This is a genomic window from Bacillus cereus group sp. N21, from assembly GCF_016483395.1.
Lineage (GTDB): Bacteria > Bacillota > Bacilli > Bacillales > Bacillaceae_G > Bacillus_A > Bacillus_A pseudomycoides.
This window is the reverse complement of record NZ_JAEHBX010000004.1, coordinates 1-57,671: the sequence shown is the minus strand read 5'-3', so window position 1 is coordinate 57,671 and position 57,671 is coordinate 1. Positions and strand designations below refer to the sequence as shown.

Genomic DNA, 57,671 nt, shown 5'->3' with positions numbered 1-57,671 from the left:
TAATATTAGCTTTATGTATTGAAACAATTGCCTTTGTATCTTGTCATACAAGTCTGGCGAACATGCGTATCGAGGAAGAAAAATCCGCCCTTTTAGAAAAAGGAAAGCGCTATAGTAACTTTATTTCAAGACGTTATGGGCCACGAGCTTTTGAACATGCTGCAGCAATGGAATCACATTCTAATTCAGATACAAAGTTAGTCATAACAGACACTAATGGGCAAATCCTTTCCTCTTCTGATCCGGTAACACAAGAAATGAAAAAGCAACTTGCTTCCAAAATAAACTGTACTTCAATAGATGGAACTTTGGTTGAGAAAAATTGGAAAACATCGAAATTTATTTCAACAGCAACGCCAATTATCATTCATAGACAAATAACTGGGTATGTACATATGTTTTTAGATACAGCCTTCTTAGAAAAAATGATTCTTCGTTTAACACGTCAATTTATTATTATTGGTATACTAACTCTTATTTTAACAACCATTTCTGTATTTATCTTTTCTCGTGTCATTACCGATCCTCTTATTAAAATGAAACGTGCAACAGAAAAAATGTTAAAGCTGAATAAACCAATTAAATTAGGAATTAAACGCAATGATGAACTCGGTAGTTTAGCAACAACAATTGAAGAATTATCCAGTGAATTAGCCTACATGAAAAAAGAAAGAAATGAATTTCTTGCAAGTGTAGCACACGAACTGCTCACACCACTCACGTATATGAAAGGTTATGCGAAAGTTGCTAAAAGAGATTCTTTATCTAAAGAAGAACGTGAAGAATACCTACAAATTATCGAAGATGAAACCGATAGTGTAACAGGACTCGTTCAAGATTTATTCGATCTTGTTCAGCTAGAACAACATCAATTTATTATAAAAAAACAAAAAGTTCCACTCTTGCCTTTTCTAGAGCGCATGATTGAAAAAACAAAAACTACACTTGCTAAAAAACAAATGAAAATTAAGTTCTACTGTGTAGATAACCTCGATGTATGTATGGATGAACGCCGAATGGAACAAGTTATGCTAAATTTATTACACAACGCCTATCAGCATTCTTATGAACAATCAATTATTACTGTACACGCATCACAAAATGAGAATACTTTTTCTATAAGTGTGCAAGATGAAGGAGAAGGTATTCCACAGGAAGATATTCCACATATTTTTGATCGTTTTTATCGAGTTGATAAATCAAGAACTCGAGCTACAGGGGGGAAAGGAATCGGTCTAGCTGTTGCAAAAGAAATTGTTGAATTACACAGCGGCTCCATTCAAGTAAAAAGTAAGTTAAGAATTGGAACTGAATTTATTATTGAATTACCAATTGAATAATATGTACGTTAAATCACCAGTAGTGTCTTTACTTCAAAACTGCTGGTGATATTATATTAATAGCCAATATTTATTCGCAAATCATTAGTAAACACATTAAAATACTACTAGTACGAGCTGACCTTTTGAAATTATTCTTATTTCAATATAAAATGTAAATACAACTGTGAAAGGTTCGGAGGATGATACGATTGGAAATCCATGTATTAACAAAACAAGAGGCAGAAATTTACTTAGAACTTCGTGTAGAAGGATTAAAACAAAATCCAGAGGCTTTTAGTTCTTCTTATGAAGATATTATTAATAAAGAATGCCCGATTGAGTATAAAGCACAGAAATTAGCACAAGATGAAAACTATACACTAGGTGCATTTAATGACGATAAATTAATCGGGGTTGCAACCTTGGAAACGAAACCATACGTGAAACAAGAGCATAAAGCAAAAATCGGCTCAGTATATGTATCTCCAAAAGCACGTGGACTTGGAGCAGGAAAATCCCTCATTAAAGAGTGTATTGAACTTGCAAAAACATTAGAAGTAGAACAAGTTATGCTTGATGTTGTTGTCGGAAACGATGGTGCAAAAAAACTTTACGAATCATTAGGATTTAAAACATTTGGTGTACAAGAGCGCTCTTTAAAATATAATGGCCAGTACTGGGATGAAGAGCATATGGTTTTATTCTTAGATGAAGAAAACTAATAAAAAAGTCCTCAAGTATGAGGATTTTTTTATTACCATTTTACATTGCAAACCACGAATTATATAACAACTGAATTGCCTCTTCAATCTCTGCCTCTGATAAAATAGCAAACCCAAGTAAAACTGTATTTTTTGAAGTAGTCCCTTCTTTATAGTACATAGAAACTGGATATACTTTTATACTATTTTCAGCTGCTCTTTTTATTAATTCTTCTTCTAACATTTTATTGTGAACCTTTAATAAGATATGTAAGCCAGAATCTTCTCCGATTACTTCCACCTTATTAGAAAAGTACCTTTCTATCGCTGAGACAAGAGCATCTCTCTTTTTCCGATAAACGACTCGCATCTTATGAATATGTTTTTCCCAATATCCTTCATTTAAAAACCTTCTAATGATTTCTTGATCGATTCTTGAAACACTTTGTGTATAAAATAAATATTGTGTTTGATACAACTCAATTAGCTGTTTAGGCAGCACCATGTAGCTCATACGTAATGATGGAAGCAATGCTTTTGAAAATGTTCCCATATAAATTACATTTCCCTCTGTGTCAAGCCCTTGCAATGCTGGAATCGGCTTTCCAGAGTAACGAAACTCACTATCATAATCATCTTCGATAATATAACGTCCACGCTCCCCTTGTGCCCATTGTAATAGTTGCATCCTTCTTTTAATTGGCATAATCATTCCACACGGAAATTGATGAGATGGAGTAACGAACACAACATTTGCATTACTACCTTCTAAATCTGAAATACAAATCCCATCCTCATCAAGCGAGAGCATCTGAACATTTTCTTCTCCTTTCTCAAAGGTAACCAATTTCCGGTGATATCCTGGATTTTCAACTGCAAAATGACTTCCCTTTAGCAGCTGAAACAACATTCTTATTAAAAATTGTGTTCCGGCCCCTATTACAATTTGACTTGCTGAACATCTCACACCTCTTGATTCATATAAATATTTCGCCATCTCTTCACGCAAACTCGCTTCACCTTGGGGATGGCCAAGAAAGAGTAGATCCTTATTTTCTAGTTGCCATACCTCGTTTGAAATCTTCCGATAAACCGAGAATGGAAATGCATTTACATCTACACCTGTTTGTGTAAAATCATATTTATATTTCTGTTCCCTATGCAGTACTTCCTTAACAACTTCTCTTTTTTTCACTGTATATATCATTTGTTCAATTTCACATACAAAATACCCCTTACGTGAAACTGATTCAATATATCCTTCTGCAAGAAGCTGTTCATATGCCGATTCCACTGTATTTTTACTTACCTCTAAATGCGCCGCTAACTTTCTTTTTGCTGGGAGCTTCGTCAAAGGAGGGATTTTTCCACTTCTTATTTCTGCTTTTATATACTCGTATAACTGTACATACAGTGGGATTTTTTCCTCCATATTCAAATTTGGTGTTAATTCTAACATGAAATCTGACCCCTTTATAAAATGAATTATTGATACTTTTTATAGTACCAGAAGTTATATATAATTCCTTCTATCATGTAAATTTTAAAAAATCAACCTTAGAAAGGAGCATCATGATGATGAACAATAACAGACGACTCGGTCTCATTATGATTATTACAGGAGCTACTTTATGGGGAGTATCAGGTCCGATGATTCAGTGGCTTTTTCAACATACTAAGGTATCATCTATCGATTTTTTAGTAATTCGCCTATTGCTTGCTGGGGTCTTTATTTTATGTTTCTTACTTACCAAAAAACAAAATATATTTCGTATTTGGCAACACCCACGCCATCTTTTACAACTTATCATTTTCTCTATTCTTGGGATGCTTGGCGCACAGTATGCTTTTATCGAAACAGTGCATATTAGCAACGCTGTTACTGCTACTCTATTTCAATTTTTAGGGCCAGTTCTCATTACTATTTATGTTGCAGTGCAACATAAATAGCTTCCTTCCATTATGCAAGTATTGGCAATTGTCTCTGCCCTGACAGGAACATACTTTATCATTACAAATGGATCCGCCCAAAATATTGTCTTATCGAAAGAAGCGATTTTATTTGGTCTGTTAACAGCAATTGGTTTTGCCTTTTACACGCTGCACCCAGCTTCCCTTATTAAACAATGGGGGACGACTCTTATTATTGGCTGGGGTATGTTAATCGAGGGTCTTGCACTATTTATTTGTAATCTCTCCTTCGAATGGAAACAACTTTCACAAACCTTTACATTGCAAACATTCTCTATGCTAATTCTAATCATTGTAAGTGGAACACTTTCTTTCCTTCTTTACATTGGTAGTCTAAAATATTTATCAGCAACAGAGACAAGTATTTTATCTAGTATTGAACCGCTTGTAGCAGCCATTGTTTCCATCACTTGGCTAAAAGAATCTTTCGGAGCATACCAATTACTAGGCGGTGTGTGTATCGTCATTGCTGTTATTTTCTTAACAATGCCAGAAAAAGATGCAGAGCCTACATTTACAACTGAACAAATATAGTACAAAATGTCAAAAGAGGTCATACTAAACTTATGACCTCTTTTTATGAATTAAAAGGAATTGTCCTGTCTTCTAGCAAATACAATTACACTAACTATGAAAAATAGGAGTGTGGCAAGATGAAAAAAATTGGAACCGTGCTACTTTTCTCCTGTATCATCACTGGCTGTACCTCACTAGGGCAAAATTCCAAGGAACCGATAAAAGAAATAACCGAAATCTCTAAACCTCAAACTAACGCACCCACCTTTTTTCACCTTAGTGTCTTAAAGGATGTTTACTGGCAAGAAAGCCCTTCCTTTGTAGAAGGAAAGATGCCGTTAAAAGGCATTGAAGGAAAGATTGCAATTGCAGATAGTACTTTCATTGCCAATGAGAAAAATAAACAGATGTGGTTCTTCCTCGATCCACAAATGCCATCTGGTAAACTATCTATTATTGCTCTAAAACAAGGATCTACAACACCCACTCCCGTACTCTTTCCAGATGAAGCTTCCGAACAGACTTGGACTACTCCTACTCCCATTCATTCAAATACAGAAGAACTACCTCTTCTTATGTCACTGCCTTCCCCCGGATTATGGGTATTAAATGTATATATTGATGAGAAATATTATGAGCAAATTGTTATTCATGTAGAAAAGAGTGACAAAGCTTAATTTCTTCCTTACAACAATGTAATTCTTATGTCATCTACTTCGATAGTTGTATCTCCCTCTCTCTCTTATACTAAAAATAAGAAATGCAACAACAAACAAGGAGAGATGAGAGATGAAAAAAGTGATGGATGTTGTAGTGGCAGTGGTAGAGGTTTTCGTAAATGGAAAGCAAGTTGCAATGGAGTTGAATAAATAATACAGAGCGAAATGTTTATTACTAATCATATAAAACAATAAGCGGGAGTACGATTTCTTTATTGTTTTGATCTCTTATCTCACTAAAAAAGCAGCGCCCTTCTAAGAAGATGGCACTGCTTTTTTATTATTATTTTAAATAACTTGGCATTTTTGTAATTTGCGCTACTCCTGATTCAATTGCTGCTTTTGCTACTGCAGCTGCAACACTTGGGACAACTCTTTTATCTAGCGGATTCGGAATTACATAGTTTTCATTACGTTCTTCATCAGTAATGATGTTAGCGATCCCATATGCTGCAGCTAATTTCATTTCCTCTGTAACATCTGTTGCACGTACATCTAATGCCCCACGGAATATACCAGGAAATGCCAACACGTTATTTACTTGGTTTGGATAATCAGAACGCCCTGTTCCAACTACAACAGCACCAGCCTTTAGTGCATCCTCTGGGTATATTTCTGGGATTGGATTCGCCATTGCAAACACAATTGGTTTTTCACTCATTGTCTGTACAAGTTCTGTGGTTAACACATTAGGAGCAGATACACCGATAAAAATGTCTGCTTCATGAATCGCTTCTTTTAATGTTCCACGTATATATTCGCGATTTGTTTTCTTTGCAATCTCTATTTGTGCCGGATTCATCCATGATTCACCCTCACAAACAATTCCTTCTAAACTTACTAATGTAATATGCTGCGCTCCAGCTTGTAACAGTAATTTAGCAATTGCTATCCCTGCCGAACCAGCACCATTAATGACAATTTTCACTGCATCCATCTGTTTGTTTACAACTTTTAACGCATTAATAACCGCAGCTAAAACAACAATTGCTGTTCCATGTTGGTCATCATGAAACACCGGAATATTTGTTTCTTCTTTTAAGCGCTTTTCAATTTCAAAACAGCGCGGCGCTGCAATATCTTCTAAATTAATACCTGCAAATGTAGGTTCTAAGTTTTTAACAATGGTTACGATTTCATCTACATCAGTCGTTCCAAGACAAAGCGGAAATGCATCTACATTCGCAAACTTTTTAAATAAAATACTTTTTCCTTCCATAACAGGCATAGCTGCTTTCGGGCCAATATCACCTAATCCAAGTACTGCTGTTCCATCCGAAACAACTGCAACCATATTACCGCGCGCTGTATAGTCATAAGCTGTTTCTTCATCTGCAGCGATCGCTTTACAAGACTCAGCCACTCCTGGTGTATATGTCAAACTTAAATCATCTGCTGAATTTACTTCTACTTTACTTGTAATTTCAATTTTCCCTACCAATTCTTTATGAAGTAATAATGAACGTTCATTAATTTGACTTTCTAACATATAAATAAGCTCCTCCTAATTTGACAAGCTAGCTACGTTTTTACATAGCTAGCTTGTATGATAATAATTTACGAAAACATTTTTAATAAAATTGTTGCTGTTACGACCATTGCAGCACCGCCCAAACGCGTGGAAATTTGCGCAAATGGCATTAATTCCATACGATTTGAAGCTGATAAAATCGCAACGTCTCCAGTTCCGCCTAATCCGCTATGGCATCCTGTTACAATCGCAGATTCAACTGGGTACATTTTCATGACTTTCCCAACAAGGAAACCAGTCGTTATCATTGTTAATACTACTGATGCACACACCACAACATATCCAACTGAAAGAACAGCTGCTACATCTTTTAATGGGATATATAACAATCCTAAACCAACCATTAATGGCCACGTTAAGCTTGTCGAAATAAATTTATATAAGTGATATGCACCTTGCTCCATTTTTGCTGGCATTAATTTAAAGTATTTTACAAGTGCTGCTGAAAAGATCATAATGATTGCCCCTGGAATACCAATAAATTTAGAAGCAAATCCACCGAAAATAAAGAACGTACATGCAATTAATAAACCTGCTCCCATTAATGAGAAGTCAATTGGTTTTTCTGTATTTTGTTCTTTTAATAATTCATCTTGATCACCTGTTTTTACCAATGCACCATTACCGCTAAGCTCTGGTTTTTTCTCACCTAAGCGCTTCATGTATCCAGCGCTTACAATCGCAAACATATTTCCGATAACCGCTGCTGGCACAAGCTGAGATACAAATGTTGCTGATGATTGATTTAAAATGTCACTGTAAGCTAAGGAAAGTGGTAAAATACCTTCTCCGATACCACCGCTCACAATTGGTACAATGATAAAGAAGAACGTTCGCTTCATTTCAAATCCAAATAATGATCCAACTAATAATCCAACTGCAATAGAAGCAATTGTTCCTACAACTAACGGAATAAACATACGAACAAACCCTTGTACTAACACTTTACGGTTCATTCCTAAAATACTTCCGACTACTAAACAAGAAATATATAAATATAAAAAGTTCGACTTTTTCATTAGCATCGTCGCTGCTTCCATTGAAGCTGGATTCATCCAATTAAAAAACACTAGTAAAGATGGAATAAATAATGAAAGAATTGCTGGTCCACCAATATTTTTTAAAATCGGAATCCTCATCCCAATATCACCTAAGAAAATCCCCATGATCATAATGACTGCAAATCCACCAATCATATCAGCAGGTAATTTGTTATATACAGATGCTCCATAAATAATAGCTGCTAATACGATATATAACGGTAAAGGTATAACACCAATTTTAATATTCATAATTTTTGAAACAAAAGACTTTTGTTCCACCTCTGTTGTTTCCACGGGTGATACCGCTTCCACTTTTTTTTGAATCCCCATATAGGCACCTCCTTATATTCTTATCTACAATATTAAAACGCTTTCAATAGTAAAAATAGTTTTTGTAAGTTTTGTAATTAGTTTTGTAATTAAAAAAAGTATAAGCGGCTTATATAAGCCGCTTATACATACAAACGTATTTTGTTTTCATCGATGCATCGTAATTTACTTACTGGTCTCCCCACATGTTGATAAACCATTTCATTTTCTAAAACCCCAATTTCAGTTAAGAACATTACATACTTTCGAATAGACACCCTTGAAATTCCAACTAATTGAGCCATTTCATCTGTTGTAAATGCTTGTCCATGAAGTGATTCTATTTGCTTCCAAATTAACTGTAATGTTTGTCTTGTTAGCCCTTTTGGCAGCTCTTTATTCACATGAGTTTCTACTTTTTCTTTTTGTAAAATCAACGTATCTAATTCAGACTGGCTAATTTTTTGCTGTTCTTTCATAAAGATAAATTTTTCTCGATATGCGGTTAATGCTTCCTTAAACCTTTCAAATGTAAATGGTTTAATTAAATAATCAACAACCCCATATTGAAGTGCTTTTTTAATACTTCCCATATCATGCACAGCTGAAATCATGATAACATCAATTTCTTTTTCTTGATTCCGAATATGCAGTAGCAATTCAAATCCTGTATCAACAGGCATAAAAATATCAAGCAATATGAAATCTATAGACGATTCCTTTAATATCTCTACTGCTTCTTTCACAGAATTAGCTATATGAACAAGTTCAAACCCTCCTACTTGCTCTAAATAATGCTTATTTAACATCGCTACCATTGGATCATCTTCTACAATCAAAACTTTGATCATATCCCTATCTCATCCCTACTTTTGTATGGTATTTCAATGGTTATAGTCGTTCCCTTCCCTAACAAAGACTCTACCTGTATATCCCCATTTATTCGCTTTAAACTATCCTTTACAAGATACAAACCATATCCTCGATTTTCTCCTTTTGAGGAATACCCTTTGACAAATAATTTGTCAATTTCTTCTTGCCGGATTCCAACTCCTGTATCTTTAACTGTGATAATCATCTTATCATGATATTGAATAGAAATATCTACTCGCTTATATTGACAATTTATCACCGCATCTAATGCATTATCAATTAAATTTCCTACAATTGTAATGAGTTCATGAATAATACTTTCATCATATGGCTCTGGTAAGTAAGAATTTTCGCTTACAATGAGTTGTATACTCTTTTCCCTTGCGTAACTAAGTTTACCAAGCATAAATCCTGCAAATACAGGATTTTTTATTTTTCGCATCACACCACCAATTTCATATTGATGCTCCGAGACCATGTTACTAATATAGGTCTCTAATTGTTCATAATGCTTCATATGTGTAAGCCCTAATACAACATGCATCTTATTCATAAACTCATGAGATTGTGCCCTGAGCGCTTCTGCATAAAGTTGAATATCCGTTAATTGTTCTGCTAATTGCCTAATCTCTGTTTTATCACGAAATGTTGCAATAGCACCAACAATTTCTCCTTTAACATATAAAGGAACTCTATTTGTAACAATGGTAATTCCATAAAGATTTTGTTCCTCATACAATTGTGCTTTCCCCGTTTGTAACACTTCTTTTATACATGAGTTGGGCATATACTTCTCAACATCTTTACCAATAAAATCTTCTTCGAGACCACTTTTCTTAAATAACCGTTTCGCTTCGTTATTAATTAAAGTAACTCTCGCATCTTTATCGACAGCAATAATTCCTTCTTTAACAGATTGTAACATCGTATTCCGTTCTTCTAAAATTTTTGCGATTTCGCTAGGTTCAAGATCAAATAAAATTTTCTTAATATGTCTAGCTAATAAAATAGCACCTATAATTCCAACTAAGATTCCAACACCGACACCGATATAAATAATGTATCTACTCTCTTTTATCCTCTCATGCACATTATCAGCTGAAATTCCGACAGCAACAACCCCCATTTGTTCTCTCGTTTCAGAAAAAACAGGTACAAACACTCGCATAGAGATTCCCAATGTTCCTTCTGCCATTGATACATGCTCTTTTCCTTTTAAGGCTATCCCTTCATCCCCCCCTACAAAGTGATGGCCGATTTTTTGAGGATCTGGGTGAGATTTGCGAATGCCATTCATATCCATGACCACGATAAATTGAACATCTGTATTTTTTAACAACCGATTTGTATACGTTTGAATTTCAGATATATCTTTTCTTCCTGCTAAAGCATCAATTACAAGTGGTGAATTTGCTACAATACGCGCGATTGTTTTTGCTTTTTCAGCTTGACTTTCTTCCGTCGTACGTTCGACATTATGACTAATTAATATATCTGTTACAAGTAAAGAAAGTAAAATAACAGTACATACCAGCAACGTAATCGTTTTCCATAAACTTAACAATTTTTTTCTTTTTCTCATCCCTTTATTGTCTCCCTTATTTCTTCTTTACTACACGCGAAATCTATCTTACTTATTCTTTTTTATGAATACAACGTTTTTTAATACAACTGAACTTTAATCATGCCTCAGCAAACGGGATTTTACGAGGATTTTATCTCCCACCTATTTTCTTTGTTTTTACTGAATCTTGAGATGAGAATATTACCGTTCGCAAACAGTAAAATAATAAATGGTAGCGATTTTTGCAAACGAGAAATATTCATCATTGTTTTTCTCTCCTATCTCCCGATGTATAACTAAACAAAAACAAGAGAAATTCAGTATAAAAAATTATGCTGAATTCCTCTTGTTTTTGTTAAATATAATCATCACTTTCTCTTCTTAACTCCATTTCTGTCCCATTCACTTTGAATTTTGCACATAACTAATAGCTTGACTCCCCATCTGTATCCATGCCTGTTCAAAGCTTTCGCGTGGAACACTTACACTTGCAGTATCACTAAGCGGATCATGAATATAAACTAACTCCTTATCATAACCAATAAGAAGAATACAATGTTCATTGTACGTAATAGAGACATTACCTGCATCTGTTTCCCATGTATCAAATTCATTTTCATCCAAAGGAGCATATGTTGCATTTGTAATCATAACAACTGGCTTGCCCTCTTTTACAGTTTTATAAATTTCATTTATATTTTCACCTGTTAAATCAACAACTTGATTTGGTAAGTATTTATTTGCTAACTGAAAAAGCGGTTCATGATACACACCATATCCTGATTCAGAAAAAGTATAAATATTCCCTACAAACCCTTCATGTGGATTACCGCGTACACCATCATTTGAAAAGGCAACTTTCTGTATTTCATCTGCCAGCGTCATCTTACCTACTGAAACACCTGCGTACTGTAACATCATGGCTAAGCTAGTTACTTCGCAGCCTCTATCTAACTCTGGTAACTGCTGGATAAAAGGTACATTTTGCAATAATACTTTTTCTTCATCTGCATTCCCCAGCGTCTTTTTCTTTTTTGCTTGCGCAACTGGAGTGACAAGCTGATTCTTACCGCTTTCCTTTTGAACAAATTTGTTTGAGACGATTCTCTTTACATTTTCTACACGTTTAGTAACAGGCATTATGCCGCTCCGTTTCATATATACACTACAGATAAATATCCCTAATACAATCAAACATATATACACCTTCCACTTTCGCTTCATTCTTCTATCTTCACGTCCTTTTTAATTCGTTAAATACGAATAAAATGCATCCGCATCTGTTTGAACCATAGGTAAAAAGACAAGTTCTTTTCCCTTTTCAGGTTGTTCCTTTTTTATTTTCTCTGTTAACTGTTGAATATTTGTATTTGTACTATCTATGCCAAGCTCGTCTGCAATTTGTATTACTTTCTGCTCATTTATTTCTCTTAGCACTTGGTAAATATCTTTACCATATAAATCAATATGAAGTTCTTTTGCTTCGGCCTGAATTTTCCCCTCGTATACTTCTTGTGCCAAATCTTCTATACCTTTTCCTTTTTGCGAAATCCCTAGCTGTTTCGCTTCTTCCTTTACTTTCGTTCCATAAATCTCAGTTGCAATCTCTTCTATTTCTTTTCCTTTGGTTGAAACCCCAAGTTTATCTGCTTCATCATTGATCTTGATTGTATTAATTTGATTTATTAAATCCACAATAGATGTATTATCTATTATTATTCCTAAATTCGCTGCTTCTTTTTTTACTTTGGTTTCATAGATTTCTTCTGAAAGAGCCCCCACATCTTTTCCCTCAGTAGGAATCCCTAGCTGTTTTGCTTCCTGATCAACTTCAGTTTCATGAATTTCTTTTTCTACTGTGATTTGTTCTTTACCATCCGTTTCAATTCCTAGTTTTTTTGCTTTTTCCTCTGTATGTGCCACATGTATTTTCCCATCATTTAGTTGTTCTTTACTGCGCTGAACAAAGTCCGTTTTTCCTTTTGACATCATAGAAGAGGATGCGCCTCCCATTACGCTTAAACTCAACATTCCAATAACAAATAATGACACTATCTTTTTCTTTTCCAAATTTCATCTCCCCTTTACATTTCTTACACTGTGATTTTCTTCTGATGCTTCCTCTTCCATTTTCCCCACATTATCGTAAAAGATATGCTCAATTCGGTTCCTATTAAAATTACTCATGAACATAACTATCTAGCTATCCTCAAAAAGAATACAAAGTGATTACTTTTTCTCTCTTTTGTCCTTCTCATTCTGTGTAAACTCTATTATTAAAAATATTTCTTAACTTTCCCTTAACAAAAAGACGACCTTGTAAAAACAAGATCGTCTCCAATTTCTTTATATTCTTTGATTTTTAGGTAAAATCACTTCAAAACAAGTGCCTTCATTCATTTTACTCTCTACTTTTATTTTCCCATGATGCTTTTCTACAATCCAGCTGGCAATTGAAAGACCTAAACCAGCACCTTCTGCCTTCGTTCTTGCCTTATCTCCTTGATAAAAACGGTCAAATAACTTTGGAATCTCTTCTTCTTTTATTCCAATTCCATTGTCTTTTACCTGAATCGTAATTGAACTATTGGTTTGCATGCATGCTACTTGAATCGTTCCGCCCACATCAGTATATTTCATCGCATTGTCTAATAAAATTACCACCATTTGATGAATTCGTTCTCTATCACCAATAAAAGATACTTTAGATTCGATTTCCAATGTCATCTTTTTCTCTTGATACGCAGCAATTTCTGTATAAGGATCTACTACTTCCGTTAATAATTCATCTAATGCAAATTCCTTTTTATACATTTCAATTTGATTCGAATCCGAACGAGCTAATAATAATAAATTAGCAACAAGCTTCGATAACCTTCTACACTCCTTTGAAATTGTAGAAATATCAATTGCCTTTTCCTCTATCGTGGCGGAAGGAGACTGAAATAATACATCCGTTTTAGATTGAATGACCGCTAGTGGTGTTCTTAATTCATGAGATGCATCAGAAACAAACTGTTGTTGCTTTTCCCAAGAATTACGAATTGGTACAAGAGCTTTTCCAGCTAAGAAAAATCCCATCCCAATTGCACATAAACTTCCTATACTGCATCCCGCTATAAGAATTAGTAATAACGTATGCAACATATCCCTTTCTGCTGTTGTATCGCGTACAAATTGAACCGTCATTTGTCCAAATTCAGTATTACGCTGAAAAGCCAACGCTCGAAAACTCTTCCCTTTGATTTCAATATCCTGAAAACCCTCTAATTGTTCTGGGAAAAACGCTAAAGCATTTTCTTCAAAAACAGGATCAACAAATTTAGGATTCTTATCTATTAGGGCTACTTTTTTTCCATGCCATAACAGTACAGTAATCCTTGGATCTCCAATACGAATATCCTTAACGGACCCTTTTGGATTAGACTTAGAATGTTTCTTCTCTTTTGCTTTAAACATTTCTAGCGAATTATCTACTCCACTATAAATACGATTATATGTATAGCCATAGATAATACTCCCTAGAACTCCAATTAATATAATAAACACTAATGAATTTAAAATTGTAAGGCGAATGCGGGTTCTTTGAAACATACTCTTATTTTTCATTGTTCTTTTAACATATACCCAATCCCGCGAACGGTTTGAATATCTTTTTGATAACCAAATGGCTCCAACTTTTTTCGTAAATGATGAACATACACTTCAACAATGGCTACCGTTGTATCTGAATCGAATCCCCAAACGCGATCAAAGATTTGTTCACGCATTAAAATCTTTCCACTATTTTGAATGAGGTACTCTAAAAGTTCATATTGCTTTAATGTTAATTTAATTGCTTCTCCACCCACTTGAATATCCTTGTCCTTTCCGAACAACTCGATTCCACGGTAGTTAATGGTTTGCTTTGTTGTTAAATTACCACTTCTTCGTAATAAAGCTCGAATTCTCGCTTTCAGCTCGGGAGCTTGAAATGGCTTTATTAAATAATCATCCCCTCCAAAATCTAATCCTTTCACACGGTCTTCCAAAGAATCTTTAGCAGTCAAAAACAAGACAGGTGTTTCAATTTTGTCATTCCGTATTCTTTGAATTACTTCAAAACCATCTATCACCGGTAACATCACATCAAGAAGTATTACATCATAAATATTTTGTAACGCCAAAAATAAACCATCTTCTCCATTCATTGCTGTATCAACTTCAAACTCATCACATAAAATTTGTGTAATTGATTCCAATAAAGGTGCATTATCTTCTACAACTAATAAGCGCATACCACTTTCTCACCTTTCATCAAATATAAAGTGAAACTTTAATCGGTGGTGATTTTCTTCATCCATCACTGATTATTAGTAGCCCGCGAATAGCGGGATAAATAATTACTGTTACCATTTTTCATAATAACAAAAGAGAGCAGCACAACATACTTATCCTTACTTCCAAACGATTTCCAGGCTTATATCCGAACACTTCACCTTGCCTTGCTTCCTCTAAATCCTACGTACTTATAATAATTATATATCATTGTCTATGTAGACCTGTCATAACATGAATCATTTTCTCGCTCATTTACCATCCGTTTATATATGTACTTTATTATGAAAGCTATTCCTTAACTTTCCCTTAACAAAAGAAGTTTCAAAAAGGAGAATTTGTACCCTTACAACACTGTAATCCTCATGTCACCTAATTCGATAGTTACAAGACTTGCTACCCGCTATACTTAAAGTAAGAAATGAGACAACAAGCAAAGGAAAGATAAGAAAGCCGTATCTTTTTTACAGATACGGCTTTCTTTTATTTTTGATTTGTACGGTTCGAAATACTAATTGCCCGATCTGTTGCTTTTGCTGCTTCATCTAATGCTTCTTTACTATTTTTCCCATCATACATTGCTTCTAGCGCTTTTACAACTGCATAGCGGGATTCAGGAAATACACTAATAAGTGCACCTTGTGTTGCAACAGATGGTTTTGTTGCTTGTAACTGTTCTACCGTTACTTTTAACTGTGGATATTTTTCATATTGTTGTTTTACTAAAGGCTCATTATATGTATCTGGGTTAATAGAGAAATAACCTGTTTCCGTATGCCATTTTGCTTGTACATCTGCTTTTGTTAAGTATTTCATAAAGTCCCAAGCACCTTTTTGTGTTTCTTCTGCGACCATATTCGTCATCCATAGTGATGCACCGCCAATAACAACTCCGTTTTGTTTCACATCTTCTGGATATGGGATATATGCTACTCCTACATTAAATTTAGACGAATCAATCACATTACGAACACCTGCTGAAGAATCTAAATACATCGCAACTTGTCCAGATTGGAATGCGGCACGAACATCATCCCAACTCGCCCCATACTTTCCTAATGTACCAGCTTTATTCAGTTCATCTAATAAGCCAAATACTTTTTGTCCTTCTTTTCCGTTAAATACAGCTTTTTCCGCTGCACCTTTACGCCCATTTTCTTTATCAACATATAACCCACCTTGTGTTGCCAAAAGCTCTTCAAAGAACCATCCGTAATTTAACATTGAAAAACCGTACTGTTTTACGCTTTCGCCTTCTTTAACAGTTAATTTTTTTGCTGCTTCTTTTAATTCAGCGTATGTTTTCGGTGCTTTTTCCGGATCGAGCCCCGCTTTTGTAAAGGCATCTTTATTATAAATTAATACTGGTGTAGATGAATTAAATGGCATGGAATACATTTTCCCATCAACTGAATAGTAATTCGTAATCGCTTTTTCTAATTTCGATGTATCATATTTATCCTTTTTAATCCAGCTATCAATCGGTGTAATCTTTTTACTATCAATCATATATTTCGTTGTAATTTCGCTAGATTGAACGAGAGCTGGTGATTCTTTTGAAGCTGTTATATTTTTAAACTTCGTTAAAGATTCTTCATAGGAACCTTGAAATTCAGCTTTCACCTCATATTTATTTTGTGACTTATTATAATCTGCAACAATTCCATCTAACACACCTTGCGTTTTTCCACCCATTGCATGCCAAAAGCGAATAACTGTTTTATCTCCATTCTTTTCTGCGGGAGCTACTTTTTCCTTTGCTTCAGATTTCCCCTCTGTTTTACTACTTGAACAAGCTGCAGCTGATAAAGCCATCGTTGCTGCCATTATAATAACAGCACCTTTTTTCCAAAATCTCATCTCAATCCCACCTTTTCATATGTATGTTTATTTAATTGCCCCTTTTGTTAAACCTTGTTGCAACTGCTTCTGACCTAAAAATAATAAAATTAAAGTCGGAATCACAATAACTGTAACTCCTGCCATCACACTGCTCCAATCTGTTGCAACTTCCTGAGATTGAAGTTGTTTCACCCCAATTTGTACGGTTCTAATTTTCTCATCATTCGTAACTAGAAGAGGCCATAAATACATATTCCATGTTGTTAAAAAGCTATATACACCTAGTGTTATAAAACTTGTTTTACAATAAGGAATGACAACACGGAATAAAAACTTCACATGGCCAATCCCCTCGATAAAGGCAGCTTCTTTTAACTCATTTGGAAGCGTCATAAAATGCTGACGTAATAAAAAGATTCCAAAAGCAGTTGCAAAGAACGGAACCGTCATTCCAGTAAATGTGTTAATCCATCCAAATTGTTGTACCGTTAAAAAGTTCGGTACCATCGTTGCTTCCCATGGGATAAGCATCGTTGAAATAAACAGAAAGAAAATAAAATTTCGTCCTTTAAAATTTAAAAATACAAATGCATAAGCAGCTAAACTTGATACAACAAGCTGCCCAATCATCACTGCTGTTGAAACTATAAAACTATTGTATAAATAAGAAAACAGCGGTACTTTCTGAAAAATATGCACAAAATTATCGAATGTAAATTGTGTCGGGAACACCCTTCTCATTTGAATGTCTTCTGGCGTCATGAACCCTAGCAAAAATGCGTATAGAACTGGAAAAAAGACCATCACTGCGCTTATGGTAAGCAGTATGTATAAAAGAATATGTTGTTTCCACTTATTCGTAATCATTTATAATGCACCTTTCTCTCTGCAAACTTAAATTGAAGTAATGTGGCAAGAAAAATGAAAATAAATAATACCATTGCCTGTGCACTCGCTGTACCAAATTGATGATTCGCAAAAGCTTCTTTATAAATAGAGTACACAATTAAGTTTGTTGCATCGTTCGGTCCACCGTGCGTTAAAATATCAATCTGTCCAAAGCTTTGAAATGCACTAATTACAGTAACTGTTATAATAAAAAATAATGTAGGAGATAGCATCGGTAATGTAACGCGCCGAAGTTTATGTAAATAGCTAGCACCATCAATAGATGCACTCTCGTATAGAGTCGTATCAATATTTTGCAAACCACCTAATATAACTAAAAATGCAAACCCCGTATTTCCCCAAACTGTTGTAACTGATACAGAAAATAATGCCCAATCTGGACTTGTTAGCCATGCAATTGCAGGAAGATTCATCGAACCAAGTATATTATTGAATAAACCGACACTCGGATGGAATAAAAATAACCAGATTACTGCGCTAGCTGCTACTGAAATTCCCATTGTTGAAGAGAATAAAACTCGAAACAAGCCTATTCCTTTTATTTTTTCGTTTGCAATTAAAGCAAGAAACAGTGCAAACAAAATACTAGTTGGAACTGTATATAATACAAAGAGTAAAGTAGATTTTATGCTTTTATAAAAAGTTGGATCAGACAATAAATATTGATAGTTTTCCAGTCCTACGAAAAGATTTGCCTCACCATGAACATCTGTTAAATAAAAACTATAATAGATAGTACGAAATAATGGATAAAACAAAAAAATTGTAAATAATATGATGGAAGGTGCTAAAAATAACAAGCCTGTGCGCAAATCTTTCGTACGGTCCCATAATGCCCTTTTTCTTGAAACTTCTGTTTGAACAGGTAAATTTTCTACCTCAATCATTATTTCGCCACCGCCTTCAACTCTTCTTCGGCAACGAATCGAATCCTTTCATTTGTATCGTTATGAAAGAAACATAGTTTCTGTACTGGAAATTGCAATTTAACTTTATCACCTTTTTTCAAAATAAGTTGTCCGATTACTTTTGCACTCCATGTTTTTTCATTTACTATAAAATTTAAAATTGTTTCATTTCCTAATACTTCTACAGATTGCAGTGTAACTTCTTGGCCATCTTCAGCTAATACGATGTGTTCTGGACGAATTCCTAAGCGCACCTTTTGTTCTGAAAACTGTTGTAAATGCCCCGAAGACAACGGGATTTGTAATCCATCAACATGTAATCCCCCCATACCTTTATCTACGATTCCATTACCAATATTCATGGATGGTGAACCGATAAAGCCTGCAACAAATTCATTTGCAGGATAGTTATATATATCGAGCGGTGTGCCTACCTGTTGTATACTCCCTTTGTTTAACACCATAATGCGATCACCCATTGTCATTGCCTCAATTTGATCATGGGTCACATAAATCATCGTAATACCTAGTCGCTGCTGGATCTCTCTAATTTCAATGCGCATTTGTGCACGCAACTTTGCATCCAAGTTAGAAAGAGGTTCATCCATTAAACAAATTGGCGCTTGACTTACAATTGCTCGCGCCAGTGCAACACGTTGTCTTTGTCCACCTGATAATTGACCTGGTTTCGACTTTGTATATTCCGTAAGCCCTACCATTTCTACTGCTTCTATCAATCGTTTTTGTCGTTCCTCTTTTGGAATTTTCCGTATTTTTAATCCAAATAAAATATTTTCTTCTACCGTCAAATGTGGATATAAAGCATAATTTTGAAATACCATTGATAGATTTCGATTTTTCGGTTCTAAATCATTTGCAACATTTTCGTTAATAAGTAACGCCCCAGAAGTAATTTCTTCTAAACCTGCAATCATTCGCAATAATGTACTTTTCCCACACCCAGAAGGACCAACTAGAACAAAAAATTCACCTTTTTGAATCTGCACCGACACATTTTCAACTGCTATTTCCTTTGAATTCTTATAAACTTTTGACACACCTCTCAATTCAATCATCAGTTTGCACTCCTTTTTTGTTCTTGTAACCATACTTCACAACGGCTTATTGAAATCTGCTTTACCTGCAATCTCCGCCTCTTCTTACGTTTGAATGAAGCTTCCTGCAATAATAGGAAAAACCACCTTCCCTACTAGTTACTTTATAAAGGAAGGGGGTCTGAAATATTGATTTCCCTCAGCTTTTTACGTATTTCTAATATGCATGTAGGCAAATTTAAAACACCAATCTACATAGAACAACCTTCTTCTCGCTTAACCCCTATAAACTAGAGTAAATGTAAGAAATATAAATAGATTGTTATATGTAAGCGGGTGTTCTCAAATGTTCTCTACCCTAGTTACGTTGTTACCTTTACTATATTACTTATTTATTAAGTTAGTTTTGATGATTTGTTAACAAGATGTTAATCACATGTTAATATTTTTTTGTTTTTTTTTACAATTTTCACCACATTAATTATTTATTTCTCACTATAAAGTTAGTTATTTCTTTTCTTACAGCGACACAAATTAAATAGAAATAATTTATAAAAATACTAAATTTCCTAAAAATACTTTTTTCCATATTTTTTCTATAATAGTATATAATATGATAGAATTTTATAAATTTATGAAAAGATTAAGAGGCGATATGGGATGAAAAGGTATATTAAAATAAAAGGTATTGGTGTATATGTTCCAAAACGAAAAGTAGATTCTTTTGAAATAGATCGTATGTTAGGAGTCTCTGAAGGCTGGACTTTAAAAAAAGCTGGAGTGAAAACGAGATACTTTGTCGATGAGGAAACTTCTTCTTATATGGGAGCTGAAGCTGCAAAAAAAGCTGTAGCAGATGCGAATTTAACATGGAAAGATATCGATTGTATCATCTGCGGAAGCGGAACAATCCAGCAGGCAATTCCTTCTACTGCATCACTTATTCAAGAACAACTTGGGCTACAGCATTCTGGTATTCCATGTTTTGATATTAACTCAACATGCTTAAGTTTCGTAACAGCACTTGATACAATTTCTTACGCAATTGAATGCGGGAGATACAAAAATGTGGTTATCATTTCTTCTGAAATTTCTTCTGTAGGATTAAATTGGGGACAAAATGAAAGCAGCATTTTATTCGGCGATGGCGCAGCGGCCGTTGTTGTAACCAAAAGTGATCACACTTCTTCCATTATAGCTTCTCATATGGAAACGTATAGCTCTGGCGCACATCTATCGGAAATTCGCGGCGGGGGAACGATGATTCATCCTAGAGAATATAGCGAAGAACGAAAAGAGGATTTCTTATTCGATATGAATGGCAGAGCTATTTTCAAATTGTCCTCTAAATATATGTTAGATTTTATCGAAAAACTACTTATGCATACAGGTTATTCGTTAAATGATATCAATTTAATTGTTCCACACCAAGCAAGTGGACCAGCTATGAAACTAATTCGTAAAAAGCTAGGCGTCGATGAGGATCGCTTTATGACTATTTTTGAAGACTATGGGAATATGATTTCTGCATCCATTCCGTTCGCTCTTTTCGAAGCAATTAAACAAAAGAAAGTGCAACGCGGAGATAAAATATTATTACTAGGTACTTCTGCTGGGCTTTCTATCGGAGGCATTCTCCTTGAGTACTAAGAAAACAGTATTAATTACTGGCGCACGCGCACCAGCAGCATTGCATTTATGCAGGCTGCTTAAGAAAAACGGACATACCGTCATTATTGCAGATAGTATTCCTTATCCATTAAGCAAAGTTTCAACGAGCACTGATTATTTTTATGAAATTCCTTCTCCAAAATGGAAAACAGATGAATGTATCTCTGCACTACAATTAATTATTCAAAGTCATGATGTAGATTTACTTATTCCTACTTGTGAAGAAATATTTTATATATCCAGACATAAAGAGAAATTAAGCCGATTTTGTCATATATTTGTAGACGAATTTCAGAAACTTGCATTACTTCATAATAAGTGGGAATTTATTCAGTTAGTAACGAAATTAGGTTGGCAAGTTCCTGCAACATATAGAACAAATAACGAACAAATCATACAGGAAATGATTCAGCAAACATCACCCGCCACTCCTTTTGTGTTAAAACCTATTTTCTCTCGTTTTTCTGACAAAGTAGCGTTTATTACAAAAGAAGATATTGAAAAAGGCATCACGATGGACAAGCAAAATTATATCATTCAAGAGTTTATAAAAGGAACGCAGCATTGCTCCTACAGTATTGTACAATCTGGGAAGGTATTAGCTCACTCTGTTTACAAAACGGAATTCACGGCGGGTTTAGGTGCTACTATTGCTTTCGAGCATATTAACCATCCAAAAATTGACCAATTTGTTGAACATATCGTAAAGGAGCTAAATTTCTCTGGGCAAATCGCCTTTGATTTTATCATTACAGAAGATGGAGACGCTATTCCGATTGAATGTAATCCACGTACCACAAGTGGATTACATTTATTCGACGAAGAAGTAGTATCCGCTTTTTTTGCTAAAAAGGTGAACAATATGCGCATTCCTAAGCACAACTCCCAATGTGCAATTCGATTAGCAATGCTTTTATACGGAAGTCCTTACTTAAAAAGCAAACAAACACGTAAACGATGGTGGAAAGTCCTATGTTCCTATCCAGATATTATTTATAGTCGCTCTGATAAAAAAACATTTTTTTATCAGTTTTATAGCATGTATAAATTATGGCATGAAAGCTATAAACATGGACGGACTATTTTGGAGCAAACAACATATGACATATCATGGGGCGGTGAAAATTTATGAAAACGCTAGTAACTGGAGGAACTGGTTTTCTGGGACAAAAACTTGCTTTTCGATTAGTGAGTATGGGTTATGAAGTAACAGCAACCGGGAGAAATAAGACAATCGGAAAATTATTAGAGCGAAATGGAATTGAGTTTGTCTATTGCCCTCTTGAAGACAGGCATAGTGTTCTACAAGTTTGTAAAGATAAAGACTATATCTTTCATAGCGGTGCCCTTTCTTCTCCTTGGGGCAAATATAAAGATTTTTACAATGCGAATGTATTAGGAACAAAGCATATTATCGAAGGAAGTCAAAAATCTGGTATAAAGCGCCTCATCCATGTATCAACACCGAGTATTTATTTCTATTATGATGAACGACAAGATGTAGTAGAAAATGCGAAACTTCCTGATACATTTGTAAACCATTATGCGAAAACAAAGTACTTAGCTGAGCAATCTATTGATCAAGCATTCAATCATGGTTTACCTGTTATCACGATACGCCCACGTGCTTTATTTGGTCCAGGAGATAACGCCATTCTCCCGCGCCTTATTAAAGTATGTGAAAAAGGTGCTCTACCAAGAATCGGTACAGAAGATGTACTCGTAGACATTACCTATATCGATAATGTTGTAGATGCCTTACTTCTTTGTATGCATTCACCTAAACATACATTAGGTCAAAAATATAATATAACAAATGGTGAACGTGTAAATTTATATGAAGTAATTGAGAATGTGATGAAACGCCTTGGTAAAGAGGTTCAATATAAAAAGATTTCCTACAAAGCCGCTTTTACAATTGCCGCTATACTAGAAGGTATTTCAAAAACCATTTTACTTGGAAAAGAACCTATTCTCACAAAATATACAGTTAGTGTACTTTCAAAAAGTCAGACTTTAAGCATTGATAAAGCTCAAAAAGAACTAGGCTATGCTCCGAATATCAGCATAGAAGAAGGAATCACAAAATTTGTAGAATGGTGGAAAACACAATGAAAATCAAATCTTTAAAGCTATACGATACAGGATATTGTACACACCCTGAAAAAGTTGCATATTCCAAGGGGAGTTGGAGGCAAATTAGCTTTCCAGCTACAGTGGGGTTACTTCAACATCCAAGCTTAGGTTATATCTTGTTTGATACCGGATATGCTCGGCACTTTAAAGAAGCAACAAGAAAATTTCCTTACTCTGTATACGCTAAACTTACCCCTGTTCATTTTACAGAGGAGCAATCTATTAAACAGCAACTACTTCTTGATGGCATCCAGCCAGAAGAAATTAAATATATTATTCTTTCTCACTTTCACGGTGACCATACAGCAGGGCTACCTGACTTTCCGAAAGCAAAAATACTAACCTTCGCGAAAGCTTATGAAGATATAAAAAAGAGAAGTAAATTTGGTGCTCTATTAAAAGGTTGCTTAAAAGACACATTACCAATTGATTTAGAACAACGGCTGACATTCATTGATCAAATCCCACCATCAAGCTTACCTCCTACATATGGAAAATTTGAAGAGGCTTATGACGTGTTTGGTGATGCTTCATTGCTCGCTGTTGATTTAACGGGACATGCAATTGGACAATTTGGTGTATTCGTCCATTTACATAGTAATAAAATTGTTTTTCTTTGTGCAGATGCAGTGTGGCTAAGTAAAACGTATGAAAACCTTGTATTTCCAAGTAAGATCGCCAATCTTTTAACTGGGGATGCAAAATCTTATCGTCTCAACATTGAAAAATTACATCATTTATCGCAAATATCACCTGAAATTGAAATTCTTCCAACTCATTGCGAACGCACATGGAATCAAATTAAAGCAGGGGTGTACTATGAATAAATTACGAATTCTCCAGCAATATTTGAAAACAAAATATCGCTTACGATTTTCAAATCGCGAACAATTGGAACAATTTCATAAACAACAAATAAAAAAACAACTTTTGTTCACTGTAGAGATGTCTCCTTTCTATCGCCAGTTATATACACCTTTTTCAAAAGAAATCGAAAAAGGGAACTTGGCTGCACTCCCTATCATTAATAAAGAGGTAATGATGGAAAATTTTGATACATTAAATACAGTTTCTATTTCAAAGAAAGAAGCCTTTCATGTGGCATTTGAGGCTGAAAAGACCCGGAATTTTTCTCCGACTATTCGTAATATAACTGTTGGGCTATCATCAGGCACTAGTGGAAATCGCGGAGTTTTTCTCGTTTCTGAGGAAGAACGAACGATGTGGGCTGGTTCTATTATCGGTAAAGTACTTCCTTCTAGCATTCTACATAAACACACTATCGCTTTTTTCCTACGAGCGAACAGCAATTTATATGAAGCGACAAAAAATAAGCGAATCTCATTTCATTTTTTTGATTTACTAGATTCGTTTCAGCAACATATCGCTCGACTAAATGAAATAAATCCATCTATTTTAATTGCACCTCCTTCTATGTTGCGAAAAATCGCTCATTGGCAACAAGAAGGACTTATTATGATTTGTCCCAAAAAAATTATCTCTGTAGCAGAAGTACTTGAAGATATTGATAGAGAGTTTATCAGTACAATTTTTCAACAAACAGTACACCAAATTTACCAATGTACAGAAGGCTTTCTTGCTACAACATGTAAACATGGTACATTACATATCAATGAAGACCTCGTTCATATTGAAAAAGAATACCTAGATCAGGAAAGAGGGATATTCGTTCCTATTATTACTGATTTCATGAGGAAAACACAGCCTATAATCCGCTACCGTCTCAATGACATATTAATTGAGAAAAAAACAACATGCGCCTGCGGCTCTCCCTTCTTAGCCTTAGAACGAATTGATGGTCGATGTGATGATATATTTATTGGGATAAGTGAATTGGATAAGAGTAAGATATATATTTTTCCTGATTTCATTCGAAGAGCAATTATGTTTGCATCTAATGAAATTCAAGAATTTAAAGTGATTCAGCACAGCACAGACAAAATTGAGATTAAACTTAAAGTACCACCTGAACATTTCAAATCATGTAAATCTATCGTAATACAGGAGCTACATACACTATGGGCCACTAAAAAATGTGTTGCACCACACTTTTTCTTTTCACATTATGATATTCAGTTATATGATAAAAAACTAAAAAGAATAGAAAACCTTATAAAGCATGGTGAGAATATATGATTAAGCTACATGATATTCATTCTCTACACAGCATCGACTGGACCACAAAACGAGATGGAGCATATGTAAGAGACAGCTTCCTACCACTCTTACAAAATGGCATTACAGCATTTATTGAAAATGTTAATACTCAACTTTTTCTATTAGAAATTGATGATCTTATATTACCAGTTACTGTTAATCATGAGGAGTTTGAAAATTCATATGTATGTTCTCCTTATACACATTACATATCCTATGCACTAGAAGAGTTATGGGAATTAAAAAAACCGTGGTTAGAGAAGTTACTAACCTATCCGATTCATCTTATCGGAAGCTGGCTACGACGAACGAATATTAATAAAGTAATTATAGTAAATAATTGGATGTTATCAACAAATCTTTACCATTCTATCAATAAACAACAAATCGAACAGATTACGAATTTACTTGTTGAGAAATTTCCAGAGCATACAATTTTATTCCGTTCTTTAAATAGCGAATTATACCCTACAATTACACAAGCATTGTCTACTGTAGGTTACAATAAAATTATGTCTCGTTCTGTATATTTATTTAATCCAAAAGACTATAAAAAAATGAACCGAAAAGCACGAAAAGACTTATTAAATGATAAAAGTTTATTAAAGAAAAGTAATTATGAAATAATTACGAATGAGGAGTTAACAAAAGAGGATATTTTACAGATTTCCGAGTTATACAATCAACTATATATCGAGAAATATTCCGATCATAATCCAATGTTTACACCAGCTTATTTATGGAACGCACTTCAGCATCATTTATTTGAGATAAAAGTTATAAAAAAAGAGGGGATAATTGATGGTGTCATTGCTTACTTTATTAGAGATGGAGTTATGACAACTCCTATACTTGGATATGATACAAACTCTGATCAGCAACAAGGCTTATATCGCATTCTTTCCCTCCTTATTACAATGGATTCTATCGAAAAAAATTTAATTTGTCATTGTAGCGCTGGAGCTGGAGAGTTCAAACGAAATCGTGGTGCAAAACAGCAGATTGAATACAGCTATATATATAATGACCATTTGCCACATAAACAACAAAAAGTCTGGAGAATCTTAAGTTGGATATTAAATACATGTATAGAACCAATGGCAAAAAAACATCGCTTTTAAATAAAAAAGAGATAAGATTCCCTCTTATCTCTTTTTCTACACCCTACATTATTCTGTAGATTGTTTGATAGTTTCATTTGCTCCTGCTACTCTTAGCATATTTGCGATTTCTTTAAAACCTCGATTTTCCGCATGCTCTAGTGGAGTAACGCCGTCTCGATCTGCCATATTTACATCTGCCCCATGATCAATGAGTAACTGAACAATTTGTTTATGATTTTCACTACCATTACCAAGAACAATTGCTTCTAGTAATGCCGTCCAACCATGGTCATTTCTATAATTCACATCGATATCTGTGCGACCTACTAGCTCTTTTACAACTTCCACATGTCCTCTTTCAGCCGCTGGAATGAGTGCTGTTCCACCATGACGATTTGTTTCTCTAATATTTGTTCCTGCATCAATTGTTAGTTTCACAATATTAACATAGCCCTCTTTGCTCGCATAAAGGAATGGATTTTCTTTATTTTCATCTGGCAATTCAATGTCTGCACCTGCATCGATCAATGCTTTCACTGTCTCAACATGATTATGATACGTCGCTGCCATTACAGGTGTTTCTCCTTTATCCCCTGATACATTTATGTTAGCTCCATCTTTTATTAATTTCATAACTGTTTCTGTATCGCCTAATGTTGCAGAAAGTAATAATTGCTTATCCATTAAATTCATATTCTTTTTCTCTTTGTTCTCTTCTTCCTCTTTATGCGTCTTCTCTTGTTTTTTTTCATTTTTCACTTGAACCGGTTTAGATTCAACCTCTTCTTGCTTCTCACAAGCTACTATCATAATGAAAAGCCCTAACAACATAAATAATAAAAAATTTTGTTTCCTCACAACTACAGCTCCTATGAAAGATAATGTTTTTTTAACCATCCCTTCATCACATGTAACAACTCTTCTTCAATAGATTTATCCATAAGCCCCTTATATTCCTTCATTAATCGAATCATTGTATGCTTATGTTCATAATTTCTTAAAATATGGTTCATGTTCGGAATGATATGCCACTCTGCTTCACCATTAACATATGAAGCAATCAGTTTAGCATGCTCAGGTGGCACTTGTATATCACTGTCTCCCGTAATTGCTAAAACAGGACATGATACTTGCTCTAAATATGTAACTACATTATATTGTAACTGTTCTCTTAGCCATTTTGCATTCACTTTCGTACCTTTTATCCATATAACAGCTTTTGTTGAATGTTGTACCTTGTTCATAAGTACTCCATTTTGCTTTCTCATACGCTGCGGAATCTTCAACATTTTAGATAACCAGCCAATGGACCCTGATGCTGTTTCTAACTCGTTAACTGCTTTGTCTATTTGTCTTTCTAAGAGCGATTTAGATGGCTCTGCTGCACCAGCAAGTAATATTAATCCCGCAACTGATTCTCTTACGTAGACAGCTGGTGCAAGCAAAGCTCCCTCACTATGCCCCGCAATAATAACACGTTTCGGATCTATTTGCGGATGATCCTTTAAAAATCTAATCCATAAAGCAGCATCATCAATAAAATCTGTTATCCCTGCTTTATAGTAATTTCCCTTACTTTTATGAGTACCACGTTTATCATAACGAAGCACTGCAAATCCTAAAGAGGTAAAATAATCAGCTAATTCTTTATATAAGTTTAACTGTAAACGATTTGTATTTCCATCACGATTTCCCTTCCCAGTACCACCAATCAACATAATAACTGGATATGTTTCTGAATAATATGTAGGAATTGTTAATGTTCCTTGAAGTGTAAAAGTACTTTCAATTGTCACAGACAGTTCTTTCCCCATTTCTATTCGCCTCTCATTCTTTTTCAGGAATGATAATCGTTGCAATCGCTCTTCTTTCCTACTATATTCTATGCCTATATTATCAAAAGTAAGAACAGGTATATAATCCAAACAGCTGTTGAAAATGATTCAACAGCTGTTTGGATTATATGAAAAAAATCTATTCTGTTACTTACGATGAAGCTGCAATAATTGTAATATCAAGTTTTCCGTATTTCCATCATCTCTTATTTCTTGTGTGACCTTTCCATCTTCCATAAAGAGAATCACATCTCCAATATCTGCTGCTACATCCATCATATGTGTAGAAAAAATAATGATTGTACCACTTCTCTTTATATCTTTTAATAATGTAACAAATTCATTTACCCAATATGGATCTAAACCATTTGTTGGTTCATCTAATAGTAGTAATTTAGGCTTGGCGAGCCACGCTTGTCCAAATAAAAGCCTTTGTCTCATTCCTTTTGATAGTCTGTGTAAACACTCGCTTTGCTTCTCTTCTAATCCAAGTAATGCAATTACTTCCTGAACTCTCTCTTTTCCTACCTTTCGAAAAGCTGCATAGAATGATAGAAACTCTTGTACAGTCATAGATTGTTGTGCATGAAAATCATCTGGCATATAACCAATTTCAGCTACATATCGCCTTCTATTTTTACGCAATTCTATGTCCTGTAACCTTACTGTTCCAGATGTAGGTGAAGAGATTCCTGCTAATATATTAAGGATCGTACTTTTCCCCGCTCCGTTTCCACCGCATAGTACAATACATTCCCCATCTCTACCGTGTAGCGAAGTAGGAAATAATGCCGTTTTCTTTTTATACTGCTTACAAATTCCATCAATTTGCAATACCGTCATTGGTTTCTTCTCCTTTCTAGTCGCCAAACAGCTAATAATAAGAAGATTACTGTATAGATCGCACTATACATAAAAAGAACTATAACTACTGCCCCACTCTGAAAAAACATCACAAGCTGATCATAGGATTGTCCAAATACTGCCCCTCCCCCTAATTGAATAACAAATATGATTCTTAGCAGTTCAGCCGGATTACAAAACACAAAAACTTTTATAAGCGACGCTATCATCGTATATGGAACAAGATTAAGAATACTAATTACTGCCGTAGGCCACATCATAATGAGTAAAAACCAAACTGCAATTGAAATTGCTAACGCTTGCCACCTTGTCAAAGAAAATGCACCAATTGTTATACCTAAAACTATAAAAAAGAATATAAGAATAATAGAAAATAAGTAAATTGCTAGTATCCAGCTACTTTTAAACATACTTCCACTTAATAATCCAATCATTACACTACTTCCAAAGCTAAGTGTAAAAAGAATAATTTGCGCTATAAATTGACCAGCAATCTTTCCTATTACATATGAGGATGTAGTTAAAGGATATGTACACAGAAGCCGCCATTGTCCATTTTCCATCTCATTTGCAATTGAAAATGATCCTGCGATTAACATAAATAAAGGGATAATGTATAAAATTAAGTTTAAAATCGTTCCCATTGTGTTCGTATATCCCGCTAAGGATGGTACATTCCGTTCCATCAAAAATAATAAAGAAAGTATTACAATCCAAAGTAATAAAAATGTATACGAAGACTTTTCTCTTACTGTTCTACGCCACTCTGAATAGCATATATTCCACATATCATCACCCTTTTTATAGAAAAAGACAACCGCCTAAGGTTGTCTTTTATCCAGCTATTTGTAGGCTATAAAGCCTCTTTCCATTTTATTTTAATGGGAGTGCCCTGAGTTATTCTCTTTCCCATGTTCCTTCTTCATTTTCCCCATCATTTCTTTATTCATTTCCCATTTATGATCCGTTAACTCTTTATATGAAAGGACTTTTCCAGCATGTTTAGATACAAAGTTTTCAGCATCTTTTTTCTCTTTAAAAGAAATTACATTGTATGCCATTGGCGTTTTAATTGTTTTATCATACACATAAGTAGCTTTATCTAATGAAATCCAATCCTTTGTATGATAATCTCGAACAAATTTTTCTTGTGTTTTTTCATTTTTATGTTCGTCCATCCATTTATACATACAACCAATGTCATCAAATTTTAGCGCTTTACCATTTTCTAAAATAACTTCCGTTGCGAATTGATTATCCATTACTGCCATATTACAAACATCACACTTATCATTTTTTTCATCGACCGCGACTGGCTCTACGCCCTTCTTTCCACACCCTACCACTGCAAATACTAGGCACATACACATAACAAATACAACATGTTTTATTTTCATCAATACTTCCTCCCTAAAAAGAACAATATACTTCCCATAAGCAACATACTTACACTAATAATCCAAGCTTCAAATTGACTTTCTGTACCTCTTTCTATCTTCGAAAACTGCATACTCATACTTGGTTTATAATCAATTAACATCGATTCATCTGGAATTTTGATTAAATTTTGTAAAACAAGCATCCCAGGCGAATGAAAAAACAACTGGTATTCAGGAATATCCTGCGTTAAAACTAAAAAAAAAGAATCAGCCTTATAAGGTAATGCACTAATACCTGTATGATTTAAATCTACTTTTAAAGCACCATCCCAATAATTACGATGAATTACATTATTCGTGCTTTTCGTAGCTTGTGAGCCATTGATATTACTTAAAAAGGTATTCTCAGCTATTTCATTTTCATTTGCATTTTTTAATTGCACTCCAATAAAGTTATTTGTAACGATGTTTTTTATAATCCGATTATCTTTCGCCTTTTCAACATACATTCCCACTCTATTGTTAGTAACTTGATTCTGCATAACTTCTGTTTCTATCGCATCGTACAAAAGTAATCCTTGCGCATGAACATTTCTTCTATTATTGATAAATTGATTTCCCTTTACAGTCGTTCTTTTCGTACCCATAATCATCGCACCAGTTATATTATATTGTGATATATTATTGCTCACATTCGTACCATCAGAATACATAAGGTGAATACCATAACGAGATTGCCTAATGGAATTTCTTAATATTTGATTATTATCACTTTGCTCTAAATAAATCCCATCCCTTACATTTTTCATTCGAACATTTTCAATTTGATTCCAATGGGACTTCCATAAATCAATTCCATTACCGGTAGCTTCTCCTAGAATACTGCTATTCTGGATTTTCGTATTTTGAGTACCTTCCAACTTCATCCCAATTTGCTGTGTACGAATTTCTAAATCAGTGAAATTATGCCCGGCTCCTGCAACATATACAGCGGCTGTTCCCTCTCTTTTCTTACACTGCTCTATTTTTAGTCGTTTAACAGTAACATTTTCCCCATTCACCTTAATAACAGGTTTATTACCACAAAAACGAATCTTCGTATTTTTCTCTCCTTCCAACGTAATAGGTTTTGATATTTCAATCGTTTCATTATACATACCATTTTTTATCTTTACAGTTCCGTACGCAGGAGTATCATCAATTTGTGATTGAATTGTTGTTTCAGCATGAATACGAAATGGGATACAAAGTAATACAAAAAATAAGAGAAAAGAAAATCGAATCATTTTCATATGTAATTCCCTTCTCTATCAAATTCTATTCACTTACTCATCTAGGAGAATACCAAAGATTTGTGTGAGATTTGTGTGAGATTTGTGAAAAAACAATGCATTTTTTGTAATAAATGGAATTTTCACTAATAAAAAAAAGATGTGTAGCAATTTCTACACATCTTCTATCATTCGCAGCCCGTAATCAATAAATCATCTTCTAACTTAAGTAACAATGTATCCATATCAATTTCCTGACCAACCTCTATATTTACAGATCGTATATGACCACTAATTCCCACTGCTACTTTCTCCAGTGTTCCGTCATTTTTTCGAATCGTCATTAATTTTTCCCATTCATATACGTAAGATGATTCATCAACGAAAATCTCTTCTACTCTTCCTTTATATGAACTATAAATCTCTTCAATCATTGCTTTCATTCAAAATCTACTCCCTACTTCACGCTTCTCTATTTTCTCATCTATTCTATCACTCCTACAATAAACACATTATATTTTTAAAAATTCAAAATAAAATTCATGAACAAAATGAACAAAATAACGATTATGCGTTTAATAACGTTATTTTTCTAATTATTTACCATACATACTCCATCCTTTATGATAAATAGAAAGGTTTTTCTGAATTTTCAGCATTTGTTGAAAGCGCAATCATTTTCAGAGGGGGAGATTACATGTTAGCGGTACTCGGGTTTGCGATGGTCTTTGTCTTTATGTTTTTAATTATGACCAAACGTATGTCAGCATTAGTTGCATTAATATTAATTCCTATTATATTTGCATTAATTGGGGGATTTTATGCAAATGTAGGACCAATGATGCTAGACGGGATTAAGAAATTAGCACCGACTGGTATTATGCTTATGTTTGCCATTTTATATTTCGGAATTATGATTGATAGTGGATTATTTGATCCAATCATTAGTAAAATCTTGAAGATTTTAAACGGATGCGCATAACGAATCCCATCTTTATTTCCTACCACGATAAAATCGGCATCTGTTTCTACTCTTATTTTCTCAACAATTGGTTGAATAATAGCAGATGGGTTTTCTTTCTGAAATGCTTCTTGAATTTCAGGTATGGCAGCAACTGTTTTTGCGACGTGTAATGCCCTTTTACCAATTTGCTCTTCCACCGTTTCAGATACAATATAGTAAAAAAGAAAGTTCGTTAAAACAATAACAAAGAAAATGAGTGTACCAATCGTCAATGTAATCCTTGGCTGTAATTTTAATTTTTTAACCTTCAAAATCATTCCCCTAACTTTCATTGCCCATTACTCTGTATAATCTCCTTAATACAAAGATCACAATATGAAAAAATAGCTTATAATATATTAGGAAACCTCCTTAAAAGATGTTGTACAAAATCTACATACTCCCTTTCTTCATCACTACTATCTCCCTGATTCAGCCAATAATCCCCATCTACTAAATCAAACATTTCAATAGCAGTTATTTCCTGACAATTAGCATGTTGCAATACCATTTTCATCGGCTGTAAATCATCATCCCAATTAAAATGTAATACAAAAGCATGTAACAATTCCGGAGTATTTAATTGAGTCAAATAAGCATTTACTTCAGCAGGTTCTCCATACAAACAACCATCGATGATTGCTTGTTCGCTTTCTGTTAATTTCAGCCGAATAGCTCCTTTTGTTTCCAATAATAAATCTGCTATTTCAGGATTATGTCTTGCTAAAAACCAAGGAGTTTTCTTTATCCCGGCTGGATGATTCAATTCCACTCCATTTTCGATTAAACACTTCACAGCTTGTTTATTATTAAACTTAATTGCTTTAGTAAGTACTGACTCATGTAAACGATCTGTTATGCCTGTTTTCGCCCCGAAGGCTAGTAACTCTTTGAATATTTCAATAGGAGCCTTTTTTACAATTACGTAATGCAAGGAGGTTCTTCCAAACTGATCTTGTTCATTTATATCCACCTTTGGCATAGCTCCTATCACTTTTTCAAGATTTTTACTCTTAATTGCTTCAAACAGTATATTCATTTCATCCACCACTTTCGAACTAAAGTCTCTTTTTTACAGAAAATACTGATATCTACAAATGGATTAAGCCCTTTATCAGTAAAAAAGTATACCTCACAAAAATCAATTAAGCTTATTCAAATGTTAAAAGTTAAGTAAAACTAACATATTTATTGTACTCGTATATCTACTTCCTACACAAGAAATCCCAACTGAAATGCTGTATTACGTTATCTAATTCTATACTTCCTTCAAGCCGGTTCTCTTATCTCTTTTTCTTATTTACAGCATCCAATATAAATACAAACGCTAAATTTTATTTATTATTCAAAAAATACCCAGTAAAATAGAAAGACACGGTTATAAGAAAGTAGGGCGAAAAATGGAGTCAAAAGAACTTTTATTACAGGAAATCGTAATCATTGAAAAATGGGAGAAAGAACAGGAAGATCTTTGGTTCTTTGAAAAGTGGGGGAAAATTCCATTTGCTATTCTTGATAAGTTAACTCCTAAGTTTATCCATAAAAAAATTAATATTTTACTAGATGAGCTCATTCAATATCTCAATTCTGGAAGTAAATATTTAATTCATCCACAAACAACAATAAAGAAATTTGAAAACGCAGCTTCTTTAACAGATGTTCAAAAATTCCCTTTAAGTGAGATAGATACAATCGTTGATAAAATTATCGAGAATAGAAAATCTGTCGCAACTGCACAAGGGGCCACAACCGGTTTTGGTGGCATTTTTACCCTAGCAATTGATATTCCAGCTGTTTTAAGCATGTCACTAAACGTTTTGCAAGAAATTGCAATTTGCTACGGTTATAATCCTGAAGATATTCAAGAGAGATTATTTATCGTAAAATGCTTACAATTTTCCTCGTCTGATATTGTAGGAAAACAAACCATTCTTCATGAATTAAAACATTTTGATGCTCGTGTCAATCACGACGACAGTATGTCCCAAATTAAATCATGGCGCGAAGTGTTTACTGTATATCGTGACAATTACGGTTGGAAGAAGCTATTTCAGATGATTCCCATTGCTGGTATGATTTTTGGTGCTTATTTAAACCGAAAAACAATTGAAGAAATTGCAGAAGTAGGGAAAATGTTTTATAAGAAAAGAAGGGTACTAGATAGACTAGAAGGAATGAAATACACTTCTAAATAGTGTCTAAAAAGGTGGGCTGGTGCAAAGATATAATAAAAGAGAATATACCCATATATTTCTTGCACCAGAATCTCTCAAAAATTATCAAAGATCTTTCTACGTTTTTCCCCTTTAGAGAAGGTAACTCTATTTAAATATAACCAAAATAGAAATCACATCGTTCCCCGTATCAGCAAAATAAAAGGAATTAAGAATACTAACACATTTAATACGATCCCAATCTTTGCTCCATTATTTTTATCTACTTTATAAGAAAAAATAGCTAAAATAAATCCAATAGGACAAAGAAATAAAGGTAAAACAAGAGAAATCCCCTGAAATACAGTTAAAATAATTTCATTTATAAAGTTAACTATGAGTAAGATCAATAGAACTGGTATTAAAATCGATATACTTGTAGTTACCCTACTTTTTTTTAACAAAATATTCTCCTTTTTAATAAAAATATATTTATTATTAATTGAACATCTTCTTCCGCTAAAAAATATACCATAATTGGAAATATTAATGGTGCAAAAAAACACTAAAGTAACTTAAAGAAAATAAGATATTATTTCCTTTCAGGTGTTTCACCTTTCTAATTTTACAAAAAAGAAAAAGCACCTCACTCTTAACAAGGCGCTTTAGCAATTATACTTTTTATTTTATACACGTACAGCTGTACCACTAACAGCAACCATTAACATTCCATCACGAACGACCTCGTAGTCTACATCAATACCAACAATTGCATTTGCACCTTTTTGCTTCGCAAGAGTTTTCATCTCTTCCATTGCAATATCACGAGCTTCTTTTAATTTACTTTCATATGCACCAGAGCGGCCACCGACAACGTCACGAACAGAAGCAAATAGATCACGTACAATATTTGCCCCCATAATCGCTTCACCGTTTACAATATCGATATACTCAATAATTTCTTTTCCTTGAATCGTTGAAGTTGTTGTTATAATCATTACTGACACTCTCCTATAATATCTAAAAATTTACTGGTATTTCTTATACCTTTATTATCACATTAAAATAATAAATGAACTATCTAATAACCTTACATAAAGATGACAGGTTTGTAAGATTTCATAGGTGAGGACTGATAATCAGTGGCAAACTCTTCATTCCCACTGATTATCAGTCCTCACCAACTAGCATTTTACGGGCAGTAATACTCCCACTCTTTGTTTTTAAGCAAGAGTATTACTGCCCGCGCAAATAACGAGATAAACTTAACTTTTATTAATTGTTACCGCACGTAGCTTTCAAATATGCATAGGTCACTAAGTTTTCTAAAACCATACTTGCGGCCTTATAATCTCTTACTTTACTTAATGCTTTCTAATTCCCATTTATGGTTCTCACCTGGTGAATTTGTATGCTCACCTTTTAAAATCTTCTCATGTAAAGATACAGGTGGGAAAATCCCATTATCTGCGACACTACCAACCCATTTATTGTATCTATACGTGATATAAGTAGAATCAGATTTTAAATAGAAGCTCTTTTGATTCGGAATTTTATCTAATTTAATTGTCGATCTGTTACGTTCTTGATCTAACCAAGTATAATCATAACCTTGTCCAACATTGAAATACTGATAACCACCATGAGTACTGTTCGTAAATTTAAGGAATACTTCCTCACCTTTTCCAATTGGCTCTCCTGGTCTAGACTGACCTTTTCTCTCAATGATTACTGATGTAGCTTCAATATCTGGTCCATGTATTTCTTGTTTTTTCGGTCCAAGTCTTAATCCATCCCAGTTGTTTCCTCTTAGATTAAAGTGTACATATTTCCCGTTTACAGTTTGAAATAAAGTACTTACATGCCACTCTTCTCTCACATTCTCTTCACGAAGTTCTGAGCTAGACGTTTTTAAATAATACGGTTTTCCTTCTACAAGAAATTCACCTGCATTATCTACTAATAAGTTATCAAACTCTTTATTATACTTAACAACTGTAGAGATTTTTTGTGTCGGAAGTTTTTTTAGTGCATCATTGATTTCAAATGTAACTTCTTTTGATGGATCGAACTGATCTAAACCTACAGTTTCTTTAGACTCATATACGTTTCCATTTTTCACTAATGTTACTTTCTGGGTTGTTTTAGAATTTTTCTTTTCAAAAGAAGCAGAGATTTCATTACTTGCTCCAAATACGCCCGGTACAACTGCCGCATAAAACTTTTTCTTAGTTGGGTCATAAGCACTATATGTTAATGTCGGTGGCTGTAGTTGTTCAAAAGCACCGACTTTCCAACCTTTTTCTACAAGAGATTCTTTTACATTTTCTAGATTCCCATTCTCAAAGATGTTACGCTCTCCACGACTATTATCTACAATCGCATTTACTTTTTTAGAATCTACGTTGACATGCTTTAAAACCTCGTTAAACGTTAAATTCTTACCAATACCGTTTGGCGCATACACTCTAAACTTCGGTTTATTCCCGATATCTGTTTCTAGTAATGCAGTAGACGCATTTACACGAGATTCATATTTTCCTGAATCTCCTAAATTCGTAAATTCTCCATCTTTCTCGATAGACAAGTCCATTGTACTCGTAGGTAATACTTCAACAGATAGAGGGGCACCTTGTTCAACAGCTTTTAATTCATCTAACGATAAGTAAATATTTACATCTGCTTGGTTATCTAAGCTGTCTATTAATACTTCTGTTTTATTTCTTCCGCCTTTTTCTGTGCTTAAGTGCTGTGCTTTATAACGATCTTGTGTTGCCTTTACCGTATTGATAATCTTATCTCCTAAGCGAATGTTAAAATGAGGAGAAACATTTTCAGCTGATGCTGTACCTGTATTTTTATATTCTAACTGTAAGCTTACCTTTGCTGCTTTTGCTGAATCTACAGTGTTTGCGGTAGACCAATCAAAATTATTAGAATAGCTTTCTGTTTCTGTTTCAGTTTTTGAATATCCATAGCCTACATTTAATGAAGCTTCACCTTTTGGCACAGGTCCTGCTGCTGAGCCTTCAACACCGCCTGTCCCAGTTAGACCAACATTAAAAGAATGCTGTGTAGATACACTTTTCTCCCAACCTTTACTGATAGATCCTCCTTTTGAATCCGTAATAGATGCAATCGGAGTAACTCCAATACGTTTGATTCCAATTTGTAAATTCGGTATATTGGCAACCATTGGATTTAACTCAGTATCAGAATCACTGCCAAAATACTGAACTTCATACGCATCTGAAAAAGGATCTCCATCCGAATTCGCACTCATAGGATTGGTAATGAATTTTAACTTTCCTTTGTCTTTCTCTGAATCCCATGCTCGCGCTTCATTTTTTCCAGTTTGATAATTAAATTCAATTTTATATCCATTTATTTCTAAGTCGTTCGGAATACCATCGTTATCCCAATCATTATTTTGTACTTCAATTTTTTCAGTAGAAATCTGTCCTTTTTTTCCATCAGTTCCATAAAGAACGCCTTTTCCTTCTTTTACATTTGCATCCTCTTGGAACTTCTCAACTTTACTTTCTGGACTTGGCTGATTTACGTCTGCTAAAGCAGGGGATGCTAAAGTCAGCGCCATTGTTACACTACTTAATACAGCAAATGCTGGTTTTAATTTCTTCATCGTCATTTTTCTCCTTGTTTTCTAGATGAGTTAGAACATCTACTAGTAAGATTAACTTCATCATAGCTAACAAATCTTTCATTTCTCTCTCATAAATGTTACAAAAGTCTTTCAACCGTATTATTTCTTTTCTGATGCAATGGGAAGAGTAAACCAAAATTCACATCCCTGTTTCCCATCCGAACGATCTTGAACACCAATTTCTCCTTTGTGTATTTCAACTAGTGATTTTGCAATGGCGAGTCCAAGTCCAGACCCTCCAGATTGTGAGCTTCTTGATGGGTCTGTTCTGAAAAAACGTTCAAATATACGTAATTGATCATCGTAAGAAATCCCTTCCCCTTCATCACGCAAAATGAATGTAACTTGCTGTTTTTGTTTATTTTCCTCCACAATTAACTCGATTGTTCCAAATGTGGGGGAATGCCGAATCGCATTATGTAACAAATTACTGATAACCCGCACTATTTTACATGGCATAATCCAAAGTCGTGGCAATGTATCCGAAACGTGCAATTGTAAATGGATATTTTTGTCCTTCAATAAGATCGCATGGGAATCTAGTACTTCTAATAGAATGCTGTCCACATGTGTTAAACTGGGGTGAAAGGCTCCTTGTCCAAGTTCTAGCTTAGAAAGCTCAAACAAATTATTAATTAATCCACTTAATCTTTGAATTTCGTTTAGGATTGTCGTTAGATACTGCATTTTCATATTAGGATCTTCAATTAAACCATCTTGTAACGCTTCTATCATCAATTGTATGCTAGCCATAGGGGTTCGTAAGTCATGGGAAATATTCGCAATTAGTTCTGTACGTGCTTTTTCTCCTTGTTCTAACTTAGTAAAGCTTTCTTCTAATTTTTTAGCCATTTGTTGAAAAGCTGTCGCTAATTCTTTAAACTCTTCTGGTTCTTTCCCGATTATATACATCGTTTCAAAGTGTCTATCACTAAATTGTTTCGTTAATGCAATTAAATTTTGAATAGATCTCATAATAGGACGTGTCATTAACCAGTAAATAATCGTTGAAAGAATCATTGCTACCATCACAATTCCTATTAATAACCGTGTTTGTTCCGGTCTAAGTAACATTCTTCTGTCACTATACCAGATCGAAATTACTATGATTCCCGTGCTTAATAAATTCATCAATAACAATTGATTCCGTAACTTCATGTTTCATTTCCTCCATCTGGCTCAAAGCGATATCCTATGCCCCAAACTGTATGAATCCAACGATTCTTTGTTGTATGCTTCTCCAATTTTTCACGTAGACGACTCATTAACACAGTTACTGCATTTGTGCACCCTTCATACTCAAAATTCCATATCTGTTCAAGAAGTTGAGATCGTGAGAATACTTGTTTTGGATGTTTTGCCATTATATAAAGTACCTCAAATTCTTTCACTGTTAACTCAATTTCATGTCCACAAACAAATACACGTCTTTTCGTTGGATCAATCTTCAAATCTAGGAACTCTATCATTTCTGATACAGGTTCTTTCTCTTGTATCGTTGCTTGATTTCCTCTTCTTAATATAATTTGCACCCTTAATACTAATTCACGAGGTGAAAACGGCTTTGTCACATAATCATCCGCGCCCATTGTTAATCCTAAAATTCGATCTCTTTCTTCTCCTCTAGCGGTTAACATAATAATAGGGACATTAGAGTATTGGCGAATTTCCTCACATAATTCCCAGCCATCTTTTTTCGGCATCATCAAATCTAAAATAATTAAATCTGGTTGATATTGCTGAAATACATTCCAACCTTCTATTCCGTTTACAGCGGTGTATACTTCATATCCTTCTCTTTCCAAGTACCGTTTACATATTTCTCGGATATTATCTTCATCTTCTATGATTACAATTCTTTTTTTCATACATTAAGTCTCCTCTGTTCCTTATAAAAACTGCGATAACAGCACACTAAATAAAGTGAAACTTTAATCAGTGGGGGTTTTCTTCATCCCCCACTGATTATTAGTTGAACGAATCGGGCTTTTACGGACAGTTCATCTCCTACCTAACTTCTTTGCTTTCGCTGAATTTTGAGGTGGGAGTGTTACTGTCCGTTAATGCGGGATAAAAATGGAGTTACACAATAATTTTTATATCACATTAATAATTCTGTTTATATAACTATAAAAAATATTTGAGTTACGCTATACACAACAGCCCATCCTATTTGTAATCTCCCTTGAATAGAAGTAGCTTTTTCAAACGCTATATGAAGTTCAAATTCCCCATATTAAATTAATTCTGTTTCTCTAACGCTATTTTCAATCCTTTTTGAAATTCTTCGATATCAGGGTTGATTCAAAATACTTCCTCCATTGAAATGAGCTTGTTTAGTAAAGGATATTAACCTTTCCATACTTGTATATCTTTGCTTTCAATTTCCTCATCTTTCTAATCCTCCTAATGTTCTTGTAGCAAGTTGTGTAACGAATTATAATTAAACATATTTTAATGTAGTTTAACACACAATCATTTCTCCATTAATCTAAATTTACTTTATTTGAATTAAATTTAACACATTGAAAGAAATAACATAATTGTATGCAGCAGAAAAGATATCTTTAGCCCTGATATTATTCAATTTCTTTATTTTTAGGAATCGATCTTGTTGTTCCTATAATGTCTTTTTATATGAATACGTTACAATTAGTTACTGATATAATGAAATATTGCTACATTTACATTTACTCAATTACTAACACCTCCTATCACCGGAATATAGATAGATTCAATCAAAAATTGATTATACTGGGGTTACTTCTTTGTTCTTCATCTGAATCTTTATTTGGATTTGCCAATCATATATGGGGAGTATTTCTTTCCAAAGCATTAGGTGGCATGAGTGCGGCATGTATGATGCTAGCGAGATTCTGGTGCGAGAAATTTATAAAACCTTGACATACTGATACTATCAATCTAAAAAAGGACATGATCAGTATGAAAAAGAAAAATTGATTTACAGAATCAACCTGTCCAAACTAGAAAGAATTCATCCATCAATTGTTTGCATTTATATCATCAAATATAATTCCGCTAGAAATATATGCGCTATATTCTCTTTTATTTTCGCTTTACATTAGAGCCTAAAAAGGCCCCTAATGCTAGAGGCCTTCCTTCGTTATTTTTCACTTTTCTCGTTTTCTTCCACTACTTGCACAACAGGCTTCTCACTCACCATTTGCTGCACAGTACCTTTTCCGGCAAATCCTTCTAATAACTCTTTCAAATCAATACCAGAAGAAGCTTTTAATGTTTCTTGCATTGTTGCCATTAAATCCGTCGCATATCCTGCCACTTTTCCAGCTCCGCTGTTTTTTCCACCGCCGCCTGTATCCACAACAGTAATCTTATCAATGTTACTAAGTGGGCTTGCAATTTCTTTTGCGTAGCTTGGAAGCATTTTAAGAACCATATCCATAATTGCCGCTTGCCCATATAATTCGAATGCTTCCGCAATTTTTTGCTTCGCTTCCGCTTCTGCTAAACCTTTTAATCGGATAACATCCGCTTCCGCTGTACCTTGCGCTTTTTGAACTTCTGCTTTTGCTTGCCCTTGTGCCTTTTCAATTTCAGCTTTTGCTAAACCTTCTACACGCACCTCTTCCGCACGTGCTCTTGCTTCTGCTTCAATCTTATATTGATCTGCATCTGCTTTTTTCATTTGTTTTACTTTTTCCGCTTCCGCTGATTGTTCAACTGCATAACGATCTGCATCTGCTTTCTTCTTTACTTCCGCGTCGTATTGTTTTTCACGACGCGCAATTTCTTTTTCTTCTAATTCAATTTGCTTTTCACGCTCAATGATTTTAACGCGCATTTGCTCTTCTGTAACACCTTGTTGTGCTTTTGCTTGTTGTAATTCATAAGAAAGGTCCGCATCGGCACGTGCTTGCTCTTGCTCTCTCTTATATGATTGTACTTTTAATTCTTTATGCTTTTCAGCCTCAGCAATTTGTGCATCACGTTGATATTCAGCTTCTTTTGCTTCTTTCTCCGCACGAGCTTTTTCAATACGTGCTTCTTTTTCACGCTCTGCATTCGCAATTGTTGCATCACGTTTCACTGTTGCGATTTGCGGTTGACCTAAAGCATCTAAATAACCATTTTTATCCATGATTTCTTTAATCGTAAAGGAGACAATACGAAGCCCCATTTTCTTCAAATCTGTCGAAGCAACTTCATGTACCTTTTGTGCAAATTGCTCTCTATTACTATAAGCATCCTCCACTGTCATTGAAGATAAGATAGCACGTAAATGGCCTTCTAATACTTCTTTCGCTTCAACTTTTAACTCTTCCGTTTCTTTCCCTAAATATTGTTCAGCTGCTGTAGATACTTCTTCAATTGTTGAACCTACTTTAATAATAGAAACACCATTTACCGTAACTGGCACCCCTTGCTTTGTATACGTATCACGTGTTCCAACTTCTAATTTATAGTTTAATAAACTAAGAAGTTCCGCTCGTTGCATAATTGGTACAACAAACGTACCACCACCACGAATAATTTTAATTTTTTTACCATCATCTGTTGTGACAACGTTTTTCCCGTCACCAAGCCAGTTCCCTGTTACAATCAGCGCCTCATCAGGACCAACTGTACGATATTTTGTGATAAACACCAAAATAAGTAAAAGTAAGATTGCGAGTAATATACCACCGATAATTAATGGAATCATTCAAATTCCCCCTTATAACTTTGGTTTTTTTAAAGAATAAGCGATGTTCTGTACAAGCAAAACACCATCTTGAACTCCCTCAATAATGACCTCGGTTCCTTGTAAAATATCTTTCTTTCCAATTGTCTTAGCTGGTATCGCATTACTTCCAAATTGCGAAGAAACTAATACTTCTCCAAATCCTTCTTTCGGGATGGTAATAATCACTTCTCCTTTGCATCCAACAAATTCAGCCATACGTTGCACTGTATTTTGTTCAGCTTCTACAATTGGTTTTAAAATCAATATTTTCATTAGAAAAACTCCAATAAAAGATATGCCGAAAGAAAGACTAAAAATAACAATACTATTCCAAGTAAATAAATACTCTCCTATATAACTAAAACCACAGAGCATGGCAAAGAAACTGAGCAGCAACGTTACAATAGATGCAGATCCATCTCCGAAGCTAAATATGGATTCAAATATATCTCCAAAAAAGATATAAATAACAGTAAGTACGGTAGCAATAATAAATCCATATAAATAAATTGTCTCAAGCGGATAACCCAACAATGTCATGCCTTATCCCCCTTTCATCATTACCTCTCTCTTTGTTATATGTATGCCTCACCTCTTTCAAAAATTATTTTTCCTAATTTTCAGTTATTTATCCTTTAAAGAAAAACCTGTACGACAGGCTGCTTAAAAAAGAACAGGAGGAGCCTATAGTGACAGGCTCCTCCTAGAAAATAACCGATATATTGTATATCTATATAATATACTATTTTACATAATAAGTAAAGTTATATAAATATTTCTACCTCAATTTTTTCCTTTTTATTACACATGAATGAATATTCTATTATATAAAAAGCCCCTTAAAAAAGGGGCTACGCCATTTTCTCACCTGATTCTTCTCTAAAAAAGCTCTTCATTGCATGAAACACATCAGCTTTCTGCTTTAAAATATAGTATCTGAAATTCTCATCTTTAATATTTTTATAGGCTGACATAAGCGTACTGTGACGATTATACTGGTTTACTTCCCCATACCCAAACATATTACATACCTTCATCAATTCTTGCACAAACTTCACACACCGAGCATTATCTGATGTTAAGTTATCTCCATCTGAAAAATGAAATGGATAAATATTATAGCGTTCCGGTGAATACTTGCCATCTATAAGCTCAAGTGCTTTTCTATAAACAGAGGAACAGATTGTTCCACCACTTTCTCCTTTTGAGAAAAACTCTTCTTCTGTCACGACCTTCGCTTCTGTGTGATGCGCAATAAACTCTATATCTACCGTTTCGTACTTTGTACGTAAGAATCTTGTCATCCAAAAGAAGAAACTACGCGCCATATACTTCTCCCAAATCCCCATAGATCCGCTCGTATCCATCATTGCTAATACAACAGCTTTGGAATCTGGCTTCAACACTTCATTCCATGTTCGGAACTTCAAATCTTCTTGACGAATTGGATGAAAAGCTGGCTTTCCATTCATAGCATTTCGTTTGTAAGCTGAGATCATCGTCCGTTTTTTATCAATATTTCCCCACAATCCTGTTTTTCTAATGTCATTAAATTCAATATGTTCAATACGATTTTCATCCATTTCTTTCCGCTTTAAATTAGGCAGCTCCAACTCTTTAAAAAATGCTTGCTCTAATTCTAAAATTGATACTTCTGCTTCATAATAATCTTCTCCAGCTGCATCCCCTGCACCTTGCCCTTTTCCTGGTCCTTTTTGCTTTTGACCACCTGACCCATCTCTTGCAACCACATCGCCAACTTTACTATCACCAGTTCCTTGCCCAACATGTTTATTCTTATCGTAATTATATCTAATTTTATATTCATCTAAAGACCGAATTGGTATTTTTACAACGTCCCTACCATTAGACATCACGATATTTTCTTCTGTCACAAGGTCTGGTAAGTTATTCTTAATTGCCTCTTGCACCTTTTCTTGATGGCGTTGTTGATCGTCATGTCCTTTGCGATGGAGGGACCAGTTTTCCTGTGAAATTGTATAATTTGGTTGATTTTCTTCGCTCATCTTTTTCCCTCCTTACTGTGATTTTCCTTATTTTCTCTAATAAACAGTAATATACAAATTTGAGGTTATGATGTAGCAACAAGAGTAGTTAAAAAGTATCTGTTCATTAGAACTTACTTTTTCCATAATCATAAGACACCCATAGCTTTTTTACGTATTGCTCCGAACTTCCTTAACAAAAACTTTGGCATTCATTTTAAATTGAAATTTCTTTAGCTGATAAAAAAGAAACACAATTCATTGTTGCACACTTTTCCACTCTGCAACATATTGTATTGTGTTGGCTTTTTCTGTATGAATGGTTGGTTACTCTATCATATGCGTATTGTAAAAATAATTGACAATAAATTCATGAAATTGCACCCTAATTTATTATGTTTGGACAAGTCTCCAGGAAACATTCACTATATAAATACATATTGAAAAACCAATACAGCACCTACTTTTTAGGTGGAAGAGAGCATCCGGCCAAGCCTAGTAGTGGTCAGTTCCTTTTTTGGCCCCCTTCCTTGTGAAAACAACAGGAAGAAATGAGTGGAGATTTTTTCATAACCACAATTTAGATGTTTGAAAATCGAAATGGATTTATATAGTAAAGTTCCATTACTTCAATCAGATAGATACAAAAACGCTGCCTCTGCTTTCATTAGAGACAGCGTTTTATTATCAAGCTATCGATTCAACAAGCTACCTACATAGCGAAGCAATTCATTTGCTGATGAAGAATTATAGCCATGTTCATCGATTAAGCGTGCTACAACATCATTAATTTTCTTCAGCTGATTTTCATCTGGTGTTTTCGTAGATGTTGTAATTTTCACAATATCTTTCAAATCAGCAAATAATTTTTTCTGGATTGCTTCGCGAAGGCGTTCATGTGAGTTATAATCAAAACGTTTTCCTTTACGAGCATAAGCAGAAATGCGTATTAAAATTTCTTCTCGGAACGCTTTCTTTGCATTTTCTGAAATACCAATTTGCTCTTCAATAGAACGCATCAGCTTTTCATCTGGACTCATTTCTTCACCTGTTAATGGATCACGTAATTTTGATTTATTGCAATATGCCTCAACGTTATCCAAGTAATTATCCATAAGCGTCTTAGCTGATTCTTCATACGAATACACGAATGCTTTTTGTACTTCTTTCTTGGCAATTTCATCGTACTCTTTCCGTGCTAATGAAATGAAATTCATATAGCGCTCCCGATCTTCATTACTAATAGATGGATGTTGATCTAACCCATCTTTTAATGAACGTAACACATCAAGCGCATTAATCGATGGTACTTCTTTTCTAATAATAGTAGAAGAAATACGGTTAATGACATAACGCGGATCAATACCACTCATACCTTCATCCTGATATTCACGCTGCAATTCCTCTACATCAATTGCATTGTAACCTTCTACCATTTCTCCGTCATACAAACGCATCTTTTTAATTAAATCAATATCCGGGCGCTTCGGATCCTTCAAGCGTGTTAAAATCGTGAACATTGCTGCGACGCGAAGTGTGTGCGGCGCAATGTGTACATTGGCAACATCGCTTTCATGAATCATCTTTTCATAAATATGTTCTTCTTCACTCACTCGTAAATTATATGGAACCGGCATTACAATAATCCTTGAATGTAACGCCTCATTCTTCTTGTTAGAAATAAAGGAGCGATACTCTGTTTCATTCGTGTGGGCTACAATTAATTCATCTGCTGAAATAAGTGCAAATCTCCCCGCTTTGAAATTCCCCTCTTGTGTAAGAGATAATAGATGCCATAAAAATTTCTCATCACATTTTAACATCTCCTGAAATTCCATCATACCACGGTTTGCTTTATTTAACTCTCCATCAAAACGGTATGCACGTGGATCTGACTCTGAACCATATTCTGCAATTGTAGAAAAATCAATACTCCCTGTTAAATCTGCAATATCCTGTGATTTTGGATCTGAAGGACTAAATGTACCAATTCCTGTCCGGCGATCTTCCGAGAAGAAAATACGTTCTACAATTACATCTTCAATTCTTCCACCATATTCTTTTTCTAAACGCATCACATTTAATGGTGACAAATTCCCTTCAATTCTTACCCTATATTCATCGTAAAAGTCATCACGTAAATGATGTGGTATTAAATGAAGAGGATCTTCATGCATCGGGCAACCTTTTATCGCAAAAATAGCTCCTCGATCTGTACGCGAGTATGTCTCTAATCCCCGTTTTAACATAGTGACTAACGTGGATTTCCCACCACTAACTGGTCCCATTAATAATAAAATCCGTTTTCTAACATCTAAACGTTTCGCAGACGGATGAAAATATTCTTCCACAAGACGCTCTAATGCTTCTTCTAATCCAAATAGCTGATTGCTAAAAAAATTATATTTTTTTCTACCCTCTACTTCTTCAATGCCAGCATCTTTAATCATATTGTAAATGCGAGAGTGTGCAGTTTGAGCCACCCATGGTCGTTCTTTAACAAGCTCCAAATATTCCGCAAACGTACCTTCCCATTGTAAACGTTCTTCTGCTTCTCGATGCTGTTCAATTTTCTTTAGAATATCCATTATAGCTCCTCCCCCATCTCCTTGTTCAATCGGATTATTATAAAAGGTATGCGAGGATGTCCTTAAACATTCTTTAAATCAAAATGAAATCTTCTACAAACATTATAAATTTCACCCCAAAGTTAAAAGAAAATTCGGTATAATAAAAATACTAGGGAACTTGTTCTCCATTCTTACAGGATATATCTTCTTTACTTCCATAGAATCTACATAAACTTCAGATCAAAATTATTTTAAATAAAATATGAAGAAGGAGGTCTCACATGAAATTATTATTAATTTTAGGTGTCTCACTTACATTTCTTACTGCAATTTTCACTTCAGGATATAATGATAAACCAGGTACAAACAAAAAGTGATGGGCCTAAGCCCATCACTTTTTGTCTGCTATTACATTTAAATTTTAATATACAATCTCTAAATCTAAACCTGGATAATTTTGTTGGCGGAATGCCTCATAAATTAAAATCGCTGCTGTATTGGATAAATTTAAAGAACGTACTTTGTCAGTCATTGGAATACGTAAACAATGATCGAAGTTTTCTTCAATTACGTTTGCTGGCAATCCGTTTGTTTCTCTTCCAAATACAAAATAATAATCTTTCTCTACCTTACTATAATCAAACGCTGTATGTGCTTTTTCACCATACTTTGTTAAATAGAAGAATTCACCGTCTTTATTTTTTTCATAAAACTCTTCAATCGAATCATAATACGTAATTTTTACGTGCTGCCAGTAGTCAAGACCGGCACGTTTTAACATTTTATCATCCGTTGAAAATCCAAGTGGTCGAATTAAATGTAATTCTGTTCCAGTGGCTGCACAAGTACGTGCAATGTTCCCTGTATTTGCTGGAATTTCTGGTTGATATAAAACAACATGTACTCCCACGTTATATTCACCTCAATCTTTTGTCTACTACGTATTATACCACTTGAGTGAAAAATCTCTACCCATTAATAATATGAAAAAATTTATATTTCATTTGTGGTGTATATTTACTGGAATCTTCATAATTCCAATAACGCCTGCGGCTATTAGCAGAATGGGCATTTACAAGCGGCATGCCGTCCGCATCTTTGGCTACAACTATTGTTGTATGATTCCATCTACCATCATCTTCAAAATCATAAACAATTACATCACCAAGTAGAAGGTCTTCCGGATTTTCTACCGCTTTAGCACGAAGTCCTGTTGTAGCCCCTGATAAATACCAATAAAATGAATGAGCAACTGCCCAGCTCCAGCTCCACTGATTCTCCCTTTGCCACCATCCTTTACGAATGTTAGGATACCCAGTCATTGGTGTTTCACCAATATGCAGACACTGTGAAATAAAATTCGTACAATTATCAGGAAAATTACGATACGCAGGGTTTCGATCATCCCACCAACGCTCCGCATATTTGACAGCTTCTAAGCGATTATATTGATACGAATCATACTTTCCTTTCGTTATCTCACGCTCTAACGTTTCCCCTTGGACCTTTTCTTCTTTCACTGCAATATCTTTATCTTCTACAATACGCCCATCTTTCAGATAAACACGCCGTTCTAATTGTTCTTCTTCCATGTAGAATAATTCATGATGATGAACTAAATATTTCAAATGAACTTGATAATCTACTTCTTGATATTGCTTACTATTCAATTGTCTTATAAAAGATACGTCTGCTGTTGCCTTTACAATTTCAGCATCACGTTTTTGAAACAAACTTCTTTTTCGCTGTAATACTTGTAGTAAATCAGCAGGAAGCTTATCGACGCTTACACGTTTATTTGTAATATACGCTAAAAATTGTTGCATCTGTTGTTCAAGCTGTTTCTTTACCAACATAGGCCTCTCCCTCCCATATTACACAATATGAAAAAAAGAGGTATTATCTACTGTTTTTTCTCAGCTAACATTTCAAGACCGCGATTCATTTCATGAAGAACTTCTTCATCCTTTTCACGCTCCATCGCCTTTTCAATCGCTTCTCCTACACCTTCACCACCGATTTTTCCTAGAGCCCATGCTGCTGTCCCACGAATTACGGGTCTTGGATCATCTTTCATAACACCAATTAAATCAGGAGTTGCTGTGGTTTCCTTGAAATGAGCAAGGGCTAAAATTGCATTTCGTTGCAATGGTTTTTTCCCGCGCCATGATCCAGACATAATGCCATATTTTTCTTTGAAATCCCGATTACTTATCGTTAATAATGGAGTTAATAATGGTTTAACAAGCTCTGGATCTGGCTCCATTTCTGGATGGTTATGAAAGTCCTTCCCTCTGTTCTTTGGACAAACTGTTTGACACGTATCACAGCCGTAAATACGATTTCCAATTTTATCTCGATATTCTTCTGGGAGAAACCCTTTTGTTTGCGTTAAAAAAGCAATACATTTTTTTGAATCTAATTGTCCTCCCTGTACAAGTGCACCAGTTGGACAAATATCAATACACTTTGTACAACTTCCGCACTGATCTTCTATTGGTTGATCCGGCGGAAATGGTACGTTCGTAATCATTTCACCTAAATACACATAGGAGCCAAATTCTGGCGTAATAATAGAACAGTTTTTACCGCTCCATCCAATACCAGCACGCTCCGAAACAGCGCGATCGCTCAACTCTCCCGTATCCACCATTGATTTCACTTCTATATCAGGAAGCTTCTCAATTAAATACGCCTCTAATTTTTGCAGGCGATCCCGCAAAACAAGATGATAATCTTGTCCCCAAGAAGCACGGCAAAAAATACCACGTCTTTCTCCTCGTTTACTTAACGGTGCATTTTTCAACTTTGATGGATACGCTAATGCAATTGCAATAATGGATTTTGCTCCTGGCAATAGTAACTGTGGATTAGTTCTTTTTTCAATATCAGGTTCTTCAAATCCAGACTGATAATTTAATTGTTGCTGCTGAATTAAACGCTGTCTTAATTCTTCAAATGGTGAGGCACTCGCAAAGCCTATTTTATCTATTCCAATTGTTTTACTATACGCTATAACATCTTGCTTTAATTGCTCAAAATTCATGCTTTGCCTCCTGCTACGATGAATACATATCCTCATCAAACAAGTAATCACCTACTGATGGTTAGCAATCCACTTCGTAATCATAGTCCTTAATTCTATTTTCGCATAAAATCTTCATTTCCAAACATTAAAAAACGCAATGCCTCGTTTATCTTAGAAACGAAACACTGCGTTGATCACAATTTATTATGAGAATATGAAATAATATCTGGAGCGGGTGAAGAGAATCGAACTCTCGACCAGAGCTTGGAAGGCTCTTGTTTTACCACTAAACTACACCCGCAAATATGAAAAAACATAAGATATTGAAATAACTTATGTAAAATAGTATAGCATGTAATAAAAGTCCAAGCAAGAATTTTATCGAAAAAAGTCGAAAAGTGATGAATAATCATCACTTTTTCAATTCTTTATCGATTGCCTTTTTCATACTATCATAATCAGGATTTGAAAGATTCCCATTTACATATACTGAAGGAGCACCTTGTACTTTTAATTTTTGTGCACGATCGGAATCCTTACGTACTTTGTCTTGGGTTTCTTTGCTATGTAAATCTTTTTTAAACTGTTCTATATTAACTTTCGGAAGTTTTTCCTTCACTATATTAAGAAGCAGTTCTTCTGTAATCCATTCTTCAGTATCTTTCTTCTGAATTTGATAAATTTCATCATAGAATGTCCAGAAAGATTCTGGGTCTTGTTTATAAATCGCTTCACCAGCCGCTGCACCTAAATTAGAATCTTTTCCAATAAACGGAAAATTAATGAAATAAAACTGGACTTTCCCTTTATTAATATACTCCTCTTTTAAACGAGGTAATACAGTCGTATCCCAAGTTCGACAAGCTGGACATTTAAAATCCCCAAATTCAACAACCTTAACGGCTGCATCTTCCTTACCTAAAGATTGCTGCGTGGAATAAGCAAACATTTCATTCCCTTTATCTTTTTTGTCATTTATGATACTGTACGCAACTGTTCCAATTACAATTAACACTGCAATAGAAAAAACAATACCAAGAGCCATGATTTTATTTGATGATTTCATATACATTCCTCTTTAAATTCATATTCTGTATACATTGTTGTACACATTACACATGATATCAATACTTTTATACATCATGCAATGAACACGCTCACATAATTTCCAAAAACACAACAAATGTGTCAATATTGTGTCTCTTCTTTGGCAGTCTTATTCAAAAAAAAGTGAAGTTCCCCTATGGAACTTCACTTTTAACTTACCGCTTTTTCACGAGCTACTTTTTGCAATGAATGCTGAGTTGGAATGTCATGACGAATTACTAATTTTTCACTAATTGCTTGCACATATTCATCATGACTAATATATCCTTCTCGTTCCATTAATTTCAAAACGACATTTCGTCTTTCTACTGCTTTGTCATAATTTTGAGCAGGAGAATAATAAGCAGGTGCTTTCACAACAGCAGCCATCATTGCACTCTCACTTAATGTTAATTGATTTACCGTTTTGCCAAAGTATAGCTTGGATGCTTTTTCAATCCCCCATGCACCTTCTCCGTAATAAATATTGCTTACATATAATTTCAAAATCTCATCTTTAGTAAATGTTCGCTCAATTTTTTTTGTATAAAAAACTTCCTTCCATTTACGAGAAAATGTACGTTCATTAGATAAAAAAGCATTTTTGGAAAGCTGCTGTGTAATTGTACTTCCACCTTGTACAACACCACCAGCTTTTATATTTTCAATAGAAGCTCGAACAATTGCTATATAGTCTAAGCCGTTATGGTGATAAAACCTTTTATCTTCTGTCGCAATAAATGCGTGAGCCAGAGATTCTGGTACCTCTAATTTAGCAGGTACATGTAGCTTACTAATATCACTTCTTTCAATCATTACATTTCCGACAAATAATAATGTACAACTCAGTAGTAATAATAAAATAATAGCTTTATAAAGAAACTTTGTAATTGGATTGAATGAAACTTTTTGATGATAGTTAACTCTAGACAGTACTCGTTCTTTCATTATGCACACCTCTTTTCCTTACACCATATATAATCCTTACATTAAGAATACCGTTTTTTAAAACAATCTCCAATTGATTTCTCTTACACCTACCTTACAATGTTGTAAGTTATAGAATACATATTCTAGCAGAAAAAATGGTAAGCTTCTATATACATCGAAATTAAAAAACAACATACCCCCCTTCTTTTTAGATGGGAGAGAGAACCCGGCCATGTATAGCAGCGGTCAGTGCCTTTTTTGGCCCCATGCCACGTGAAAACAAAGGGAACAAATGAGTGGAGATCCTCTTTTGTTTTCATAGCCGCGACTTATATGTCGTAAAATCAAAATGGATATATATATTCAGATGAATTGCTTTAAAATCACATATTCATCCTTCTTCTATTATATCACCTGGCATATTTTTAGTTTTAGTTGGTTCCCTCCTAACATTTTTTCTACAGTATTTCTAAAAAATTAATATAACAGTCCAATTAGAACAATATAGATATAATACCAAACGAACGTTCTTATAATCAATATGTATTTACTATGTATACTTTTTATCTTATTACTTTACCTAATTTCACCGATTAAACATCATACTAGACATTTTTACTTACACAATATAAGAAAAAAAGGACGAGTGATTTGATGATATCTCAAATCACTCGTCCTTTTGAAATTAATAATAGATGAAATAATCTATAATCTTCCTATCAAATCATAAGGATCTACTTTCCATGTTTCATATGGAATGAAATTCTTTGCTTTTATGGCATCAAGTGTTCTCGACTTCATATGTGGGCGTGTTATATATTTTATGTAAGCAGAAACAGCAACAATATGCTTAGGGGTTGTATATTCCATCATCCAGCTTCCAAAGAATATTAGTTTTATTTTAAAATCAATATAATTTAATTTTCAACAAGCATTTCGAGAATCCTTTTTAATCTACAAACAATCCAAAAAAAGAGACCTTTTGTTCTAATTAACAAAAGGTCTCTTTTTTAGATATTATTCACCTAAATCAACATTGTGATAAACTTGTTGAACATCTTCTAAATCTTCTAATGCATCAATCATTTTTTCAAATTGTACTTGTGCATCTTCTTGAAGTGTTAAATCATTTTGTGCAAGCATTGTTAGCTCAGCAACTGTAAATTCAGTAATACCAGCATCCTTAAGTGCTGCTTGTACCGAATGGAACTGATCAGGTTCAGCATAAACGATAACTGCTTCCTCTTCTTCTAGAATATCACGCGCGTCTACATCTGCTTCCATTAAAATTTCAAGCACTTCATCTGCTGTTTTTCCTTCAAGCCCAATAACAGCAGTTGCATCAAACATATATGCTACGGATCCATTTACGCCCATATTACCACTATTTTTACTAAACGCAGCTCGTACATCCGCTGCAGTACGATTCACGTTATTTGTAAGTGTATCTACAATTACCATAGATCCATTTGGTCCGAATCCTTCATAACGAAGCTCGTCGTAATTTTCTTCAGAACCACCTTTTGCTTTTTCAATCGCACGATCAATGATTGTTCTTGGTACATTGTATGTTTTTGCACGTTCTAATACGACTCTCAACGTTTGATTTGATTCTGGATCTGGCTCACCTTGTTTTGCAGCCACATAAATCTCACGTCCAAATTTCGCATATATACGGCTTGTATTTGCATCTTTTGATGCTTTTTTGTCTTTAATATTATTCCATTTACGGCCCATACTGTTCCACTCTCTTTCACGTTTAAATCTACATAAAAATATTAATATGAAATACAATGTTTATTCAACACTTTTTCAAAATAAATACAAAAAGTTCATTATTGATTCGCATTACTGACATAATATAAATCAATATAATTTCGTTCATTCACCAAATTATATTATACCTTAAATTCATAATTCATTACGAATTTAACACTCAAATAACATGATTTTACAGTGTAAATACAAAAAGCCTCCTAAAATGGAAGCCTACTTTTACAACCCATTATTTTGGTTCTGAAAGGTCTCCAGATTTCGTTAATGATCTAGCAATTCCATCTCCAAATTTATTTAATACAAAGTGTGTTTCCTCATAATGCGCATGATTTGGTTCATCGGACTCTCGGACTCACTGCCGATTAAAATGCACGGTTTTAATGCGTGGTGCGAACGGTGAGAATTGCTCGTAGTGTTAACTTTTGTTCAGCTAGTACCGATAACGGAATGACTGATACTATAAGAGTTTTTCTTTGTGTTTATAGCAATACGTAAATAAGACCGCCTCTTTTACAAGAACGGTCGTACAAAAAACATTTGCTGGAGGTTGCTACGAATAGCTTAAGATATCTTCTTTAGTTATTGTGGACAAGAATTTTTACGTTTATTCGCAAAAACAGCAGGCAACTGATTAAGTCCCCCGCTACGTTCTTGCACGACACGGAAGAGAGAGCGCCCCGTTTTGAAAGAGTGAAGCCGAAGGAAAGTCGGCTTGCAGATAGTATACGCAATACAAAAAAAGATTATTCAAAGAGGAGGAATTAGAATAATCTTTTTATCCTCCTTCCTTATTCTGAAATTAACGTCCGGTCCACATATCCTGTACAATTCCGTTTTGGAATAATTCATATGGAAAATAACAATACCCTTCATCTCCCCATTCTGTCCCCCAGCTGTTTCGAATAATCACAACTTTTTTATCATCATCATACCCAACAGCACATACAGCATGTCCTGCTGGTTGTCCATCTTCTATAATTACATCATCAGTTCCTGAGATAGGTACGATTCCAGTTTTTCTTACCTCATCAGAATGATAAAAGGCATTTGTAACTAGAAAACCAAGAACTACTGGAAGTCCATGCGCCAGTGCAGATTTTAATCGTGGTAAATCTTGCACACGACTATATTGCCCAATCCGATAAAGTAATGCATCATTTTCCGATTTCGAGGATGGTGTATTCCTTATAGACAAAGTCATTCAATATATATCCTTAACATATACATTGGAAAATATGTATTCTATAACAGAGAGTCTTGGTTATACTTTGACTTCCTCGTATAAAAAAAACGAGTAAAGCCAACGAGAATGGTGGTCACTTCCGATAATTAAACGCGGGGCTCCGTAGGATTTTCTACTACATTACGCATATATAAAATGACGTTTTCTTTACTATGTTCCTCTGTGACGTTATACAACTTTAAATTTATACTGTCGATACCTTGCTCATGTAAATGGTTTAGGCAGATACTTCCTTACGATAAAGCCCAATCGTATGAGGCCTTAAATTACGTAACTCACAATTCTTCGTAAAAATACTTAGCGCATCCTCAAACGTTTCTACGTACGACTTTTTACTTTTGTGAACAACAGATAATTCGCGATCATTTAACACGTTCCTTCGTCTTACCACAACTACACCTCCACACTCAACGTAAACGATTTGCTCGCACGCTTCGAGTTAATATAGTCATCTAAGAATTCAACGTCTATAAACGCAAAAAAAAGCACTCCTTACCGAAGTAAGAAGCGCTTAATATGTACGATATAATCAATCCGAAGACAAATAAAAAAGACGAGTAATCGTCTTTTTGATACCGATGGTCGGGGTCGAACCGACACTCCCGAAGGAACACGATTTTGAGTCGTGCGCGTCTGCCAATTCCGCCACATCGGCATAATAAGAAAGGCGGCAACCGGATTTGAACCGGTGGTAAAGGTTTTGCAGACCTCTGCCTTACCACTTGGCTATGCCGCCATATTAAATTACTTTGGAGCGGAAGACGGGATTCGAACCCGCGACCCCAACCTTGGCAAGGTTGTATTCTACCACTGAACTACTTCCGCAAAAATGGCTGGGCTAGCTGGATTCGAACCAGCGCATGACGGAGTCAAAGTCCGTTGCCTTACCGCTTGGCTATAGCCCACCGAAGTTTTAATTCATTATATGCAAGTATTAACTACTTTATTTACAAATATTAAAAAATAAAAATGGGGCGACTGATGGGAATCGAACCCACGAATGCCGGAGCCACAATCCGGTGCGTTAACCACTTCGCCACAACCGCCATGTTGTGTTTTGGCAGGGGTAGTAGGAATTGAACCCACACTGGAGGTTTTGGAGACCTCTGTTCTACCTTTAAACTATACCCCTATATAAAATGTAAATGGTGGAGGGGGGCAGATTCGAACTGCCGAACCCGAAGGAGCGGATTTACAGTCCGCCGCGTTTAGCCACTTCGCTACCCCTCCGAAACTTACATGGTGCCGGCTAGAGGACTTGAACCCCCAACCTACTGATTACAAGTCAGTTGCTCTACCAATTGAGCTAAGCCGGCATATTTAGTTAAAATGGTGGCTCGGGACGGAATCGAACCGCCGACACGAGGATTTTCAGTCCTCTGCTCTACCGACTGAGCTACCGAGCCTTTATATAAATGGCGGTCCCGACCGGGGTCGAACCGGCGATCTCCTGCGTGACAGGCAGGCATGTTAACCACTACACCACGGGA

The 57,671-nt window shown here is 34.7% G+C and carries 48 protein-coding genes, 10 tRNA genes and 4 pseudogenes (1 of these 62 running past the window's edge); 12 read left to right on the top strand and 50 right to left on the bottom strand.

Annotated elements, in window-relative coordinates; genetic code table 11:
* Positions 1 to 1,340 carry the 3' portion of a HAMP domain-containing sensor histidine kinase gene (locus JDS96_RS03390; RefSeq protein ID WP_199666021.1) on the top strand. The gene continues 37 nt to the left of window position 1, outside the view, so the window shows 1,340 of its 1,377 coding nt (coding positions 38–1,377); its start codon lies off the left edge, out of view; its stop codon occupies positions 1,338 to 1,340.
* A 191-nt stretch (positions 1,341 to 1,531) separates the two neighbouring features.
* The gene (locus JDS96_RS03385) at positions 1,532 to 2,044 is read left to right on the top strand and encodes a GNAT family N-acetyltransferase (RefSeq protein ID WP_003194966.1); all 513 of its coding nucleotides are present in this window, start codon (positions 1,532 to 1,534) and stop codon (positions 2,042 to 2,044) included.
* Between the two features lie 40 nt (positions 2,045 to 2,084).
* Here JDS96_RS03385 and pdxR read toward each other — a convergent pair whose 3' ends face one another.
* Positions 2,085 to 3,482, bottom strand: coding sequence for a MocR-like pyridoxine biosynthesis transcription factor PdxR (gene pdxR, locus JDS96_RS03380; RefSeq protein WP_003194967.1), 1,398 nt, complete (start codon positions 3,480 to 3,482; stop codon positions 2,085 to 2,087).
* Positions 3,483 to 3,601: 119 nt separating this feature from the next.
* Between pdxR and JDS96_RS03375 the strand changes: the two are divergent.
* Positions 3,602 to 4,528 (top strand): annotated as a pseudogene (locus JDS96_RS03375) (DMT family transporter).
* A 119-nt stretch (positions 4,529 to 4,647) separates the two neighbouring features.
* Positions 4,648 to 5,187, top strand: coding sequence for a DUF4871 domain-containing protein (locus JDS96_RS03370; RefSeq protein ID WP_018765594.1), 540 nt, complete (start codon positions 4,648 to 4,650; stop codon positions 5,185 to 5,187).
* Positions 5,188 to 5,512: 325 nt separating this feature from the next.
* On the opposite strand, the gene JDS96_RS03365 is transcribed toward JDS96_RS03370, so the two are convergent.
* From JDS96_RS03365 to JDS96_RS03310, 12 genes are all read right to left on the bottom strand, one after another.
* Positions 5,513 to 6,718 (bottom strand): NAD(P)-dependent malic enzyme, encoded by a 1,206-nt coding sequence (locus tag JDS96_RS03365; protein ID WP_003194973.1) that lies wholly within the window; start codon positions 6,716 to 6,718, stop codon positions 5,513 to 5,515.
* 68 nt (positions 6,719 to 6,786) lie between these two features.
* The gene (locus JDS96_RS03360; protein WP_199666020.1) at positions 6,787 to 8,133 is read right to left on the bottom strand and encodes a 2-hydroxycarboxylate transporter family protein; all 1,347 of its coding nucleotides are present in this window, start codon (positions 8,131 to 8,133) and stop codon (positions 6,787 to 6,789) included.
* Between the two features lie 122 nt (positions 8,134 to 8,255).
* Positions 8,256 to 8,963: a response regulator gene (locus JDS96_RS03355; RefSeq protein WP_199666019.1), complete on the bottom strand. Its 708-nt coding sequence runs from the start codon at positions 8,961 to 8,963 to the stop codon at positions 8,256 to 8,258.
* Positions 8,960 to 10,567, bottom strand: coding sequence for a sensor histidine kinase (locus JDS96_RS03350; RefSeq protein ID WP_003194978.1), 1,608 nt, complete (start codon positions 10,565 to 10,567; stop codon positions 8,960 to 8,962). The genes JDS96_RS03355 and JDS96_RS03350 overlap by 4 nt, the downstream gene beginning before the upstream one ends.
* 384 nt (positions 10,568 to 10,951) lie before the next feature.
* Positions 10,952 to 11,773 carry a C39 family peptidase gene (locus JDS96_RS03345; RefSeq protein ID WP_141521859.1) on the bottom strand — a complete coding sequence of 274 codons (822 nt, stop codon included), beginning with the start codon at positions 11,771 to 11,773 and terminating at the stop codon, positions 10,952 to 10,954.
* Between the two features lie 21 nt (positions 11,774 to 11,794).
* Positions 11,795 to 12,580, bottom strand: a complete 786-nt coding sequence (locus JDS96_RS03340) for a transporter (protein WP_097794610.1) — start codon at positions 12,578 to 12,580, stop codon at positions 11,795 to 11,797.
* Positions 12,581 to 12,895: 315 nt separating this feature from the next.
* Complete coding sequence (locus JDS96_RS03335) at positions 12,896 to 14,158, bottom strand: sensor histidine kinase (RefSeq protein WP_199666018.1); 1,263 nt, start codon at positions 14,156 to 14,158, stop codon at positions 12,896 to 12,898.
* Positions 14,155 to 14,826, bottom strand: coding sequence for a response regulator transcription factor (locus JDS96_RS03330; RefSeq protein WP_006093472.1), 672 nt, complete (start codon positions 14,824 to 14,826; stop codon positions 14,155 to 14,157). The genes JDS96_RS03335 and JDS96_RS03330 overlap by 4 nt, the downstream gene beginning before the upstream one ends.
* A gap of 523 nt (positions 14,827 to 15,349) precedes the next feature.
* Positions 15,350 to 16,726 (bottom strand): ABC transporter substrate-binding protein, encoded by a 1,377-nt coding sequence (locus tag JDS96_RS03325; RefSeq protein ID WP_199666017.1) that lies wholly within the window; start codon positions 16,724 to 16,726, stop codon positions 15,350 to 15,352.
* 27 nt (positions 16,727 to 16,753) lie between these two features.
* Positions 16,754 to 17,575, bottom strand: a complete 822-nt coding sequence (locus JDS96_RS03320) for a carbohydrate ABC transporter permease (RefSeq protein ID WP_199666016.1) — start codon at positions 17,573 to 17,575, stop codon at positions 16,754 to 16,756.
* Positions 17,572 to 18,504 (bottom strand): carbohydrate ABC transporter permease, encoded by a 933-nt coding sequence (locus JDS96_RS03315; RefSeq protein ID WP_199666015.1) that lies wholly within the window; start codon positions 18,502 to 18,504, stop codon positions 17,572 to 17,574. The genes JDS96_RS03320 and JDS96_RS03315 overlap by 4 nt, the downstream gene beginning before the upstream one ends.
* Positions 18,504 to 19,601 carry an ABC transporter ATP-binding protein gene (locus JDS96_RS03310; RefSeq protein WP_116734300.1) on the bottom strand — a complete coding sequence of 366 codons (1,098 nt, stop codon included), beginning with the start codon at positions 19,599 to 19,601 and terminating at the stop codon, positions 18,504 to 18,506. Before JDS96_RS03310 ends, JDS96_RS03315 begins: the two co-directional genes overlap by 1 nt.
* Before the next feature lie 639 nt (positions 19,602 to 20,240).
* On the opposite strand from JDS96_RS03310, the gene JDS96_RS03305 reads away from it, so the two are divergent.
* The 6 genes from JDS96_RS03305 to JDS96_RS03280 are packed head-to-tail and all read left to right on the top strand — an operon-like array spanning position 20,241 to position 26,686.
* Positions 20,241 to 21,230, top strand: a complete 990-nt coding sequence (locus JDS96_RS03305; RefSeq protein ID WP_003194997.1) for a beta-ketoacyl-ACP synthase III — start codon at positions 20,241 to 20,243, stop codon at positions 21,228 to 21,230.
* Positions 21,220 to 22,383 carry an ATP-grasp domain-containing protein gene (locus JDS96_RS03300; RefSeq protein WP_199666014.1) on the top strand — a complete coding sequence of 388 codons (1,164 nt, stop codon included), beginning with the start codon at positions 21,220 to 21,222 and terminating at the stop codon, positions 22,381 to 22,383. Before JDS96_RS03305 ends, JDS96_RS03300 begins: the two co-directional genes overlap by 11 nt.
* A complete protein-coding gene (locus JDS96_RS03295; protein WP_199666013.1) occupies positions 22,380 to 23,366 on the top strand; it encodes an NAD-dependent epimerase/dehydratase family protein in 987 nt (328 codons plus the stop codon). The genes JDS96_RS03300 and JDS96_RS03295 overlap by 4 nt, the downstream gene beginning before the upstream one ends.
* Entirely contained in the window at positions 23,363 to 24,214 is an 852-nt protein-coding gene (locus JDS96_RS03290; RefSeq protein ID WP_199666012.1) for an MBL fold metallo-hydrolase, read from the top strand. Before JDS96_RS03295 ends, JDS96_RS03290 begins: the two co-directional genes overlap by 4 nt.
* Positions 24,207 to 25,544, top strand: a complete 1,338-nt coding sequence (locus JDS96_RS03285; RefSeq protein ID WP_199666011.1) for a F390 synthetase-related protein — start codon at positions 24,207 to 24,209, stop codon at positions 25,542 to 25,544. Before JDS96_RS03290 ends, JDS96_RS03285 begins: the two co-directional genes overlap by 8 nt.
* Positions 25,541 to 26,686, top strand: coding sequence for a hypothetical protein (locus JDS96_RS03280; RefSeq protein WP_199666010.1), 1,146 nt, complete (start codon positions 25,541 to 25,543; stop codon positions 26,684 to 26,686). The genes JDS96_RS03285 and JDS96_RS03280 overlap by 4 nt, the downstream gene beginning before the upstream one ends.
* Positions 26,687 to 26,734: 48 nt before the next feature.
* Here the strand turns inward: JDS96_RS03280 and JDS96_RS03275 are convergent, their stop codons facing one another.
* From JDS96_RS03275 to JDS96_RS03245, 7 genes are all read right to left on the bottom strand, one after another.
* Positions 26,735 to 27,565 (bottom strand): ankyrin repeat domain-containing protein, encoded by an 831-nt coding sequence (locus JDS96_RS03275; protein WP_199666009.1) that lies wholly within the window; start codon positions 27,563 to 27,565, stop codon positions 26,735 to 26,737.
* Positions 27,538 to 28,482 carry an alpha/beta hydrolase family protein gene (locus JDS96_RS03270; protein ID WP_199666008.1) on the bottom strand — a complete coding sequence of 315 codons (945 nt, stop codon included), beginning with the start codon at positions 28,480 to 28,482 and terminating at the stop codon, positions 27,538 to 27,540. The genes JDS96_RS03275 and JDS96_RS03270 overlap by 28 nt, the downstream gene beginning before the upstream one ends.
* 168 nt (positions 28,483 to 28,650) lie before the next feature.
* A complete protein-coding gene (locus JDS96_RS03265; protein WP_199666007.1) occupies positions 28,651 to 29,346 on the bottom strand; it encodes an ABC transporter ATP-binding protein in 696 nt (231 codons plus the stop codon).
* Complete coding sequence (locus JDS96_RS03260; protein WP_006093459.1) at positions 29,343 to 30,155, bottom strand: ABC transporter permease; 813 nt, start codon at positions 30,153 to 30,155, stop codon at positions 29,343 to 29,345. Before JDS96_RS03260 ends, JDS96_RS03265 begins: the two co-directional genes overlap by 4 nt.
* A gap of 90 nt (positions 30,156 to 30,245) precedes the next feature.
* Positions 30,246 to 30,764, bottom strand: coding sequence for a nitrous oxide reductase accessory protein NosL (locus tag JDS96_RS03255; protein ID WP_199666006.1), 519 nt, complete (start codon positions 30,762 to 30,764; stop codon positions 30,246 to 30,248).
* A complete protein-coding gene (locus JDS96_RS03250) occupies positions 30,764 to 32,038 on the bottom strand; it encodes a right-handed parallel beta-helix repeat-containing protein (RefSeq protein WP_199666005.1) in 1,275 nt (424 codons plus the stop codon). Before JDS96_RS03250 ends, JDS96_RS03255 begins: the two co-directional genes overlap by 1 nt.
* 167 nt (positions 32,039 to 32,205) lie before the next feature.
* A complete protein-coding gene (locus tag JDS96_RS03245) occupies positions 32,206 to 32,460 on the bottom strand; it encodes a hypothetical protein (RefSeq protein WP_016113028.1) in 255 nt (84 codons plus the stop codon).
* 254 nt (positions 32,461 to 32,714) lie between these two features.
* On the opposite strand from JDS96_RS03245, the pseudogene JDS96_RS03240 reads away from it, so the two are divergent.
* Positions 32,715 to 32,990: pseudogene (locus JDS96_RS03240) on the top strand (citrate transporter); the annotation flags it as partial.
* Here JDS96_RS03240 and JDS96_RS03235 read toward each other — a convergent pair.
* Positions 32,945 to 33,298, bottom strand: a pseudogene (locus tag JDS96_RS03235) (histidine kinase); the annotation flags it as partial. The pseudogenes JDS96_RS03240 and JDS96_RS03235 overlap by 46 nt on opposite strands.
* Positions 33,299 to 33,369: 71 nt before the next feature.
* A complete protein-coding gene (locus tag JDS96_RS03230; protein WP_018765616.1) occupies positions 33,370 to 34,059 on the bottom strand; it encodes a DUF4274 domain-containing protein in 690 nt (229 codons plus the stop codon).
* Positions 34,060 to 34,420: 361 nt separating this feature from the next.
* Here JDS96_RS03230 and JDS96_RS03225 point away from each other — a divergent pair, with 361 nt between their 5' ends.
* Positions 34,421 to 35,215 carry an EcsC family protein gene (locus JDS96_RS03225; RefSeq protein WP_003195022.1) on the top strand — a complete coding sequence of 265 codons (795 nt, stop codon included), beginning with the start codon at positions 34,421 to 34,423 and terminating at the stop codon, positions 35,213 to 35,215.
* 152 nt (positions 35,216 to 35,367) lie between these two features.
* Here JDS96_RS03225 and JDS96_RS03220 read toward each other — a convergent pair whose 3' ends face one another.
* The 28 genes and pseudogenes from JDS96_RS03220 to JDS96_RS03085 all read right to left on the bottom strand — a co-directional run bounded on the left by JDS96_RS03220 (position 35,368) and on the right by JDS96_RS03085 (position 57,587).
* A complete protein-coding gene (locus JDS96_RS03220) occupies positions 35,368 to 35,637 on the bottom strand; it encodes a hypothetical protein (RefSeq protein ID WP_033795860.1) in 270 nt (89 codons plus the stop codon).
* A gap of 222 nt (positions 35,638 to 35,859) precedes the next feature.
* The gene (locus JDS96_RS03215) at positions 35,860 to 36,171 is read right to left on the bottom strand and encodes a heavy metal-binding domain-containing protein (RefSeq protein WP_000587631.1); all 312 of its coding nucleotides are present in this window, start codon (positions 36,169 to 36,171) and stop codon (positions 35,860 to 35,862) included.
* Between the two features lie 362 nt (positions 36,172 to 36,533).
* Positions 36,534 to 38,816, bottom strand: a complete 2,283-nt coding sequence (locus JDS96_RS03210; protein ID WP_199666004.1) for a binary toxin-like calcium binding domain-containing protein — start codon at positions 38,814 to 38,816, stop codon at positions 36,534 to 36,536.
* 120 nt (positions 38,817 to 38,936) lie between these two features.
* Entirely contained in the window at positions 38,937 to 39,995 is a 1,059-nt protein-coding gene (locus JDS96_RS03205) for a sensor histidine kinase (protein WP_018765619.1), read from the bottom strand.
* A complete protein-coding gene (locus JDS96_RS03200; RefSeq protein ID WP_018765620.1) occupies positions 39,992 to 40,705 on the bottom strand; it encodes a response regulator transcription factor in 714 nt (237 codons plus the stop codon). Before JDS96_RS03200 ends, JDS96_RS03205 begins: the two co-directional genes overlap by 4 nt.
* Before the next feature lie 1,256 nt (positions 40,706 to 41,961).
* Positions 41,962 to 43,521: a flotillin family protein gene (locus tag JDS96_RS03195; protein ID WP_003195033.1), complete on the bottom strand. Its 1,560-nt coding sequence runs from the start codon at positions 43,519 to 43,521 to the stop codon at positions 41,962 to 41,964.
* Positions 43,522 to 43,533: 12 nt separating this feature from the next.
* Positions 43,534 to 44,082, bottom strand: a complete 549-nt coding sequence (locus JDS96_RS03190) for an NfeD family membrane protein (protein ID WP_199666003.1) — start codon at positions 44,080 to 44,082, stop codon at positions 43,534 to 43,536.
* Positions 44,083 to 44,393: 311 nt separating this feature from the next.
* Positions 44,394 to 45,569: a sporulation protein YhbH gene (yhbH, locus tag JDS96_RS03185; protein ID WP_199666002.1), complete on the bottom strand. Its 1,176-nt coding sequence runs from the start codon at positions 45,567 to 45,569 to the stop codon at positions 44,394 to 44,396.
* A gap of 671 nt (positions 45,570 to 46,240) precedes the next feature.
* Positions 46,241 to 48,136, bottom strand: a complete 1,896-nt coding sequence (locus JDS96_RS03180) for a PrkA family serine protein kinase (protein WP_003195068.1) — start codon at positions 48,134 to 48,136, stop codon at positions 46,241 to 46,243.
* Positions 48,137 to 48,539: 403 nt separating this feature from the next.
* Positions 48,540 to 49,028, bottom strand: a complete 489-nt coding sequence (trmL, locus tag JDS96_RS03175; protein ID WP_003195070.1) for a tRNA (uridine(34)/cytosine(34)/5-carboxymethylaminomethyluridine(34)-2'-O)-methyltransferase TrmL — start codon at positions 49,026 to 49,028, stop codon at positions 48,540 to 48,542.
* Positions 49,029 to 49,086: 58 nt separating this feature from the next.
* Entirely contained in the window at positions 49,087 to 49,974 is an 888-nt protein-coding gene (locus tag JDS96_RS03170; RefSeq protein WP_199666001.1) for an amidase domain-containing protein, read from the bottom strand.
* A gap of 47 nt (positions 49,975 to 50,021) precedes the next feature.
* Complete coding sequence (gene queG / locus JDS96_RS03165; RefSeq protein ID WP_199666000.1) at positions 50,022 to 51,164, bottom strand: tRNA epoxyqueuosine(34) reductase QueG; 1,143 nt, start codon at positions 51,162 to 51,164, stop codon at positions 50,022 to 50,024.
* A 209-nt stretch (positions 51,165 to 51,373) separates the two neighbouring features.
* Positions 51,374 to 51,447 (bottom strand) — tRNA-Gly (locus tag JDS96_RS03160).
* Between the two features lie 111 nt (positions 51,448 to 51,558).
* On the bottom strand, positions 51,559 to 52,212 hold the full coding sequence (locus tag JDS96_RS03155; protein WP_199665999.1) for a DsbA family protein: 654 nt from the start codon (positions 52,210 to 52,212) through the stop codon (positions 51,559 to 51,561).
* Between the two features lie 191 nt (positions 52,213 to 52,403).
* Entirely contained in the window at positions 52,404 to 53,180 is a 777-nt protein-coding gene (locus JDS96_RS03150; RefSeq protein WP_199665998.1) for a transglycosylase domain-containing protein, read from the bottom strand.
* Positions 53,181 to 53,867: 687 nt separating this feature from the next.
* On the bottom strand, positions 53,868 to 54,032 hold the full coding sequence (locus tag JDS96_RS03145) for a hypothetical protein (protein ID WP_199665997.1): 165 nt from the start codon (positions 54,030 to 54,032) through the stop codon (positions 53,868 to 53,870).
* A gap of 147 nt (positions 54,033 to 54,179) precedes the next feature.
* Positions 54,180 to 54,899, bottom strand: a complete 720-nt coding sequence (locus tag JDS96_RS03140) for a YebC/PmpR family DNA-binding transcriptional regulator (RefSeq protein ID WP_199665996.1) — start codon at positions 54,897 to 54,899, stop codon at positions 54,180 to 54,182.
* An 838-nt stretch (positions 54,900 to 55,737) separates the two neighbouring features.
* Positions 55,738 to 56,124: pseudogene (locus tag JDS96_RS03135) on the bottom strand (C1 family peptidase); the annotation flags it as partial.
* A 274-nt stretch (positions 56,125 to 56,398) separates the two neighbouring features.
* On the bottom strand, positions 56,399 to 56,572 hold the full coding sequence (locus JDS96_RS03130; protein WP_199665995.1) for a hypothetical protein: 174 nt from the start codon (positions 56,570 to 56,572) through the stop codon (positions 56,399 to 56,401).
* A 182-nt stretch (positions 56,573 to 56,754) separates the two neighbouring features.
* Positions 56,755 to 56,836, bottom strand: a tRNA-Leu gene (locus tag JDS96_RS03125).
* Positions 56,837 to 56,846: 10 nt separating this feature from the next.
* Positions 56,847 to 56,917 (bottom strand) — tRNA-Cys (locus JDS96_RS03120).
* A 14-nt stretch (positions 56,918 to 56,931) separates the two neighbouring features.
* A tRNA-Gly gene (locus tag JDS96_RS03115) sits at positions 56,932 to 57,006 on the bottom strand.
* Between the two features lie 5 nt (positions 57,007 to 57,011).
* Positions 57,012 to 57,086 (bottom strand) — tRNA-Gln (locus tag JDS96_RS03110).
* A gap of 65 nt (positions 57,087 to 57,151) precedes the next feature.
* Positions 57,152 to 57,227, bottom strand: a tRNA-His gene (locus JDS96_RS03105).
* A 12-nt stretch (positions 57,228 to 57,239) separates the two neighbouring features.
* A tRNA-Trp gene (locus JDS96_RS03100) sits at positions 57,240 to 57,313 on the bottom strand.
* Positions 57,314 to 57,327: 14 nt separating this feature from the next.
* A tRNA-Tyr gene (locus JDS96_RS03095) sits at positions 57,328 to 57,411 on the bottom strand.
* A 10-nt stretch (positions 57,412 to 57,421) separates the two neighbouring features.
* A tRNA-Thr gene (locus JDS96_RS03090) sits at positions 57,422 to 57,497 on the bottom strand.
* A gap of 14 nt (positions 57,498 to 57,511) precedes the next feature.
* Positions 57,512 to 57,587 (bottom strand) — tRNA-Phe (locus tag JDS96_RS03085).
* Between the last annotated feature and the right edge of the window lie 84 nt (positions 57,588 to 57,671).

Excerpts from the sequence above, each read along its gene's own strand:
- JDS96_RS03275 (WP_199666009.1), bottom strand. The coding sequence starts at position 27,565 with ATGGTTAAAAAAACATTATCTTTCATAGGAGCTGTAGTTGTGAGGAAA.
- JDS96_RS03180 (WP_003195068.1), bottom strand. The coding sequence starts at position 48,136 with ATGGATATTCTAAAGAAAATTGAACAGCATCGAGAAGCAGAAGAACGT.
- JDS96_RS03170 (WP_199666001.1), bottom strand. The coding sequence starts at position 49,974 with ATGTTGGTAAAGAAACAGCTTGAACAACAGATGCAACAATTTTTAGCG.
- JDS96_RS03195 (WP_003195033.1), bottom strand. The coding sequence starts at position 43,521 with ATGATTCCATTAATTATCGGTGGTATATTACTCGCAATCTTACTTTTA.
- JDS96_RS03350 (WP_003194978.1), bottom strand. The coding sequence starts at position 10,567 with ATGAGAAAAAGAAAAAAATTGTTAAGTTTATGGAAAACGATTACGTTG.
- JDS96_RS03215 (WP_000587631.1), bottom strand. The coding sequence starts at position 36,171 with ATGATTATAACAACAACTTCAACGATTCAAGGAAAAGAAATTATTGAG.
- JDS96_RS03255 (WP_199666006.1), bottom strand. The coding sequence starts at position 30,764 with ATGAAAATAAAACATGTTGTATTTGTTATGTGTATGTGCCTAGTATTT.
- JDS96_RS03330 (WP_006093472.1), bottom strand. The coding sequence starts at position 14,826 with ATGCGCTTATTAGTTGTAGAAGATAATGCACCTTTATTGGAATCAATT.
- JDS96_RS03155 (WP_199665999.1), bottom strand. The coding sequence starts at position 52,212 with ATGAAATCATCAAATAAAATCATGGCTCTTGGTATTGTTTTTTCTATT.
- JDS96_RS03250 (WP_199666005.1), bottom strand. The coding sequence starts at position 32,038 with ATGAAAATGATTCGATTTTCTTTTCTCTTATTTTTTGTATTACTTTGT.
- JDS96_RS03295 (WP_199666013.1), top strand. The coding sequence starts at position 22,380 with ATGAAAACGCTAGTAACTGGAGGAACTGGTTTTCTGGGACAAAAACTT.
- JDS96_RS03145 (WP_199665997.1), bottom strand. The coding sequence starts at position 54,032 with ATGGAATATACAACCCCTAAGCATATTGTTGCTGTTTCTGCTTACATA.
- JDS96_RS03345 (WP_141521859.1), bottom strand. The coding sequence starts at position 11,773 with ATGAAGCGAAAGTGGAAGGTGTATATATGTTTGATTGTATTAGGGATA.
- JDS96_RS03355 (WP_199666019.1), bottom strand. The coding sequence starts at position 8,963 with ATGATCAAAGTTTTGATTGTAGAAGATGATCCAATGGTAGCGATGTTA.
- JDS96_RS03225 (WP_003195022.1), top strand. The coding sequence starts at position 34,421 with ATGGAGTCAAAAGAACTTTTATTACAGGAAATCGTAATCATTGAAAAA.
- JDS96_RS03325 (WP_199666017.1), bottom strand. The coding sequence starts at position 16,726 with ATGAGATTTTGGAAAAAAGGTGCTGTTATTATAATGGCAGCAACGATG.
- JDS96_RS03290 (WP_199666012.1), top strand. The coding sequence starts at position 23,363 with ATGAAAATCAAATCTTTAAAGCTATACGATACAGGATATTGTACACAC.
- JDS96_RS03245 (WP_016113028.1), bottom strand. The coding sequence starts at position 32,460 with ATGAAAGCAATGATTGAAGAGATTTATAGTTCATATAAAGGAAGAGTA.
- JDS96_RS03230 (WP_018765616.1), bottom strand. The coding sequence starts at position 34,059 with ATGAATATACTGTTTGAAGCAATTAAGAGTAAAAATCTTGAAAAAGTG.
- yhbH (WP_199666002.1), bottom strand. The coding sequence starts at position 45,569 with ATGAGCGAAGAAAATCAACCAAATTATACAATTTCACAGGAAAACTGG.
- JDS96_RS03205 (WP_018765619.1), bottom strand. The coding sequence starts at position 39,995 with ATGAAGTTACGGAATCAATTGTTATTGATGAATTTATTAAGCACGGGA.
- queG (WP_199666000.1), bottom strand. The coding sequence starts at position 51,164 with ATGAATTTTGAGCAATTAAAGCAAGATGTTATAGCGTATAGTAAAACA.
- JDS96_RS03210 (WP_199666004.1), bottom strand. The coding sequence starts at position 38,816 with ATGAAGAAATTAAAACCAGCATTTGCTGTATTAAGTAGTGTAACAATG.
- JDS96_RS03335 (WP_199666018.1), bottom strand. The coding sequence starts at position 14,158 with ATGAAAAATAAGAGTATGTTTCAAAGAACCCGCATTCGCCTTACAATT.
- JDS96_RS03200 (WP_018765620.1), bottom strand. The coding sequence starts at position 40,705 with ATGAAAAAAAGAATTGTAATCATAGAAGATGAAGATAATATCCGAGAA.
- JDS96_RS03305 (WP_003194997.1), top strand. The coding sequence starts at position 20,241 with ATGAAAAGGTATATTAAAATAAAAGGTATTGGTGTATATGTTCCAAAA.
- JDS96_RS03150 (WP_199665998.1), bottom strand. The coding sequence starts at position 53,180 with ATGAAAGAACGAGTACTGTCTAGAGTTAACTATCATCAAAAAGTTTCA.
- JDS96_RS03310 (WP_116734300.1), bottom strand. The coding sequence starts at position 19,601 with ATGATTGAATTGAGAGGTGTGTCAAAAGTTTATAAGAATTCAAAGGAA.
- JDS96_RS03320 (WP_199666016.1), bottom strand. The coding sequence starts at position 17,575 with ATGATTACGAATAAGTGGAAACAACATATTCTTTTATACATACTGCTT.
- JDS96_RS03270 (WP_199666008.1), bottom strand. The coding sequence starts at position 28,482 with ATGGGGAAAGAACTGTCTGTGACAATTGAAAGTACTTTTACACTTCAA.
- JDS96_RS03285 (WP_199666011.1), top strand. The coding sequence starts at position 24,207 with ATGAATAAATTACGAATTCTCCAGCAATATTTGAAAACAAAATATCGC.
- JDS96_RS03140 (WP_199665996.1), bottom strand. The coding sequence starts at position 54,899 with ATGGGCCGTAAATGGAATAATATTAAAGACAAAAAAGCATCAAAAGAT.
- JDS96_RS03365 (WP_003194973.1), bottom strand. The coding sequence starts at position 6,718 with ATGTTAGAAAGTCAAATTAATGAACGTTCATTATTACTTCATAAAGAA.
- JDS96_RS03315 (WP_199666015.1), bottom strand. The coding sequence starts at position 18,504 with ATGATTGAGGTAGAAAATTTACCTGTTCAAACAGAAGTTTCAAGAAAA.
- JDS96_RS03280 (WP_199666010.1), top strand. The coding sequence starts at position 25,541 with ATGATTAAGCTACATGATATTCATTCTCTACACAGCATCGACTGGACC.
- JDS96_RS03340 (WP_097794610.1), bottom strand. The coding sequence starts at position 12,580 with ATGTTGAGTTTAAGCGTAATGGGAGGCGCATCCTCTTCTATGATGTCA.
- JDS96_RS03370 (WP_018765594.1), top strand. The coding sequence starts at position 4,648 with ATGAAAAAAATTGGAACCGTGCTACTTTTCTCCTGTATCATCACTGGC.
- JDS96_RS03265 (WP_199666007.1), bottom strand. The coding sequence starts at position 29,346 with ATGACGGTATTGCAAATTGATGGAATTTGTAAGCAGTATAAAAAGAAA.
- pdxR (WP_003194967.1), bottom strand. The coding sequence starts at position 3,482 with ATGTTAGAATTAACACCAAATTTGAATATGGAGGAAAAAATCCCACTG.
- JDS96_RS03260 (WP_006093459.1), bottom strand. The coding sequence starts at position 30,155 with ATGTGGAATATATGCTATTCAGAGTGGCGTAGAACAGTAAGAGAAAAG.
- JDS96_RS03190 (WP_199666003.1), bottom strand. The coding sequence starts at position 44,082 with ATGACATTGTTGGGTTATCCGCTTGAGACAATTTATTTATATGGATTT.
- JDS96_RS03360 (WP_199666020.1), bottom strand. The coding sequence starts at position 8,133 with ATGGGGATTCAAAAAAAAGTGGAAGCGGTATCACCCGTGGAAACAACA.